Source organism: Microbacterium oleivorans NBRC 103075 (assembly GCF_001552475.1).
Classification (GTDB): Bacteria; Actinomycetota; Actinomycetes; order Actinomycetales; family Microbacteriaceae; genus Microbacterium; species Microbacterium oleivorans.
On the sequence record NZ_BCRG01000004.1, the window covers coordinates 1 to 54,500 of the forward strand.

The following is a 54,500-nucleotide window of genomic DNA, read 5'->3' on the forward strand; positions in this document are numbered from 1 at the left end:
TCTCTGCCGGCAGCGTCATCCCGGCATCCACGATCGCCCGCACATGCTCCCGGACGATCCGCCCCGACTCCCAGGCGGTCACAGCCGCAGGAAACCCTTCGATGATCGTCCGCGCCTCGCCGATCCGGCGTTGCACGGTGCGGTCGGTCGTGCGGAGGACCCCGCCGACCTCGGCTGCGATCGACCGCAGGGCCATGTCGTGGAGCCGCACTTTCGCGTTCTGTTGCACCGCCTGTTCTTCTGCGAGGCGCCCGGCCGCAGCCAGTACGCGCAGCTCGGCGATCTGCGCGGCAGCGACCTGGCGCGCGACGTCCGAGACGTCCGCGACGATGCCCGCCAGAGCGGCGAGATAGTTCTCGCCACCGGGGGTTTCCGTCGCTTCCGTCATGCCTCGACTCTCGCACCAACCTCCGACATCGACTCGAGCCGGTCGGGGCGGGCGGGAGCGCACGGCCGGGCGACGGAAGCTCCTGCCTCCGTCCATTCCTCGCGGTACCCGACGGCGCCCCTTAGGTTGAAGGAATGATCAAGGCCTATATCGTGCTTTTGCTCGTCGGTGGGCTAGCCGTGGTGCTGTCACTGGGCGGCGGGCTGATCGTCGCCGCCGTCGGAACCGCGGGAATTGCGGCGGGGCTCACGCTCATCGGCGTGGAACTCCGCTCTCCCAGTCGCTGACCCGAGAGAACCCATGCCCTCTGAACCCGTTGCGCTCGACCACACCTTCACCGCCCCGATCGGGGTGGAGGTGAAAGGTGAGACGTGGGCCTGTGTCGAGATGCCCGGTTCGGCGGAGTTCTTCGGAACCGGCCGCTCCGTCCGGGTCGATCTGACCGTCGATGATGTCGAGATGCCGAACGTCGGGCTGATGGTGACGGGGACGGGCGGTCACATGGTCTCTCTGAACGCCGCGATCCGACGCAAGCTCGGGAAGGGCATCGGAGACATGGTCACTGTTCACCTGACCCGCCGCCTCAGGTAGGTCAACCCCCGAAGCCTGGGCGGATGCGCCAGCTAGCGTGGAGCGTCCCGGCTCTGGCTGGGCAGGGCGAGGGGGGACACGTGAGAAGAACGCACGAGGCGACCGTCGATGAGGTGACGGTCGACGGACGGGTCTTCCGCGTCGTGCGCTCTCATCATCCCTCTGCGACGCGCACTTTCCTCCTCGTGCACGGGATCGGGATGTCGCATCGATATCTGCGTCGCCTGCACACGGCATTCGCGCGCACGGATTCGGTCGTATCGATTGATCTGCCCGGGTTCGGAGGGACGCCGAAGCCCGGCGCCGACCTCGATGTCTCCGCCATGGCCGCGGCGATTGCGGGACTGCTCGACCACCTCCGCCTGCAGGACGTCATCGCTGTCGGGCACTCGATGGGGAGCCAGTGGGTGGTCGAACTCGCGGTCCAGCGACCCGACCTGGTCAGCCGCGTCGTCGCCATGGGGCCCGTGGCGGACGATCGACACCGGACGGCGTTCGCGCAAGCCCGCGCGCTCGCTCTCGACGTGTTCGGCGAGTCACCGCGCGCGAACTGGCTCGTGCTGACCGACTACGTGCGGTGCGGCGTCCCCTGGTATCTGAGCCAGCTGCGTCACATGGTCGCGTACCCCGTCGAAAAGCGTGCCCGCATGCTGACGAGGCCGCTACTGGTCCTTCGCGGTGCGCGCGACCCGATCGCGGGGCTGGCCTGGTGTCGGCGACTCGCTGACGCTGCTTCGGATGCCGCGGTCGTCGAGATCCCCGGCAGCTGCCACGTCGTCCAAGACAGAGCTCCCCGGGCGGTGGTCGGCGCAGTCGAGGCATTCCTTGCTACGCGCGCGCGGCCCCGCTCGCGACCGGCGACCCCTTGATCGCGCTGCTCAGGAGTGCCGGCTGGTGGGCCCGGGACTATCTTTACGCGGCGGTGTGGCAGATCCGCGCGACGTTGAACCGGACCGACCCGCGCACCTTCTCCGACGGGGACCGCACGCCCATCGTCATCCTCCCTGGTGTCTACGAAACCTGGCAGTTCATGTACCCGCTCATCACGGCGATGCATGACCGCGGACATCCCGTTCACGTCGTCCAGGTGCTGCACCGCAATCGCCGTCCGGTCGACGAAGCGGCCGCCCGCGTCATCGACTACCTCGAGGCGAACGATCTCCACGGCTGCGTGCTGCTCGCGCACAGCAAGGGCGGACTGGTCGGTAAGCGTGCGATGGTGCTCGACGCGGATGCCGGGAGGGCCGCCCGCATGCTCGCTGTCGCGACACCCTTCGGCGGGTCGCGCTACGGGGGGCTCATGGTGTTGCCGTCGCTGCGGATCTTCTCGCCGAGAAGCGCGACGATCCTCGCCCTGGCGAAAGAGCACGAGGTGAACGCTCGGATCGTCTCGATCTACGGGGAGTTCGACCCGCACATCCCCGAAGGCAGCGAGCTGCCTGGCGCCGCCAAGAACGTGCGGCTCGACACCGGCGGGCACTTCCGTGTCCTCGCTGACCCACGCGTCATCGGCGAGCTGGTCGCGCTGTCAGAAGAGTCGGGTCAGAATCGCTGAATCTCGCGATGTCAGGCCACGCCCTGCGCGACCAGTACGTCGTCGATGAAGGCGTAGACCGGCTGCGGGCGGAATCCCGCAAAGAACACGCTCCGGTGCTTCTCGATGCGGACAGAATGACGCTCCTGATGGCCGACGAAGAAGGCCCACGTCAGCCTAGATGTGACGACCTCGCGCGTGCGGGGCCGCCGCGCTCGCGAGTGCGTGGTCGCAGTCCGACGAGTCAGTCTTCGGCGTCGATGACCTCCCACTCGCCGAAGAGCCGGAATCCGGCGGCTTTCGCGAGGGCGACGGACGCCGTGTTGTCGAGCTGGCACCGATACTGCGGTTCGTATCCGCGCGCGATCGCTGCGGCGCTCATCGCTCGCACGGTCGCCCGCGCAAGACCCTGTCCGCGGTAGTCCGGGAGGGTGATGACGCCCAGGTCAGCCAGGCGACTGCCGCTCCACGGGTACATGCTCGCGGCGGACGCCAGCGTGTCACCCGCGAACGTTCCGAAGACGACCCAGTGGTCGAGTTCGACGAACGCCTCGTCGAGGTCGTCTTCGGGCGCTCGCGCGGTCAGCTCGGCGAAAGCCGCGGCGTCCGCCGCGGTGAGTTCGCGGGTTTCCGGGCGAGGCGCCTCGCTCCGAAGCGCGTCGCGCTCTGCGGCGGGCAGGTAGAAGAGATTGTCGGGGTCGTTGAGGGTGACGCCGGCGTCCTTCAGGCGTGCGAAGAGTTCCGGGCGCGAGATGTCGTCGCCGTCGCTCACCGAGAGGTGTTCGGCTTTCTCAGGCGAGACCGCGAGGATCGCCGGTCCGTCCTGGATGCGCAGAAGTGACACTGACCGATTCTCGGGAAGTCCAGGGTCGACCGCGATGACGACGTCCGCGCCAACGTGCGAACGGGCGACAGTGGGGATCCAGTGGTGGGAGACGGCTGTGGAGAACACCGGGACGTCCTTTCGGTTGAGGGCGGCACTCCGAATCTCTTCCCGCGATCGGCTCGCGGGGTGAAGATGAGCCCGCAGCGCGTCGCGCTCCGCGTCGGAGAGGGGCTCGAGCGGGTAGCGGGTGGCATCCTCGCGGAATTCGTAGCCGTCGCCCGGCTGACGGGGGATGACGTGGAGGTGCGCATGCGGAGTGCCCTGGTCAGCATCCTCCCCGTTCGACATCACGAGGTTCGTCCCAGTCGTCGATGCCGCGAACACCGCGCGGACAGCGCGATCCGCGGCCTGCGCCACCAGGGCGAGCTCGGTCACCTCGTCTGCCGTGAGCGATGCGAGGTCGGGTGCGTGGCGGAGCGGGACGACCAGCACATGTCCGCGATTGATCGGATGCCGGTCGAGGACGGCGAGGACGCGCTCGCCGCGGGCGACGATGTCGAAGCCGTCCTCGGCGATGTTCTGGCAGAAGCTGCAGACGGCGTCACGCATACCCGTGAGACTACGGCGAGGGCTCGTGCGGTTCGCGGCGCGCACCGTGTCGCACCGCCCCGCCGATGACGGTCGCGACGGATGCGAACACCAGCGCGACGCCGCCTGTCTGGGCCAGGGTGAGCGTCTCGTGCGCAACGAGACCGCCGATGGCGAGCGCGACGACCGGGCTCAAGAGTCCGAGGAAAGCGGGCACCCGCGTCGGCAGCGCGGCGATCCCTCGGAACCAGAGGGCGTAGGCGAGCGCGGTCCCGATGAGGCTGAGGTACGTGTACCCGGCGAGGTTGGTGACGGTGAGGGGCTGCGCGGGAAGCGGCTCGAAGGCGGCGGTGAGGGCGGCGAGGACGATGCCGCCCGCGACGAGTTGCCAGGCTGTCACCACGAGCGGAGGGTGCTCGCTCGCCCAGGCCTTCGCCAACACGACGCCGAGTGCCATCGACACCGCACCCAGCAAGGCGGCGGCGACTCCGATCCCATCCAGCCCACCCGCGGCCCGCAGGACGATGAGTGCGACACCGATCACCCCGGCGACTCCTGCAGCGACGACACGCCTCGTCAGCGTCTCGGCGAGCAGGCGAGAAGCGAGCACTGCCACCAGAAGGGGCTGGACGCCGCCGACCACCGCAGCGACGCCGCCGGGCAACCGGTCGGCGGCGACGAAGAGGAAGGCGAAGAACCCGGCGATGTTGAGCGCGCCGAGAACGGTCGATTTCCACCACCACGAACCCGCGGGAAGCCGCTGTCCGATGACGAGGAGCAGGATACCGGCGGGCAGGGCGCGCACGGTGGCGGTCAGAAGCGGGTGATCCGCGATGAGGAGGGCCGACGACGTGATGTACGTCGTGCCCCAGAGGATCGGAGCGACGGCGGTCACTGCCACCGCCGACATGTTTTTGCTAAGCACTTAGCTAATATAGCTCACTGCTTAGCGATATGGTCGAGGGATGGACCACGTCGATCGCATCCTCGCCCAGTGGCGTCGAGCCCGGCCCGGTCTCGATGTGAGTCCGATGGCGGTGATCGGCCGTCTCGGCCGTGCCGCGGCCGTCGTCGATGCGAGACTCGCCGCGACCTTCGCGTCGCACGGCATCGATGCCGGGACGTTCGACGTGCTCGCGACGCTCGCACGTCAGGGTGAGCCTTTCAGGATCACTCCCGCCGAGCTCGCCGCGGACGCCATGATCACCTCGAGCGCCGTCGCCCAGCGACTCAATCGCCTGGACCGGCTGGGCCTTGTGGTCCGCGAGCCGAATCCCGACGACGGCCGCGGCAAGTTCGTTCGGCTGACCGACGCAGGGCGAGAGCTCCTCGACGCGGTGCTGCCGGATCATCTGGTGACCGAGCGGGAGATCCTCGCGCCGCTCTCGGTCGAGGAACGGGACACGCTCGCCGGGCTGCTCTCGAAGCTGGCCGGGGGAGGGTGAGGGCCGTGCCCGTCAGGCCAGCGCGTCGACGATCGGGCGGAACTTCACCCGGGTCTCGAGCATCTCGGTCTCGGGATCGCTTCCCGCCACGATCCCGGCGCCGGCGTGCGCGATGAGCGGGATGTCACTCCCGACATCCGTGTGCACATCGAACTGCGCACAGCGAAGCGCGATGGCCCACTCGCCGTCGCCCGCGGCGTCGATCCAGCCGACCGGACCGGCGTAGCGGCCGCGGTCGAACGGCTCGACGCGGCGGATCACCTCGAGCGCGGCCTGCGTCGGGGTGCCGGCCACCGCGGCGGTCGGGTGCAGCACCTCGACGAGGTCGAGCGACGACGCGCGGCCCGACAGTGTGCCCTCGACATCCGTCGCGAGATGCCAGACGTTCGGCAGTTTCAGCATGAACGGCTCAGGCTCGGCGACCAGTGCCGACGTGTGCCCCCGCAGCGAGGTGAGCACGCTCTGCACGGCGTACCGGTGTTCGTCGAGGTCCTTCAGGCTCGTCGCAAGGGCCAGGGATGCCGCGGTGTCGGCGTCGGCGTCAGCGCCGCGGGCGGCGGTTCCCGCCAGTACCCGCGCGGTCACGGTGCCGCCCGACACGGTGACGAGGGTCTCGGGGCTCGCCCCGATCAGGCCGTCGACGGCGAAGGTCCACGTGTCGGGGTAGGCCGAGGTGAGGGCGCGCACGAGGCGTCGCAGATCTGAACCTGCCGGCACCGACCCGACCAGGTCGCGGGCGAGGACCACCTTGGCGACCTCGCCCGACGCGATCGCGTCGAGTCCGGCGCGCACCTCGCCCTGGTAGCCGTCGGGGGTGCAGGCTCCGGGCCCGACGGTGGCCGACCAGTGCGGACCGAAGGTGATGGATGCCGGTTGGGGCCGCTCGTCCTCGCCGTCGACGAAGACGTGGGTCACCCACGTGGTGTCGCCGCGACGGCCGATGATCATGCGGGGCACCGTCAGAGCGGCGCTCGCCGAGCTGTTCGCGGGGTCGAACGGGAGGGCCCCGAAGGCGATGAGGCCGGACCCCGGCATCCGGACCTTGTCGTCGATCTCCGCGGCGGCGGCGACGTCGCGCCACCACTCGGCCGCAGGTGCGCCCGCGGGCAGTTCGGCTGCACGGCCCACTCCGATGAAGAGGTCTCCGCGCCGCGACCAGACCATCGGGTCGTCGGGCGACGCGTACGAGAGGGGCTCGTCGAGCTCCTCGATCCGGCGGGTGACGGCGTGCAGTCGGGGAGCGCCGAGCGCGGTCGAAGTCACCTCTTCAGCCTAATCCGGTGCCGGGCTGCGTGGCCCGAGGTCAGCCCGCCGGCATCCCGCCCCGATTAGGCTCGACTCGTGACCGAACAGCCCTCCCACGTCCCGTCCACGCGCGCGGACCTCGGCAAAGACCCCGCGCGAGTCAGCGGGATGTTCGACGAGGTCGCACCCGCCTACGACCGCACCAACACGGTGCTCAGCCTCGGCAACGACAAGCTCTGGCGCGTGGCCACGACCCGGGCTGTCGCGCCCCGCCGCGGCCAGCGGATCCTCGACCTCGCCGCCGGAACCGGCGCGAGCTCGGTCTCGCTCGCCCGCTCGGGTGCGGACGTCGTCGCAGGTGACTTCTCGGCAGGGATGATCGCGGAGGGCAAGCGCCGGCACGGCGGCATCCCGAACCTGTCGTTCGTCGAAGCCGATGCGACTGTGCTCCCGTTCGCTGACGAGGAGTTCGACACCGTCACGATCTCGTTCGGTCTCCGCAACGTCAACGACCCCGAGAAGGCGCTCCGCGAGATGCTCCGCGTCACGAAGCCGGGCGGGACGCTCGTGATCTGCGAGTTCTCCCACCCGCCGGCAGCTCTCATGCGCGGTCTCTACCGCTTCTACAACGACCGTGTCCTGCCGGTCGTCGCCCGCGCGTTCAGCTCGAACGCGGCAGCCTACGACTACCTCAACGAGTCGATCCGCGACTGGCCCGATCAGCGCACTCTCGCCGGACGCATGCGCGAGGCGGGATGGGAGAAGGTCGCCTGGCGCGACCTCAGCTTCGGGATCGTCGCTCTCCACCGCGCCCGCAAGCCCGCCGCGCCGAACCAGGCGTAGGGCGCGACGGGTACGCTGGAGCCATGACCCCCCGCCCCGGTACTCCGGGCTCGCAGATCGCGAGCCGACTCGGCGTCACCGAACGCATTTTCGTGGGCCCGCGCATGCGCAAGCTCCTCACCACGGTGGAAGAAGGCCTCGACCTCGTCGAAGAGCGTCTCGCCGGTGAGTTGAAGGTCGGCGACTCGCTCGCCGACGTCACGTCCCGCTACCTCTACGAGGCCGGCGGTAAGCGGATGCGGCCGATGCTGGCGATCCTGACCGCGCAGCTCGGCTCCGGGGTCACCGACGACGTCCTCGCCGGTGCCACCGCACTCGAGATGACCCACCTCGGCTCGCTGTACCACGACGACGTCATGGACGAAGCGGACCGCCGGCGAGGCGTCCCGAGCGCGCACGCCGTGTGGGGCAACAACGTCGCCATCCTGACCGGCGATCTGCTGTTCTCCCGCGCGAGCCAGCTCATGGCTCAGGTGGGCGAGCGCGCGATCCGTCTGCAGGCCGACACGTTCGAACGCCTCGTCCTGGGGCAGATGCACGAGACGGTCGGCGCTCAGCCCGGTGACGACCCGGTCGAGTTCTACCTGCAGGTCCTCAGCGACAAGACGGGTTCGCTCATCGCGGCCGCGGCCGAGACGGGTGTCGTCTTCTCCGATGCCTCCGACGACTACGCCGCGCCCGTGCGCGAATTCGGCGAGCGGATCGGCGTCGCCTTCCAGCTTCTCGACGACGTCATCGACCTCTCGGCCGATCCCGCCGAGACGGGCAAGGTTCCCGGCACCGATCTTCGCGCCGGCGTCCCGACCATGCCTTACCTCCTGCTCGGACGGGCGACCGACCCGGCGTCGCAGGCGCTGAAGGTCACGATCGACGAGGGCGTCGCGCGCATCTCGGACGGCGCCGACCCGGCGATTCTCGACCAGCCGCTCGCGCAATTGCGTGTGCACCCGGCGACCGAGGCGACCCGCCAGCTCGCCCACGAGTGGTCCGACCGCGCCGTTGCGGCTCTCGCACCGCTTCCCGACGGACTCGTACGCGAGGCGCTGACCCGCTTCGCTCAGGTCGTCGTCGACCGCTCCAGCTGATCACCCGGCGGACACGCCGCTTCTTCGTCACGCCCGCTCGCGGGCTCTCGGAAAGGACACCCATGACCAAGCTTCGGCTGGCCATCGTCGGCGCAGGACCCGCCGGCATCTACGCGGCGGACATCCTCCTCAAGGCAGAGCGCAAGTTCGACGTCTCGATCGACCTGTTCGACCACCTGCCCGCGCCCTACGGGCTCGTCCGCTACGGCGTCGCCCCCGACCACCCGCGCATCAAGGGCATCATCAACGCCCTCCGCGACGTGCTCGACCGCGGCGACATCCGCATCTTCGGCAACGTCCGCTTCGGCATCGACGTCACCCTCGCCGACCTCAAGAAGCACTACAACGCGGTCATCTTCGCGACCGGTGCGATCAAGGATGCCGACCTCGACGTCCCCGGCATCGACGCCGAGGGGTCCTACGGTGCCGCCGACTTCGTGAGCTGGTACGACGGGCACCCCGACTTCCCGCGCGAATGGCCGCTCGATGCGGCATCCGTCGCCGTTCTCGGCAACGGCAACGTCGCGCTCGACGTCGCGCGCGTCCTCGCCAAGCACGCGGACGACCTGCTGTCGACCGAGATCCCCGCGAACGTCTACGAAGGGCTCAAGGCCTCTCCCGTCACGGACGTCCACGTCTTCGGTCGCCGCGGTCCCGCGCAGGTGAAGTTCACGCCGCTCGAGCTCCGTGAGCTCGGCGAGCTGCGCGACGTCGACATGGTCGTCTACGACGAGGACTTCGACTACGACGAGGCATCGAAGGCTGCGATCGCGTCGAACAAGCAGGTCATGGTCATCGACCGCGTGCTGCAGTCGTGGCGCCAGCGCCCCAGCGTCAACAACGCCGGCGGCGAGGCGAGCCGCCGCCTTCACCTCCACTTCTGGGCGCGTCCCGTCGAGATCAAGAAGGATGCCGACGGCCGGGTCGCCGCGATCGTCACCGAGCGCACGCGCCCCAACAACTCCGGCGGGGTCGAGGGCACGGGCGAGCTCCGCGAGATCGCCATCGGTCAGGTCTACCGCGCAGTCGGCTACTTCGGTTCGCCGCTTCCCGACGTTCCGTTCGACAAGCGCCACGGCGTGATCCCGAACCACGAGGGCCAGGTCGTCGAGAAGGGCTCGAACGAGCGGGTTCCCGGCGTCTACGCGACGGGCTGGATCAAGCGCGGGCCCGTCGGGCTCATCGGTCACACGAAGTCGGACGCGATGGAGACGATCCGTCACCTCATCAACGATCAGGCATCGTGGTGGACCCCGGAGGACCCGTCCGACGAGGCGATCATCTCGCTGCTCGCAGAACGCCAGGTCGCCTGGACGGACCTCGACGGATGGCACCGCCTCGACCAGCACGAGGTCGCCCTCGGCGCCCCGCACGAGCGTGAGCGCGTCAAGGTCGTCGACCGCGACGAGATGGTGCGGGTCTCGCGAGGCGAGTGAGGTCACGATGAGCGCCGGGTGGGAACCGGACGTCCTGGGACGTCCCTTCGAACAGCTCACTCTGCCTCTCGGTCGCGACAACGAAGGCGACGTCGTCGCGACGCTGGTGCGACTCGAACCGCCGAAGCTGGCGGGCCTGACCGGGCCGCTCCGCGACGTCGACGTCCTCTACCTCCACGGCTGGTCCGACTACTTCTTCCAGGTCGAACTCGCGCGGTTCTGGGCGTCGCTGGGCGCTCGGTTCCACGCTCTCGATCTCCGCAAGTACGGCCGGAGTCTCGGCCCCGGTCAGACGCCCGGCTTCGTGACGACGTTCGACACCTACGACGACGACATCGCCGCGGCGCTCGAGGCGATGGGACATGCTCTCGACCGGAAGCCGTCTCACCGCCGCCTCGTGATGATGGCCCACTCCACCGGAGGTCTCACTGCGACGCTCTGGGCTTCTCGGCACCAGGATCGGCTGGCGGCGCTCGTCCTCAACAGTCCGTGGCTCGAGCTGCAGCTGGGCACGCTCGGCCGGCAGGCGCTCTCACCGCTCGTGCAGATGCGAGCACGCGTCGATCCGATGGGCGCGCATCCGGTCGTCGACCTCGGCTTCTACACGCGGGCGCAGACCGAGGTCGGCGCCCTGCCTGTGCGCGGTTATCGGCGCGAATGGCGGCCCGAGCGCGGTTTTCCGACCCATCCCGCATGGCTCGCGGCGGTGGTCGATGCGCACCGTCGCGTATCCGCAGGAGTGGATGTCGGGTGCCCGACCCTCGTGCTGCTGTCGACGAAGTCGACCAACCCGTTCGCGTGGAACGCGGAGATGACGGGCAGCGATTCCGTCCTCGTCGTGGACGACATCGCTCGGGCTGCGGTCCGCATCGGTCGCGACGTCACGATCGCGCGCATCGATGGCGGCATCCATGACCTGTTCCTCTCGCGGCCGGCGCCGCGGGAGCACGCCTATCGCACGCTCGAGCGATGGCTCACGCAGGGCGCGGTCGGGCGCTCGCGCGGGTAGGCGGGCGGCTCAGCTCGGCGGCCGCAGCAGGGCGCCGAGCGTCTGCAGCGTGGACTCGAGTCCTACCTCGGGGTCGAGGAGCCATTGGATCTGCAGACCGTCGGATGCGGCGATGAGAAGAGCGGCCAGATGCTCTGCGGGGACGTCGTCTCTCACGGTGCCCTCGCGCTGTTGAGCGCGCAGGCTCTCGGTGATCGACCGGCGGAGCCCGTCGAATCGGCCCGTGAAGAACTCGCGTCCGACGCCGTGCTCGGTTTCGAGGGAGGCAGCGAGAAGCGTCGAGTAGAGGGTCACGAGACCGGGGATCTCGACGTTGCGCTTGGCCGCGTGGATCATCGTGTCGATGCCGGGCCGGAGGTCGGGCGGATTCTCGTGGGTTTGCTCGGCGTGGGCGTAGACGGCGATGAGGAGCTGTTCGCGGGAGTCGAAGTAGTGCAGCAGCGCGGCGTGCGAGACCCCGATCGACTCGGCGATCTTCCGGAGCGAGGTGCCGGCAGCGCCGCGCTCGCGGAACACCTCGATGGCACGATCGAGGATCTCCTGCCGGCGGGCGACGCCCTTCGGTCGCGATCCGCGGCGACCGATCACCGCGTCGTCGTCTGTGCCCATGGGGACAGAGTAGGGCGCGAAAAGTAAAACCTCCACCTGGAGGTTAAATCTGATATCGTCGTGGCCACGCCGCCCCGCGGCATCCGACAACGACGTACGAAGGATGGCCCATGGCTCTGCCACTCGCCTCAGTCCAGCTCTACACACTCGCGAAAGAGTTCAGCGAGGACATGTCCGGATCGCTCGACAAACTGGCCGCACTCGGCCTGAAGAACGTCGAGGCGTTCGACTTCGTCCGACGCCCCGACGAGATCCGCGCGGCTCTCGACGCCAGCGGCCTCGCCTCGCCGACGGGACACGCGCCGCTGCTGTCCGACGAGCTGTGGACGCCGGACGGTTCGATCCCCACCCCCGCCCCCGAGGTCGTCTTCGAGGCCGCCGCGAAGATCGGGATGACGACGGTCATCGACCCGTTCGTCCCCGCCGAGCGCTGGTTCACCGAAGACGGCGTCGCCGACATCGCCGAGCGTCTCAACCGTCTCGTCGAGACGGCTGCCGGCTTCGGCATGACCGTCGGTTACCACAACCACGCGCAGGAGTTCGTGAAGTCTTTCGACGGCCAGAGCGCGTACGAGCGCTTCCTGCAGTTGACCGACGACCGCGTCGAGATCGAGCTCGACCTCTTCTGGGCACAGACCGGTGGGCAGGACGTCCCCGCTCTGGTCGAGAGCCTCGGCGACCGTCTCGTCGCCGTTCACGTCAAGGACGGTGTCGTGCCGACCGCGAACCCGTGGGCGCCCGGCTCGGAGAGCTTCGGCTCCGACTCGCTCGACCAGCGTCGTGCCGGCACCGGCTCGGTGCCGCTCGCGGAGTCGCTGAAGGCGGGCCCCGGCATCCGCTTCGCCGTCATCGAGTACGACAAGGCTCCCGGCGACGTGTTCGAGGACATCGCCGCCTCCTACGCCTTCCTGCGTGAAGGCGGGTTCGTCGCATGACCGGTCCCGTCGGAGTCGGCATCGTCGGTGCCGGTGTCATCAGCCAGACCTACCTCGAGAACCTGACGTCATTTCCCGACGTGAAGGTCGTCGCGATCGGCGACATGATCCCCGAACGTGCGAAGGCGAAGGCCGAGGAGCACGGCGTCCCCTCGTGGGGCACGCTCGAGGATGTCCTCGGCAACCCCGACGTCGAGCTCGTCGTCAACCTCACGATCCCCGAGTCGCACATCGCGGTCTCATCGCAGGCGGTCGCCGCAGGCAAGCACGTGTGGACCGAGAAGCCGCTGGGGCTCGACCGCGAGGGTGCCCGTCAGTTGTTGCAGGATGCGGATGCCGCCGGTGTCCGCGTCGGCTCGGCTCCGGACACGATCCTCGGCCCGGGCTTCCAGAGCGCCAAGCGTGCGATCGCGGAGGGCGTCATCGGTACGCCGCTGTTCGTGCAGACGGCGTTCCAGACGCAGGGGCCCGATCTCTGGCATCCGGAGCCGGCGTTCCTGTTCGCCCGGGGAGCCGGACCGCTGCTCGACATGGGTCCGTACTACTTCTCCGCTCTCGTGAGCCTGCTCGGCCCGATCGCGGGAGTCGCCGCACGTGGCTCACGATTCCGCACGGAGCGTCACATCCACACCGGACCCCGCGCCGGCGAGTCTTTCCCCGTCGAGGTGCCCTCTTCGGTGCAGGTCCTGTCGACCTTCGAGGGTGGTCAGCACGGCACGCACCTGCTGAGCTTCGACTCGGCGCTCGAGCGTCACGGCGTCGTGGAGATCCACGGCACCGAGGGCTCGATCGTTCTGCCCGACCCCAACCGCTTCGAGGGGCCCACGCGATACGTGAAGCCGCTGGGCGTCTTCCGCGACGGCATGAAGACCGAGCAGGAGTGGATCGACGTCGAGCAGCAGGGAACGGTCGTCGGCCGCGGCCTTGGTGTGCTCGACATGGTTCGTGCGATCGCTGCCGGCCGGCCGCACGTCGCGACGGGGGAGCTCGGCTTCCACGTGCTCGACGTGCTGCTGTCGGCGCAGGACTCGGCCGAGACCGGCCAGTACCTGGAGATCGACAGCACGGTCGCGCCGGTTCCGCCGGTGCCCGTCGACTTCGACCCGTTCGCCAGCACCCTCTGACGCACAGATGACGACGGCCCGAATCCCTTGCGGGGTTCGGGCCGTTGCTCGTTAGTCAGCGCTGTTGCGTCGCTCGGACGCGGAACCAGAGGCTCAGCTCGCGCGCCGCACGCAGCGTGGCGGAGGGGTCGCCGTGGGCTTCGAGGTCGTCGAACGTGTCGCGGAACCCGTCGGGGGCTTGGGCGTCGGGCATGGCGATCGGCTCGTAGCCCATGGTCCACTCGGCGAAGTTGCGCTCGTCGATGAACTCGTCGATGAGAACGCGCAGCCCGTCGTGGCGCGGGTCGCGCTCGATTTTTCCCATTGTTTCGCGGACGGCCTGCTCAGGGCCCTCGAGGATCTGAATGAAGCGGCCGTTGCGGTACAGCAGCATCCCCGTCACGTCCCGCGCGGCGTTCGACGCGCGACTCTGCTCGAGCAGACCGCGGAGAGCGTCATCGCTCATCGCCTGGGTCGCATTGCTCGAATACACGACGGAGAAGACGGTCTCGTCGGTGGATGTCATCGGTTCTCCCGAATGCTGAGGATGCCGGGCGTCGGTGCCGGAGCCGAGGAGAGCGTCCGCATCGCGGACACCAGGTCGGAGAACGTCCCGATTGCTGCGGAGCGCATGTCGAACGCGACGTAGCGTCCGTCTTTGCGCTGCTCGATGTAACCCAGGAAGTTGCCGTCGCGGCTGCCGACATGGAAGCCGTCTTCGACCCGCGCCCAGACGGTACCGGGGGAGTGGCGTTGCTCAGGCACAGGGACCTCACTTACTCGTGGTGCTGAACCGCCACGCTAAGCGAGGGCCCCGACGGTCGCGCGGGCTTGACAACCGTGCGGCGCCCCGTCCGCCGTCAGCGGTAGTTGATGAACTGCAGGTCGACGTCGAGGTCGGCGGCCTTCAGCATCCGCTGCACTTCCTGCAGGTCGTCGCGGGACTTGGACTGCACGCGCAACTCGTCGCCCTGAATCTGCGACTTGACCGACTTGGGCCCCTCGTCGCGGATCAGCTTGCCGATCTTCTTCGCGTCCTCCGAAGAGATGCCTTCCTTGAGGGTTGTGACGAGGCGGAATTCTTTGCCCGACGGCTGCGGGTCCTCGGAGTCCAGGCTCTTCAGCGAGATGCCCCGCTTGATCATCTTCGACTGGAAGACGTCGAGCACGGCCTTCGCTCGCTCTTCGCTGTTCGCCTTGATGAGGATCGACTCGCCGCTCCACTCGATCGAGGCTCCGGTGCCCTTGAAGTCGTAGCGCTGCTCCACCTCTTTGCGCGCCTGGTTGAGGGCGTTGTCCGCCTCCTGCCGATCGATCTTGCTGACGATGTCGAATGAACTGTCGCTGGCCATGCGTTCGAGGTTACCGCCGCGACATCGTTGCGCGCCCGTGACCCGGGGCAGATAGCGTCGGGATGTGGAGCGGCGTGAGAAAGTCCTGATCGGAATCGCCGTGGGGGCTGTGGTGGGGCTCTTGGCCCTCGCCGCACCCGCTGTCATCGGGATGATCCCGACCGATGAGGTGGTGGCGGAGGCCCCGAGCCCGACCCCCTCAGCCTCGCCGGAGCAGACTGTCACCTCGCCGCCGCCGCGCCCGACTTCCGAGCCGACGCAGCCGGCCCCGGTGGAGACCACCCCGGCGCCTGAGAGCAAATGCCTGGGCGTCGCGCCCGGTGAAGACCGGGGGTCGATCGCGCCGGGAGCGGAGGGCGTCGTCGAGCGGTCCGACTCCGCCGGGCTCGCCCTGGTGTACCGCGTCGTCTCCAATGATTCGTACTGGGCGATCGTCGAACGGTTCTGCCTCGACAGTGACGACTTCAACGCCGCGAACGACTTCGACGGGCCGGGAGACATCTATGAGGGTGACTACCTCGCCATCCTCGCTGAAGGCCAACCCACCGCGATCGCGCTCAACGACGCGAAGAAGGGTGGGTACCGCACTCATCAGGACTGCGACGGCATTGCACGGATCTCCGTGTCTGAGCCGAATGCGGACGGTCGTATCCGCACCAGCATCGAGGGAACCATCGTCGACAGCGGCACGGGCGAGTACGCAGAAGGGCCCGTCGAGAAGGTCGGCGGCATCCCGACCGTCTACACGGTGCAGCCGGGTGACACCTACCGGGGCATCGGCGACCGCTTCTGCGTCGACGCGATCACCGTCCAGGCGCTGAATGACGCCGGTGGCCCGGAGCGCGTCCTGCAGCCCGGCGACCGAGTGCAGCTGCGCCCGACTGCGAAGTGGATCGACGCCAAGGGGTGAGCGCACCTGGTGCACCTCGCGTTCGCCGACTGGCGCCGACGGAGCCGCGGCATCCGTCGGTTCGTAGACTGGGTTGATGCGGCCGCTGACAGAAGACCAGTTGCGCAGAGCGCTGGTCAACGCCACGAGGGACGAGCGGGAACGTCTCGAACTGCCCCACGACTTCCCCATCCTCGAGTGGGATCACCTCGATTTCCTCGCGTGGCGCGACCCGACCACGCGCAGTCGCGGCTACGTGGTCGCCGAGCTCGGCGGGGAGCCGACCGGCATCGTGTTGCGGGCGAGTGGTTCAGTGCAGGGTGGCTCGGCGATGTGCAACATCTGCCACTCGATGCAGCCCGGCAACCAGGTCGCGATGTTCACCGCACGAAGGACCGGGGATGCCGGTGACCGCGGCGACAGCGTCGGTACCTATGTGTGCGCCGATCTGACCTGCCACGAGAACGTCCGGATCGCCGGCCCGCTCGCACCGAGCGAGGTCCGCGCCAGCGTGGATCGTCGGATCGACGGCACGCGACACCGGCTCGAATCGTTCGTCGAACGCGTCGCATCCGCCGCCTGACGCCTCGGTTTTCGCCACGCGCTTCGGGAGGGTAGGATGGGTGATCGCGCCTCCGGTCGACTGTACAAGCTGGGCGGGTGCGCACCTGGCGAGTTACCCAAGCGGCCAAAGGGATCTGACTGTAAATCAGACTGCATTGCATTCGGGGGTTCGAATCCCTCACTCGCCACCACGGGTTGTTCGACCTTCTCGCAAAATTTATTCGGACAACTAACAGAGCGAAGAGGATCGCGGTGAAAACCGTGGTCCTCTTCCTCGTTCTCGGGCTCTGAGTGCCGCTCACAGTAAGCCGCGCGCGCGTTCGTAGTGGTGATCGGCGCTTGAGACTGGAGCTCGGGCACGGCGAATAGCTCTCCAGCCGTGAGGCTGGAGAGCTGATGTTCAGGTGTTCAGTTCGCGGACGTGGTGCGGCTAAATACGCAGTTGGGTCTTCGACTTGGGTGGGGCATCGCGGTCACCCGAGTTGCGTCGTCGGGTCTGTCGATGCGTCAGGCGAGTGCGTGCGGGAGTCTTGCGCTGGCGCCGGCTGCGTTCGTCGATGACAGGAACCTCGTCTTGTCCTTCCAGTGCCTGCTCGGCCTTGTGCTCGAGGAACTGACGAATCTTCGTGAGGTTGGCTGCGGCGACGGCGATGACGACGAGTATCGACTTCGCGGTCGCACCGCGCATGCGGAAGCGTCCTGGGTCAGCGAGGCTGTACCCGGAGGCATTTTTCACGAAGCCGTTCACCGACTCGACGTTGTTGCGGAGGTGGTGGTAGTGATTCGCCCATTCCTCGCTCTGGTACTCGTAGTGCTGTCCGTGGCGGCCGGAGTCCGCGACGTTGAAGGTCGTGGAGTGCAGGTTCTGGCAGACCGCGGGCATGTGCTTCGGGTCGGGTGCCAGCTGGAGCAGTGCACGCCCGTCTTTGCGTGTGTCGACGACATCGGGTTTGAGTGTGCACTTGAGGAGCGGGTTGGGACCGGCGGCCCCGCACTTGAAGGGGATGTTGCCATTGGGTTTCATCGCACCCTTCTCGCGGAACCGGTAGGTGCTTCGAGTTGCGAGGCGGGCTCTCCAGAGGGATTCGAGGTCTCGCTCTCGTTGTTTGCGCTCGTCTTTCGTCAGCGGCAGCTTGTCGAGGTTCTCGATTCCTTCGCGGTAGTACTTCGTCGCGTGGATGGCGTCCTCTGGCGTGTGCGGGTCGTACCAGGTGCCTTCGATGAGGATCGCGCCGTGCTTGTACCCCTGGATGCCGAGTTCGTCCTTGGGGTAGTCCATGAGGAGTTTGACACCAGCGCGGCGGAGCGGGATCTGGAGGAGCTCGGCGTCGCCTGCGGGCATGTAAGCGCGGTCGGTGGCGAGGTGCTCGATGGTGTGACCGCGTTCCCAGAGGTTGTCGACGAGTCGTCGCGCGTTGGCGGCTGGTTCGGCGCTCGGGATATGCATCGTGAAGCCCACCACCAAATTCGGGACGTCGCCCGCAGTTGCTTTCCCGCCGTTGCTGCCGGTGACGGCGAACTCTGCCTCCTGGGCGTACTCGATGATGCGGACCTGCTCCCCCTGCTTCGGGAGGGTTCCCTTCTTGGTGCGCAGGTAGAAGCCAGCGTCGGGCTCGGATGAGACGCGGGCGTGGTCCGGGAGCGCGGCTAGGCGTTCCTTGCCGATGCCGCGCGCGTGGGTCTTGAGCCTGGTCGCGTCGATGGCGAGGGAGATCTTCTTCGGCCGGTACTTGACCGGCAGCATCTTGTAGGTCGCTTCGAGAATCGAGTTCTGAAGAATTTCCCGGCGCCGGCGACGCTTCTCGATGATGTCCGCGTTGTCTTCTCGCCATTTCAGTTCGTCGCGGTACTCGGCGACGGTGAGGCGGCGGTGCCGGTTCCTAAGGGGCTCGGCATCGACGAGGTCGAAGATGCGGGTGGTTGCGCTCCGTGCCCGGTCGTAGATGGCCTCGGGGCGGGTGAAGGCGTTCATCTCGTAGCCGAGGATGGCGGCGGTCTTCGGTGTGAGCCGTTCGAGGAGGACCAGTGTGACGCGTGTGCAATGCATCGGCTGCTGTTCCATCGCGAGGATGAGCCAGACGATGAGAACCGTCCGCATGGAAATGAACGCCTCACGGCCGCCCTTGTAGCTGCGGTCCTGCGACTGCCAGAGGGTCAGAAGTCGGGGGAGGTCCGACTGGTCGATGATGTGTGCAGCCTTCTTGATGGTCAGAGTGTCGATGGGCGGGCGCTTCGTCTCGTCGTGCAGCGCGAGCGAGTCTGCTTTGCGGCTCATGCGGGGTCGCAGACGGCGAGGAGGTCTTTACGGTGGGGGGCGTGCGTCCGGATGATGCGGGCGAGGCTTCTCACGTTCGTGAGACCTGACATTCGTATGAGGGCCTGCGGGCTATGACCTTCGTTGATGCGCGCGACCAGCCAGGTGTTCCGGGCGCGTCCTGCTGTGGGACTCGCGCCGTGCGTGTTGCGAACCGCGTCAAGGACAGCGACGGTGGTGCGAAGGCCACCAGTGGGGGAGACGAGGTAGCCGGGCGTGACCTCGGCAGCTGCCACGAGAAGCTCTCTCCACTCCGGGTCCGCGTGTACCTGGCGGGCGCGGGTGCCGGGGATGTCGACGATGACCGCGTCGCCGGCGGCGCTGACGTGGTCCTTGTGAACCTGAGCGACCTCGCTCGCGCTCAAGCCACACCCGAGGGTGAGGCCGGCGAAGCCTTTGGCCGTGATGCCCGAAAGGTGGTTCGGCTGCCAGCTCGCCCACTCGCGAACCTGCTGGAGGGCCTTCACGTCGTAGACGGGAAACGGGTTCGTCGGGGTGGTGCTGCGCACACCGTTGCCGGGGGTCGCTTTGGGAAGTCCGGCGACAGCGCGGAGCAGGTTGCGCTCTTGAATCGCTACTCGGCTCGACACCTCCGTGGCCCGGTAGAGCTCGTATCCGAACACGAGGTCCTCGCGAAGGCTCGCCCGCGAAATGGGTGCCGCGCCCGTCGAGTACAGCCAGTCAAAGAACCCGGCGAGAGCGATGATGGTTCTACGCGCGACGTTAAGGCTGCGGTACCCGGCGTATTCGGTCGCGAGGGTACGAACAAGCGTCCCAATGGCATCCCAATGGTCGGCTGGTGTGTCGCCGCGGTAGCTCGTGATGTGGTCCGAAATCTCCGTCATGTGTGGGGCTATGCGCCAGACGGTCAAATGAGCGCCGATTTCGGGCGAATGTTGCGTTTCTCGCAATATGTCGTCGCTGATCGCCGAGAAGGCGCAGAATGGGATGGTGGGAGTCGCAAAGTACAGCCCGGCAGATCTCTGCGACCAACCAGGTGCCTTCGGCCGCCGCAGCACTACCTGGGCCGTAGCCCACGCGTCGCCGGCGGCGGAGTCGCGGCGCTCAGCCGCGATGCTGCAGCACCACGTCGCGATGAGTCTGCGCGCATCTCTTCGGGCAAGACGCGTCAGCCAGGAGACTCTTGCGAGGGAGCTCGGCTGGAGTGCCGGCCGGCTCTCGCGAGCAATGTCGGGCGCGGCGCCGGTGTCCGTGGAAGATCTCCTGTTGTTGTCCACGGTAAGCGGCGCGAGCTTCTTGGCGGCCGCTACGGCCGCAGGGGTGATCCGGGAGTCCGGCGTGGAGAACCTGCAGTACTTGCAGGGGTATCTCGAGCATCAGCTGTCACAGGTGCAGGCAAGAATCGCTGATAACGCACGAGCGCATCCATCGACTTGAGTCCCGCCCAATGCAGAAGATCCTGCATTGGGACTCCGGCGCTGAGGTTTCGTACCAACCAGGTAGCCCTCATGCGTTGCGTCGTCGGCCCGATTTCCCGAGCGATGCTTCGCTGCACGAATGTGTGCACGACGTTCTTATGGAATTCGATGCCGGGTCGAAATAGCGATGCGTCCCAATGCTCGGCGCGATTGGCAACTGCGCGTAGGTCCTCGGTCCATTCGCGCGCGACTCTGACGGTGCGGGGACTGTCCCCGTTGATCACCGTGAGGTGCGAGCAGTCGCGATTGATATCCGCCGCGCGCACTCGCGAGAGATCCCTCGTTGGTAGACCTGCGCCTATGCCGAGCGTGATGAGTGCATGAGCTGATCTTCGCGATGCCGGGTCGCGCTGCAATGTTGCCCACGTTCGTAGCTCTTGGATCTGCGCGGCGGAATACGGAGCGGACGGATCCGCGGCGCGCAATCGCGGCAGTGGCGGATCAGTGTCGATGACTCCTAGCGCCTCGCCAACTCGCAGGAGAATGGATCGGTGTCGAGCCATGGTCGAGGGTCGCGAGGTGGGGATCATCGACACGGAGTAGGCGATGACGTCTCGCTTGAAGAGCACCTCCGCTCGCAATGGCATGCCCGATACGAGGTGCGCCCAATGAGCGTGATGCGCTATCGAGTGCGAAATCGCCGCCTCGGGATATCGCACGTGCTCTGCAACCTGTGACACCACGTTCAGCACGAACGGCTTCAGCTCTCTCCACTCGGTCTCCGCGAATGTCGGCGTGTACTCACGCATCATCGCCCGCCACAACGAGGCGATTCAAACGTGCCATTTGCATACAGATGGCGATATACGCACACGAGTCGAAATAACGGCAACTGAATTTGAATGCCGTAAACGGAGTGACGCAGTCTGTCCTCAGATGGAGGACTCAAAGTGCCGCGCGAGATGACCGAGGTGGGATTCGAGCCGCGTGACATGTTCGCGCAGCCGAAGGCTTTCGGCGTGGTGAACGCGACTCCGTCGCCGGCCGATGGAGTGCGTGCCGATGATTGGCGGTATCGCGCTGCGGTAGTGCAGCATCGCTTCTCTCGGGCTGTAAACGACGGCCTGAAACTGCGCGGCCGCCACCGGAGAGAATTTCTCGCCCAGTACGCCGACGTTCGCAGCCTCAGTGTCGGCCGAATGGGCAGAGTGCTTCGAGGCGAGCAGGTCGCGACGATGGCGGACTTGGCGTTTTGGGCCGAGCATTTTCCCGAGGTGGTCGAGCGGCTGCGCGAGTATTTCGACTGGTGGGTCCAGGACCAGAAGCGGCTGGCGGACCTCGAACGTGAAAGGCGCCGATCATGACGCGCACCGCGATCACCGATCACGACGTTTCCCGTTCGGCTTCAGCATGCCACCGGAGCGTAATCCCGGTCTTCCGGGATAGTCAACCTGCCGCCGCATCCTCCGGTGCGCAGTCTGAGGAGCTTTGATGGCCTGGGACTCCGATGCCGCGACGCGCCTCGGAAGAGTTCTCCGTGAGCGCCGCCTGGCGATGGGGCTAACTCAGCAGACGCTGTCGGATCGAGCAGGCGTCACGAAGAACCAGATCCAGCTGATCGAGGCGGGGCGCGCTGAGGCGGGCGAGGATGCAGCGCCGTCGAATCCTCGCGTGGCGACTCTCGCGAAGCTATGCGGGGTGTTCGAACTCTCGGTCGCGGATGTTCTCGCGCGCGCCGAGCTGTAGCGAACCGGATGCGATGAGATGCGGTGCGGCGCTCGGCCGGCAGTCATCCGCCGCGGATGCCGGGGATCTCGTAGTCGGCCTCCGGCCCCTGCTGCGCACGACCGGACACGCTGGCGGCAAGGGCGGTGGGCTACGGCTTTCTCTCCTGATGTCCTTAATTTGGGTCACCGCCAGGGCCCCGTACACGACGAGCCGCGTGGCCCCTTATTGGGCAGAACTGCTCGGCAGAGACGACCCCCAGGAAGCCGGCGCACGCGCGATCCGGGACGCCCTGCATGACCTTGCGGATCGCGGGTTCATTCAGCTCCGCAGCGCCGGCCGCGGCTCGAAATCTCTCTCTGCAACGAGTCGAAGCCCGAGACCGCGGATGGGGCGCCCAACCCGTACGTAGCCCCTTATGGGCTCGAGCAGTACTTTCCCATTCCGCGGACGTTCTGGACGCGCAACCTCGCCGGCGAGCTGTCGGGAGCGGGTGTCGCCATGTACCTGTGTGCACTCGCTCTGACCACCACCGACGATCCTGAGTTCTTCATCGCAGGCAGCTTCTTCGATGACCGGTTTGGCATCTCCCGATCTAGTCGCAAGCGAGGGCGGGCCGAGCTGGTCGAACGCGGTGTGCTGACTTACACGGTCGAGAGTTACAACGACCTCCTCACCCACAGGAGGGTGCGAAGGAACATCTACCGAGTCGCCAAGAGGTTCCAGCAACCCGAAGCGTGGGCCGCGCCCGAAGCGGCGGTAGAGGACAAGACCAAGGCGGGGAAAGTAGCCCGACTCCGTTTCAGAGTTCGCCTCGCAGGAGCTCAGCAGCGCGCTGTTCCACCTTTCGGAACGACTGCTCGACATTCCGGTGGTACGTGAGGGCATCCTTCATCACATCGCCCTCCCACATGCCGCCGCGGGTGCGTTTCCCTTCATCGAGGAGCGCCACCATCGCGTCGCTGCCGGCCATAGATTCCTGAGCCGCGGCTATCCGTTCCAGCAGGGTGTCGTCGCCAACGATGAGACGCAATTCGCCTGCAGCTCTCGCGACAGTGAGAGCGTGCTCACGGATGGCTTTACCGCTGTCGGTATTCGGCCACTCAAGCCAGAAGGCGTCATCGCCGCCTGCAGCTTTGTAGTAGGCCGGGACTACCGCGCTGTTCATCTGAGCCCATTGAGTGCCAGCCTCGACGAACGCAGCCAGCAGGCCGCGAGCATCGCGACGTCGATCCTCGCGGCGAGCAGCGTCGGCCTGAGCCCGCGAGTAGCGATGTGTCAGAACCACACCGACGATGCCGGATGCGAGCGTGAACGCTCCCGTCAATAGAGCAACCCAGACGGTTTCCGACATGTCGCGAGGCTAGCTGCAACCGGCGTCCAGGACTCTCAAGAACGCGACGCGTGAGACGGCGATCCGTTGCGGAATCAAACGCCTCGATCTAGTCGGCATTCGTCGACCCATCGCGCGAGCATGCTCATTGCTGCCAATTGTTCGACTGCCACTTGTCGGGGCATCTCGGCGGTTTCGTGGGTCGCAGGGTTTCGGATGGCCAACGAGACACCCTGCGAGAAGTTCAAAAGGCCGCTGGCCATCGAGGTGCTTGTCTGGTGATTGCCCTGACCGTTCCAGCGCAATCGAGGTTTGTCGTCCGTCGCCGGGTCCGGTGAAAAGACCTGTGTCATGAGGCCCTTATCCGACAGGTCCGTTCGGGTCGACTTGTCCTGGATGTGAGCATTCAAGAACGTTGCCGCGCGAGCAACCGCGGCGCGATACTGCTCGATCTTCCATAGCTCCGCGGCGTTGGTCCACACCACGGGGTGAAGATTGTCCACCGGCATCGTCGGCCCAGAGGGGCCGAGGTAGGCCAGGATTTGGCGTCTGTTCTCTAGAACACCCAGAGCCCTCGATATCGCCGTGGTTGTGAAGTACTCCCAGGCGTCGTTGTTCAGAGGATCAATGTCGAACGACTCCCCAGGGAGAACTCTCTCCACGATGCGCCGAGTCACTTCGAGGCCTTCCACCTTCGCGCCGTAGTGCTCCCACCCCTGCTGGTCTAGAACCTCACGGTGGTTCTTGAGGTGCTCGATCATCCATTCGGTGGCGGAATCGTCAGTCATTCGACCAGCCTGGCATGCAGCGCGACCGCTCAATCCGACCGAGCGAGGTTTAGGCGAACGGATTCGATTCGGTTCGTCGGAGGGCGTGTCGCACCCTGTCGCTAGCCTTTCTGTCGTGACGGACCCCTTCGCGCTTCCCGCTTTCATAGTCGGCCTCACCGGTCTCGCTATCGCGATCGTCGGAGCAATCACTGGCATCGTGAGCCTCTGGTGGCAGATTCGCACTCGGCGCCGAGGAGCACACAACGTGCGCGTCACGGTGACAGCCGCACTCCCGATTCCGCCTTTTGGCGACGCGGATTGGCAAGTCTGTGTCTCGCCCGCCAACATCGGGGCCACGCCCGTTGCGATCACCGGCTGGGGGCTAGAGATGCCGAAGAAGCGCGGCACTCTGGTGCAAACTGAGTTTTCGCCGTTCAGCGACAACCTCCCGCACATGCTGCAGCCGGGGACCAGTATCAATCTGTTTTGGCCGCAAGACCACGTGCGGCTCGCAATCCAGACCCATGCGTCAGATCTGACCGCGTCTCAGCTCCGCGCCTTCGTTCGGCTTGGTACTGGTGAAACGGTGTACGCGAAGGGCACGGGAGTCCCTGTCTGAGCAGGTCCGCTTAGTTGGCCCCTGAGTCATGGTCGCTGGCATACGCCGAAAACGATCGTTGCGGCCCGCTACGCGCGGAGGGGAAGGATGGGCTCCCAGAAAGGTTGGCCGGAACTGAGTTCTGGCGGACGTTTCCGGTGCGCCATGGACGAGGGAAGAGCCCCAACCCGGAAGCTATCTGGTTAGCGGCGCCGATGGAGCGGTGTCGCCCTCAGCTGTCGTCGGTGACTGCGCAATCGTGGTCGCTGACCAGAGTCGGGACGGGTCTCGACGGGAGTCGCGACCGCCCGGATACGGCGCCAGACATCGTCGCTGGTGACCGTCCAGACACCTCCGAGAACATCAGCGAAATCCCGACGTGCGTGAGCGATCGCCTCGATCCGTTCGATCACAAGTTCTCCATGGCAGCGGATGATGTCCTCGGTCAGTCCCGCAGCGAGGATGCCGGTGTGCTGGCCAAGACCTCCACTCAGGTCGTCGCGAATCAGGTCGAGGATTCGAATCACGACGTCGAGCGCGCGATGCGGATCGGAGTTCGCCAACCCGCCGTCAATGACCGCGTCCAGCGGCTCGTCCATCTCGTCATCGAAGTCGACTGAGCCGGACTGGAAGGCGACCCAGTGGCGTGCATAGGCGTCAACCGACTCAGGTAGCAGTGAGAACCACAACGTCTCTGACACGTCCCCCATTCTGTGCCAGACGTTGCCCCCGCGGCTCCTCAAGTCTCTTCAGTGGGATTGATCGCAACGGCTACTGGCCCCGCCGAAAACGATCATTTTCGGCTGCGTCTCGTGGAGGCTGCTGGGGTGCTTGCTGTGGGCAGCTTCGCTCCGTGTCGTCGGAATCGCTTCCTTCGGTGTCGGGACGTCGCGGGTGCGCGAGACGGCCCGCGTGACTTGGGGTTCGGGTGCATAATGGTGGTGTCTTCGGACCCGGTAGTGGGGCTTGCCGGACCCAACCTCGACAGTTGTCGACAACAGTCCCTATCTCAGCTGGTCGCGCTTCTGCGCGCCTGAGGTAGGGAGTGTCATGACAGCACCAATCGGTTCCGGACCGGTCGTCGTCGGCGTCCTGCCCGGCCTCGCTCCGGGGGTCATCGAGGTTGCGTCGTCTATCGCGCGGCGCTTCGGTACGACGCTGGTGTGCGTCAGCGTGGATGCATCGCTCTTCGATGCCGGTACGCGCTCGGACGGGTCGGTGATGGTGGAACCGATCGACCCTGACACCGCTGACACGACACCGCAGGGCTTGTCGGACAGTGACAAGGCGGCAGTACGTGCTGCCGCAACGACCTACGGCGTCGACGTCACGTTCGTCCCGGGTGTCGGGGATCCGAGCCGGGCACTGTCGCAGGTGGCCGAAGACCGCGACGCGGCGATGCTGGTCGTCGGGGCCAGGACGGGAGCGGGTCGAATCGCGGAGTTCTTCACGGGGTCGGTCGCGGTACGGCTGACCCATCAGCAGCACCGTTCAGTGCTCGTAGTGCCCGTTGATCCGGTCGGGTTCGATGCCCCACTGCCGTGGGACACCCCGTGACCGGCCAGCTTGTTCTGCTCCGCCACGGACAGAGCACTGCGAACGCTGCCGGTACCTTCACCGGCTTGCGAGACGTCGCGCTGACCGAACAGGGCAGCGCCGAAGCGAATCGGGCTGGGTTGCTACTTCTGCATGCCGGCATCCGACCGGACCTCGTGCTCACGTCGACGCTCGAGCGGGCGCTCCACACGGCGGAGCTCGTCACCGACGTCCTCGGACGTGATGCGCCGATCGAGTCGACGTGGCGGTTGAACGAGCGGAACTACGGCGCCCTCACCGGCATGTCCAAGCAGAATGCGCAAGCGGCGTTGGGGGCGGAGCAGTTCTTCGCTGTTCGTCGGACCCGCACGGGACGCCACCACGCATGTCGATCCGCGCGTGGCTGGCGCTCCGGCGGACGCCGGCGCTTCGTGGACTGCCGTGGGCGGCACTTCGTCGAACCGAAACACTCTCCGACGTCATCCGCCGGGTCCAACCCGTCCTGTCGCACAGCATCACCCCGGCACTCCGCGACGGGCAGACAGTGCTCGTCGTCGCGCACGGCAACTCACTGCGGGCACTGTGTGCCTGCATGGACGGCCTAACTGACGGTGAGCTCGCGGACCTGAACCTCCCCACGGGCGAACCCCTGATCTACCGGTTCGACGGCGACGGTGGGTTCTGTCCGCGGGGTGGGGAGTACCTGCATCCGGCAGCACGAGCAGCAGCGGCAGCGGTCGCTGCGGAAGGTGGAACATGACCTCCCGAACGGACACGCACCTGCCCGATGGGCAGCTCCCGCCCGACCCAGACATCGACGCCAACGACCCGGAACGTATCGACCGGCCAGTGCATCTGCGGTGGCGGTACCTCGGTGTCGTCGCACTCGGCGGCGCCATCGGTACCGCCGCACGCGACGGACTCAGCACCGCGTTCCCCGCTCAGCAGGAGGTGTCCTGGGCGATCTTCTGGATCAACATCGCCGGCGCGCTCCTACTGGGTGTGCTGCTGGAACACCTCGCGCATCGCGGACCTGACGAGGGTCGCCGCCGGACACTGCGCCTGCTTCTGGGAACCGGTGTCCTCGGCGGGTTCACCACCTACAGCACCCTCGCGACCAGCACCGCGGTGTTGTTCCTCGCTGGCCGCGGGTTGGCCGGCACCGGGTACGCGCTCCTGACGGTCCTCGCCGGCGCGATCGCCACCGGTAGCGGCCTCGCGATCGCGGGTTTGGTCCGACCGAACGGGGCCACATCATGAGCGCCCTGGCCTTCCTCAGCGTCGCGGTCGCTGGCGGTGTCGGCGCGGCCGCACGGTTCTTCGTGGATGGTGCGATCAACCGGGGTCGGCAGTTCCGGCTCCCGGTCGGGACGCTGACGATCAACATCACCGGCTCGTTCCTGCTGGGCTTGATCACCGGCGCCGCCGGTCACCTCGGCGCCACCCCCGTCGCGGTGCTCGGAACAGGGCTCATGGGTGGCTACACCACGTTCAGCACCGCCAGCTTCGAGACCGTCCGCCTCGCACGCACTGGCCGCACCACCGCGGCTGCCGTGAACGGGCTCGGAATGCTCGTCGTCTCCGTCGCCGCAGCCGCCGGGGGCGTCACCCTCGGCACCCTCACTTGACCATCCGACTGGGAGACGAACAGCTCATGCACTTCGACATCACGATCGAGATCCCCCGCGGCAGCGGCAACAAGTACGAGGTCGACCACGCCACCGGACGGATCCGCCTGGACCGGGCGGTGTTCACCAGCATGGTGTTCCCGCAGGACTACGGCTCGATCGACGACACTCTCGGCGATGACGGCGACCCCCTCGACGCGCTCGTGCTGCTGCCCCGGCCCACGTTCCCCGGCGTCGTCATCGACGTCCGCCCGGTCGGGATGCTCCGCATGGTCGACGAGAACGGCGGCGATGACAAGATCCTCACCGTCCCCGCCGGAGACGTCCGCTTCGACCACGTCCAGGACATCTCCGACGTCGCCGAGCCGGTCCTGGCGGAGATCGAGCACTTCTTCGCCCACTACAAGGAGATCGAGCACGGCAAGCACGTCACCACCAACGGGTGGGCGAACCGTGTCGACGCCGAAGCCATCATCCGCGCCGCACAGGAACGGTTCACCCCGCACCCCTGACCGGCACCCGCGCACCCGACACCATCCAGTGCGCGCCCTGAACCGCCGTGGGGAGGCAACTGGCGCCCAGTGATCGCCAGGAGGTCGTCCCTCCGCCTCCCCGCGGCCCACACCCGCACGACCAACCCGAAAGGCGACAACCGCCGTGAACGACTACATCAGCAACGTCCACCACACCACCCACCATCAGGGCGAGTACGTGACCCACACCAGCCGCCCCGTCACCATCAGCAGCCTGCACGGCTCCCGGATCCTCGACTCCCGCGGCTACCCGACGATCCAGGTGCGTCTCGAGCTCGAGGACGGCACCGTCGTCACCGGTGACGCCCCCGCAGGCGCATCCACTGGCGCGCATGAGGCTGTCGAGCTTCGCGACGGCGGCAGCAGCTACGGCGGCCGCGACGTGAGCCAGGCACTGCACCTCATCACGACGGACGTCGCACCGATGATCACCGGCCAGTCGTGGACCTCGATCGGGCAGGCCGACGCCGCCCTCGCTGCCCTCGACGGCACCCCGAACCACCGCCGGCTCGGCGCGAACAGTGTCGTCGCGACCTCGATCGCGATGGCACGCGCTCTCGCCGCCGCAGCGGAGCTGCCGCTCTGGCGTTGGATCGCAGACGTCACCGGCAGCACGCCCCGCCTGCCCGTCCCGCACTTCAACGTGCTCAACGGCGGAGCGCACGCAGCGAACGCGCTCGACTTCCAGGAGTTCATGATCGCCCCGGTGAACGCCGAGACCATGACCGACGCGGTTCGGATCGGATCGGACGTCTACCACGCGCTGGCGGCACTGGTCCGGGAACGGTTCGGCAGTCTCGGTCTCGGGGACGAAGGCGGCTTCGCCCCGTCGATCGCCGCGCCCGAGGAGGCCCTCGACCTCCTCGTCGCCGCGATCAGTGCCGCCGGTTACGAGCCCGGCGTGGACACCGTCGCGATCGCACTCGACCCGGCGGCGAACGAGTTCGCGCTCGGTGACGGTAGATACCGGGTCGTGGACCGCCGGCTCGACCGCGCAGGCATGGTCGACTACTACCGCGACCTCATCAGCCGGTATCCGATCCGGAGCATCGAAGACGGCTTCTCCGAAGATGACCACGGCGGCTGGAAGGCGATGTCGTTCGCGCTCGGCGACATGCTCCAGATCGTCGGCGATGATCTCTACGTCACCGATCCGCAGCGCATCCGCGACGGTGGGAAGGACGGGCTCTCGAACGCGGCGCTCATCAAGCCGAACCAGATCGGCACCGTCTCCCAGACCCTCGACGCGATCGGCGTCGCACGCTCGCTCGGGATGCGGAGCATGGTGTCGCACCGGTCCGGCGAGACCACCGACACGTTCATCGCGGACCTCGTCGTCGGCACCGGAACCGGACAGATCAAGTCCGGCGCACCCGCCCGCGGAGAACGCGTCGCCAAGTACAACCGGCTCACCGAGATCGCGGAGAACAATCCGGAGCTGCCCTACGGGCTGCGCTGACCCCGACCGGTCACCTCGTGGGCGACGCGCAGGAAAGCAGAACCAGCTGGCTGAGGCTCTCCCGACCAGATCGCCCGCAACGGCCGGGCAAGTGGCGGCCCAGCGAGCGGGACCCGCACCAGCGACCCGTCGTTGATGTCGGCGGCGACCGTGCGAAGGCTCATCACCGCCGGTGCAATTCCAGCCTGCGCGTTCGCCCGGATGATGCTCGTGGTCTCCAGCACCGCGGCCGGAACCGACATGCTCAAACCGGCCTCCCTGAGCCATGCGGCGAGGGTCGCGCGAGTTCCGGAACCTTCTTCCCGCAGGAGCAGAGCCGTCGCCGCCAGGACCTCCGCAGTGATCCCGGTCGACCGAGCCCAGGGATGTTCCGGCGCAACGACGACCGCGAGCTCATCGTCCGCGATCACCTGCGCGGACACACCTGCCGCCGTCACCGGGGTCTCCGTGAACCCGAGGTTCGCGCCACCCGACTGCACGAGGTCCGTCACCGCGGCGGAGTTGCCCGCGATCAGGCGCACCCGCACGTCGGGTTCGCGGCGGCGGAATTCGAGCAGCCAGCCCGGCAGCAGCAGCTCCGCGATCGTCTGTGACGCTGCGACGACGAGCGAACCCGTGGGAGTCCGCAGCGCAGCCACTCCTGCTTCGAGGTGGCGAGACGCGTCGAGGACCGGTCCGGCCAGCCCGACGACGAGCCTGCCGGTCTCGGTCAGCACCGACCCCGTGGTCGAGCGGTGCACCAACAAGTGACCGACCATGCGCTCGGCGACCCGGATCCGAGCAGACACTGCCTGTTGCGTGACGTCGAGCGCTCCAGCGGCAGCGGAGAGGGAGCCGGTCTCGGCGACGCGTGCGAGCACGTCGAGTGTGTCGAGGTCGAGGGTTCGGTCCGTGAGTCGCCGTAGTGCCACAATCATTGATTGTGCCCTGCCAAGAGGTTCCGGGTACCGCCAGAGGCAGGATTCGCGCAGGCTTGGCCCATGACAACGCTCCGCACGGACCCTGCACCCGCGAACGGTAGCCAGCTGCCCCAACGGCCGCAGACGGCGTTGTTCCGTGACCTGGAGCGGCCAGGCCTGATCGTGTCGAATCTCACACCGAACTGGTTCGCGTCGATCATGGGCACGGGGATCGTCGCTGTCGCAGCTGCGTCACTGCCGCTGCAGTTCCCCGGGCTGCGCCTCGCGGCGACGGTCGTGTGGGCGATCGCCGCGGTGCTCCTCGTCGCCCTCACGACCGCGACGGTGCTGCACTGGATCCGCTACCGGAGCACTGCAGCCGGGCACCAGCTCAACCCGGTGATCTCGCACTTCTACGGCGCACCACCGATGGCGTTCCTCACCGTCGGCGCCGGGACACTCCTGCTCGGCAAGGACTGGGTCGGCCTGCCCGCCGCCGTCACCATCGACTGGGTCCTGTGGACCATCGGCACCATCGGAGGACTGCTCACGGCAGTGCTCGTGCCGTACCTGGCGTTCACCCGCCACGAGAACAAGCCCGACTCCGCGTTCGGCGGCTGGCTGATGCCGATCGTCCCGCCGATGGTGTCCGCCTCCACCGGTGCGCTCCTGCTGCCGTACGCCCCCGCCGGGCAGGCGCGGGAGACGCTGCTGTGGTCCTGCTACGGCTTCTTCGGCCTCAGCCTCATCACGTCGCTGGTCGTGATCACGCTGATCTGGAACCGTCTCGCGCAGCACAAGGTCGGGGCCGCCGGCATGGTCCCGACTCTGTGGATCGTCCTCGGGCCGGTCGGACAGTCGATCACCGCGGTGAACCTCCTCGCATCGAACGCCCCCACCGTTGTCGATGCGAGTACCGCGCATGCCCTGCTGGTCGTGGCGCTGGTGTACGGGTTCGCGATGCTCGGCTTCGCGCTGCTGTGGACCGTCATCGCCCTCGCGATCACCATCCGCACTGCCCGCGAACACTTGCCGTTCAGCCTGACTTGGTGGTCCTTCACGTTCCCCGTCGGGACCTGCGTCACCGGCCTGAACGGGCTCGCCCTGCACTCAGGCCTGACCGTCGTTGCCGTCCTCGCCGTCATCTACTACGCCGGCCTCGTCGCCGCATGGATCACCGTTGCCCTTCGCACCTTTCACGGATCCGTCATCCGTGGCACCCTGCTGGCACCGCCACAGCCGGCATGAGTACCCCCGAGGAACTCGCTGACGTTCGATCGCTGAACGGTCTCGCGGAGACGTGGCGGACCGCGCCCGACGGCAGCCGACGGTTCGTCCCGAGCTTCGACCCACGATCCGGCGGCAGATTCAGCCGTGTCCTGGTCCTGATGCAGTCGCCTGGCCCCCAGACCATCGCCGCAGCGCACGCAGCGATCTGCAGCGAGGACAACCCGGGCCCGACCGCGGCCGCGTTCCGAGCAGCCCGTATCGAGTCCGGACTCGCACGCGGCGAGTACGTCCGCTGGAACCTTGTCCCATGGGAACTGCCCGACCGCGTGCGACTCGAGGACATCGACGAGGGGCGGCATGCCCTCGCCACACTGCTCGCGGCCCTCCCCGCTCTCACTGCGATCGTCACGTACGGGGCCGTTGCCCTCGACGGCGTCATGCGACACTTCACCCTGGACGAGCACCCCCGACTCCTTCCGGTCATCGCAGCACCACATCCGTCTCCCGCCAACGGCCGCCACCGATCGGAACAACACCTCCGTTCCGTGCAAGCACTCCGGCTCGCCGCGCGAGCGCGGCAGACGTAACAAATACGAACGTTTTCGGGTCTATCGCGCCGAGGCGCACTAGGTGTGCACCGGAAACGTAGTCCGAATCCTGGTTTCGGCGGGCGTTTTCGGTTGGCTCCGCGGAAGCATGTTGGAGCCTGGACGACCATACCCCAGGGGGGTATGGTATCTCTGGTATCGGCATCCAGTCGGCCGCCCGAACAGGGGCCGTGTTGAGGGGAGATTCAGATGGTGGACCGTATTGAGCTGGGCCTGACGGATAAGAACTCAGGGTGCGCGTGCTGTTCGACAGCTTCGAGCGCTGAGCCCGCGGTCGCCGCGAGCAGCGCGATCGCGCAGGACGTGTTGGTGTCGGGGATGACGTGTTCTCACTGCGTGTCGAGCGTCACGGAGGAACTGTCGGCCGTCGAGAGTGTGGACAGTGTCTCGGTGGATCTGGTTGCGGGCGGCGCGTCGCGCGTCACGATCCACAGTGCAACTCCGGTCGATTCCGAGATGGTGAAGGCAGCTATCGAAGAGGTCGGTTACACCGTCGTAAGCACGCCCGCCTGACCCGCCGGTTCTTTCGAGGGGAGCTCTCATGAGCCAGCACGATCACCACAATCACGCCTCCCACGGAGGCCACACCGACCACGACGGGCACACCGCCACGGCCGAGCATGGGCACACCGGGCACGCTCATCACGAGCAGGCACCCGCCGCGGGGAAGTCCGCACACGGGCACGCGGACCATGACGGTCACGCTGGGCACGGGGATCACGTGGGGCAGTTCCGCCGACTGTTTTGGATCATGCTGATCCTGGCGGTGCCGGTCGCGGGCTTCTCAATGATGTTCGCGATGCTCATCGGCTACCCACTGCCAGATGCGGCCTGGGTGGGATGGGTTTCCCCGGTGCTGGGCACGGTGATGTACGTGTGGGGTGGCGCCCCGTTCCTGACGGGCGCGGTCAGTGAACTCCGCGCCCGTAAGCCCGGGATGATGCTGCTGATCGCGTTGGCGATTACCGTCGCGTTCCTCGCATCCTGGGGTGCCAGCCTCGGGCTGCTGCACCATGAGCTCGATTTCTGGTGGGAGCTCGCGCTGCTGATCGTGATCATGCTGCTCGGTCACTGGATCGAGATGCGCTCTCTGGCCCAGACAACCTCCGCACTCGATTCCCTCGCCGCCCTTCTGCCCGATGAGGCCGAGAAGGTGCAGGGTGATGAGGTTGTCACCGTCGCACCGTCTGACCTGGTCGTCGACGACGTCGTGGTGGTGCGTCCCGGCGGGCGGGTGCCCGCAGATGGGCGGATTGTGCAGGGCTCAGCCAGCATGGACGAGTCGATGATCACCGGCGAGTCCCGCCCGGTGCGGCGTAGTGAGGGCGACCAGGTCGTCGCCGGCACCGTCGCCACCGACTCCGGGGTTCGGGTGCAGATCACCGCCGTCGGGGACGACACCGCTCTCGCGGGGATCCAGAAGCTGGTCACCGACGCGCAGAGCTCATCGTCGCGGGCGCAGCGGCTCGCGGATCGTGCCGCGGCGTGGCTGTTCTGGTTCGCGCTGGGAGCCGCGGTGATCACCGCGATCGTGTGGACGCTCGTGGGGTTGCCCGATGATGCGGTGGTCCGCACGATCACCGTTCTGGTGATCGCGTGTCCGCACGCGTTGGGCCTCGCAATCCCGCTGGTCGTGTCGATCGCGACCGAGCGCGCTGCCCGCGGTGGTGTGCTCGTGAAGGACCGTCTCGCGTTGGAGAGCATGCGCACCGTGAACACGGTCTTGTTCGATAAGACCGGCACCCTCACCAAGGGCGCCCCCGCGGTCACGGCTATCGAACCGTCCGGCGACGCATCCGAGGATGAGCTGCTGGCTCTGGCTGCCGGTGCGGAGTCCGACTCGGAGCACCCTCTGGCCCGCGCGATCGTGAACGCCGCGAAAGACAAGCAGCTCACCGTCCCCGCCGCCACCGACTTCGAGTCCTCTCCTGCCGTGGGCGTCCGCGCCCGCGTGGATGGTCGCACCGTACACGTCGGTGGCCCGTACATGCTCGAGCAGGAGCACGCTGTAGAGCTGCCCGTCGCGGACGAGTGGCGCAGGGAGGGCGCGATCATCCTTCACGTCCTCCTCGATGGGAAGGTCGCCGGTGCGCTGCGTCTTGCAGACGAGATCCGCGCCGAGTCTCGCGCCGCAGTGACGGCGCTCCACGACCAGGACGTGCAGGTAGTGATGATCACCGGCGACGCGGACGCGGTTGCTGCGTCTGTTGCCGCGGACCTGGGCATTGACCGGTACTTCGCCGGGGTGCGGCCGGAGGACAAGGCGTCGAAGGTGAAGGAGCTGCAGGACGAGGGCCGGAAGGTCGCGATGGTCGGCGACGGTGTGAACGATGCGCCCGCTCTCGCCCAAGCCGACGTCGGTATCGCCATCGGCGCGGGCACCGATGTCGCGATCGCGTCGGCGGGGGTCATCCTCGCCAGCGACGACCCCCGTTCGGTGCTGTCGGTGATTGAGCTGTCACGAGCGAGCTACCGGAAGATGAAGCAGAACTTGTGGTGGGCGGCGGGATACAACCTGCTGTCCGTGCCGCTTGCCGCGGGCATCCTCGCGCCGATCGGGTTCGTGCTGCCGATGTCGATCGGGGCGATCCTGATGTCTCTGTCGACGATCGTTGTCGCGCTGAACGCGCAGCTTCTACGCCGACTGGACCTCACCCCCGACACGGTCAGCCGCCTGTAGCAGCCGCCAACAAAGAGGCGGACTACGTTGGACGGTAGGGAAGGAAGGAGGGGAGCATGTCGCTAATCACGCTCGCGGATGCCATGGGACGCACGCGCACGCTCACCCGCACCTTCCTCGTGATGATCGCGATCACTGTAGGGATCGTCGCGGGGCTGCTTGCGATGCACTCCCTGAACAGCCACGCCACCAGCACCGGTCACCTCGACACCGTTACGACTGCCCCTGCCGCCTCGCACCACGCTCAGGACGCCACTCCGGTCGGGGAACCGGCGGCGGGGGAGTGCGATGACTGTGCCGGTGGGCACGACACCATGATGTGGTTGGCGTGCGTGCTCGGCCTGCTCGTGACCGTGCTGATCCTCGCCCGCATCACCGGAACCTGGCGGACCACCGACCCCGAACGCGGACCCCTGACCGTCTCGTCGTGGCCGGGTTGCCTCGCACCGGTGCCTCCACCCTCATTGATCGTTCTCTGCATCAGTCGCACCTGAGGATGCCGCTGCCTGCCCCCGCGTAGGCACGGCTCCCCCTGCCCACTGGGCAGGAACCTCATTGACGACTTTTGGAGAACCTCATGAAGATCCGTACTGCGGCGACTGCCGCGCTCGCCCTGACCACCGCCCTTATCCTCGCCGGGTGCTCCGACACCGGGAACGCCGGGGGTGGCATGTCTGGGATGGACCACGGCGGCTCCAGCAGCAGCGCCGCCCCTACCGCTGACGCATCTGCGAACGCGAACGACGCGGACATCATGTTCGCGACGATGATGATCCCGCACCACCAGCAGGCCATCGAGATGTCCGACGTGTTGCTGAGCAAGGACGACATCGACCCACGGGTTGTTGACCTCGCCGATGGCATCAAAGCCGCCCAGCAGCCCGAAATCGACACGCTCAACGGCTGGCTGCAGGAGTGGGGCGCCGACACCTCCGGCACGGACATGGATGGCATGGATCACGGCGGAGGGATGATGAGCGAAGAGGACATGCAAGCCCTCGACGCGGCGACCGGCACCGAGGCGGCCAAGCTGTTCCTGGAGCAGATGATCGAGCACCACAACGGTGCAATCGAGATGGCTCAGGAAGAAGTCAACAACGGGCAGAACCCGAACGCGACCGCCCTCGCGCAGAAGATCGTCGACGACCAGACCGCCGAGATCGCTGCGATGGAGGACATCCTCGCCAGCCTGTGACCGGCAGGAGTGGGACGGCGCCCGCGCCGTCCCACTCCTCGATTCCCGCTGCGCAAGGCCAACACCATGACACACCTCCCTCTTCACTCCGCCCTGCCCTCATCCCGCACGCTCACCCGTTGCCGTTCCCTCGCCGCCGTCACCGCGATTGCGGTCGGAGCTCTCACCCTCGCCGGATGCGCCTCATCCGAACCGGAAGTGACATCACCACAGCCTGTAGCCACCACCCACGTGCACAGCATCGTGCCTGCCCCGGACGGAAACGGGTTCCTCATCGGCACCCACGAAGGCATCTACACCGCCACCGAGGACGGCCAGCTCGGTGACCCGGTCGCCGGCCCCGTGTTCGATGCGATGGGTCTGACCTCGATCGACGGCACCCTGATCGCCTCCGGTCACCCCGGGCCCGACACTCCTCCCGAACTCGGCGCCCCGCACCTGGGCATCATCCGCAGCACCGACACCGCGCAGTCCTGGCAACCCGTCGCCTACACCGGCGAGAAGGACTTCCACGTCCTCGCCGCCGGCCCTAGCGGCACCCTGTACGGCATCACGACCGACAACCCCGATATCCTCACCAGCACCGACCAGGGCCAGACATGGGCACCCACCGGCAGCGCCCTGCCGGCGTTCAACCTGACCGTCGACGCAGATGAACGCCTCATCGCATCCACTCCCGACGGACTACAGGTGAGCCTCGACGGCGGGGGCCGCTTCGTCCCGTGGGACGGTGCCCCACTCATCGCACTTCTCAACACGTCCCCCGACCGGCAACGCATTGTCGGGATTGGCAGCGGCAACACCCTCTGGGTCGCGCAGGCAGGATCACAGGCGTGGGAGCAAGTGGGCGTTGCCCCAGCCACCCCGCAGGCCGTTGCGATTACCGACACTGGCGACATCCTTATCGCCGGGGAATCGGGGCTCACCGCGCTACCCGTCTCCAAGCAGTTGACTTCACCGAACTGACCGACCATGACGGACATCCAGAGCGTCACTGACGACGTCCCATGCGGTTGCGGTCCCACTGCGGAAGAGGCCCGCACGCTACGTGGGGGAATCACTCGGAGGCGCGCGCTCAGCGCCGGCGCGATCGGGGTCTTCCTCGCCGCGACCGGAGCCAGCCTCGCTCCGTCAGCATTCGCCGCGGAATACCCCACCTGGGATGACGTCGAAAAGGCTCGGAACAACGAGGCCGCGAAGGGCGCCGAAGTCACCCGAATTCAAGGGCTGATCCGATCACTCGAGCAGGACGTGGACACGAAGCAAGCCGAAGCCGACCGGCTCGGCCAAGAACATGTCCTCGCTCTGGAGGCCTACGAGGACGCCGTCGCGCGCGCCGAGTCCCTCCAGCAACAGGCCGACGCCGAGTCGGCCCGGGCCGACGCTGCCGCGGCCAAGCTTGGTGCCCTCGCGGCTGAGCAATACCGCTCAGGGAACACCGATCCGACCCTGGACCTGTTCTTTTCCGGCTCCGCCGGTTCCGCAGAGGATCTGCTGTCCCGGTTGGGGACGATGGACCGTCTCGTCGACGCGAACCGGGAGGTCTACGCCGACGCTGCTGGCGCCCGCGACAGCGCACGCCACCTCAGCGATCAAGCTCAGGTAGCTCGCGACGAACGTAACCGCCGGGAGGCGGAAGCCGAACAAAAGATGCAGACGGCGCAAGCAGCGGCGCAGGCAGCCCTGGCCGCGCTAGCTAGTCAGAACGAGTACCGTGACGTGCTCGACGCTCAACTCGCAGCCCTTCAAGACACAACATCCCGCACAATCAGCCAGTACCAGGCCGGTGTGGAAGTTCGACGCAGGGAGCGCGAGGCGCGCATCCGCCGAGCGCGGGAAGCAGCGGCTGCCCGCGCTCGCGAAGAAGAACGACGCCGCCGCGAGGAAGAACGGCGCCGACAAGCCCCAAACAACGTCGGAGCCGGAGGCGAAAGCTCCAGTAGCGGGGGCGGCGGGGGGAAGGTCCAGTCCTCCGGGTGGGTTCGACCGGCGCACGGATGGATCAGCTCGTGGTTCGGAACCCGCGGCAGCATCTGCCGTAACGGCTACTGCACCCGCGCCGGCCACCGGGGGATTGACTTCGCGAGCAGCTGCGGATCCCCGATCTACGCCGCCTACCCCGGCACCGTCATCTTTGCTGGATACAGCGGCGCATGGGGCAACTACATCAAGATCCAGCACGCAGACGGCACGGTCACTGGGTACGCGCACATCATGAACGGTGGCTACAACGTCAACTACGGGCAACGAGTGCGCGCCGGTCAAGTTATTGCGTACATCGGCAGCACCGGCGCCTCCAGCGGCTGCCACCTCCACTTCGAGGTATACGTCGGCGGCGTCCGGGTTGACCCTGCCCCCTTCCTCCGAGCACGAGGGGTCGCAGTTTGAACCACCCCACGCCCGGACCGCCCGCGGGCACAACCGTCCGCCGCTCGGAGGCAGCACCTGGCGAAGAGCGAACATCTGCCCTGGAGCATGCGTTGAAACTGCGTGCCTTCGATGGCCGGATGACCGTTCCGGAGAGGGCAGCCCATATTGCTGTGTACCTTGAGCTGGCGCGAGAGCTTGATACACGCGACGCGCAGTCCGAGGGTGTATCGCCTGACCTGTGCGCGTGGGACTCTACGGTCATTCAGGCCGCCGACGCCTGCCGGGAAGTTGCGGTGACGCTCGGCCAGGCCACCGTCGAGCTGGCCGCGGTACGGAATGCGGCGCGGCGGTGCCTGTCCGCGATCTCGTCGTGTGGCGACATCTGCGGACCACACAAGGAGGCAACTGCTTCCTGCGCACGGCGAGTGGACATCGCCAGACGAGGGGCGAAGGCTTGCGCGGACCTCATTTCATCCATCTGAGCAGCCTTCTGCTGCGGTCGCACCGATAACGATCGTTTGCGGCGCGGTGAGTGAAGGCACACCAGATCGAATGCCAGAAACGTGCGCCGTAAGCGGGTTTCGGTAGGCGTATTCGGTGGGGTGTGAGCCGGATGTACTTACACCCAGGCCCCAGAGATGTCGCCTGGGGTGAAGCCGTTCCAATAGGTCATCAATCACTGTATAGTTCAGTGTGTGCTGACTATTTCCTCACGCCTCGATGTCATGAACCGGCTCGGCCGGGCCATGGCCGATCCCACGCGTTCCCGAATCCTAATGTCTCTGCTCGGTGGACCGAGCTACCCGGCTGTGCTCTCTCGTGAGCTGGAGCTGACGCGTTCGAACGTGTCGAACCATCTCACCTGCCTGCGTGACTGCGGGATTGTCGTTGCCGAGCCGGAGGGTCGCCAGACTCGTTACGAGATCGCCGACCCGCATCTTACGGCTGCGCTCGTCGCGCTCGTGGACGTGACGCTGGCGGTCGATGAGCACGCGCCGTGCGTGGACTCTGCGTGCACGGTGGCTGGCTGCTGTGGGACGGGGGCGGACGCGTGAGCGCGGCGTGTGGCTGCGAGCACGAGCCTGCCCAGCCTGCCACTGCGGCGGAGGATGAGACCGAAGAGGTTGTGCGGCCCTGGTGGAGGGACCGTGGGATCATGGTGCCGGTCTTCTCCGGTGTCGCATTCCTGGCCGGTCTGATCCTTGAATGGTCCGGCCTCGAGATCCCGGCGCTGGTGTTGTTCTGGGCCGGTCTGCTCCTCGGTGCGTCGACGTTCACGCCCGGCGCGATCCGGAAACTGTTCAAGGGCAAGCTCGGTATCGGGCTGCTGATGACGATCAGCGCGATCGGCGCGGTCATCCTCGGCTACGTGGAGGAGGCTGCGGCTCTGGCGTTCTTGTACTCGATTGCTGAGGCGCTCGAGGACAAGGCGATGGACCGTGCCCGGGGCGGGCTGAGGGCGCTGCTGAAGCTCGTGCCGGAGACAGCGACCGTGCTGCAGAACGGCGTCTCTGCGCAGGTGCCCGCGAGAGAGCTGACGGTCGGCCAGGTCATGGTGGTCCGTCCCGGCGAGCGGATCGCAACCGACGGGATCGTCCGTTCTGGCCGCTCCAGCCTGGACACCTCGGCGATCACCGGGGAGTCGATCCCCGTCGAGGTCGAGCCCGGCGATGCGGTGTCGGCTGGTGCGATCAACAGCGCCGGCGCGCTGGAGGTCGAAACGACCGCTGCGGGCACCGACAACTCGCTCACCACGATCGTGGAGCTGGTCGAGAAGGCGCAGACCGAGAAGGGCGAGCGTGCACGTCTCGCGGACAGGATCGCCCGCCCGCTCGTACCCGGCGTTCTGATCCTCGCAGCGCTCGTCGCGATCATCGGGTCGCTGCTGGGCGATCCAGAGGTGTGGATCACCCGCGCGCTTGTCGTGCTGGTCGCCGCTTCTCCGTGTGCGCTGGCGATCTCGGTGCCGCTGACGGTCGTCGCCGCGATCGGCGCAGCAAGCAAGTTCGGCGTGATCATCAAGTCCGGCGCCGTCTTCGAGCGCTTCGGCACGGTCCGCCACGTCGCGGTCGACAAGACCGGCACCCTCACCCGCAACGAACCTGCGGTCACCGCGGTGCTCACTGCGAACGGCGTGACCGAGACACAGGCGCTGGCCTGGGCGGCCGCACTGGAGCAGCACAGCACGCATCCCCTTGCCTCTGCGATCACCGCCGCGGCCCCGGGCACACCGGCAGCTGCAGATGTGACCGAGCAGGCCGGGCACGGCATCGACGGCACTGTCGGCGGATCGAGAATCACCGTCGGCAGTCCTCGCTGGCTGGACGCGGGCGACCTCGGGAAGCAGGTCGCGGAGTTGGAGGAGCAGGGCATGACCGTCGTGATCGTCCACCGCGACGGAACCCCCGTCGCCGCGATCGGCGTCCGCGACGAACTGCGCCCTGAAGTCCCCGAGGTAGTCCGGACGCTCACCAACCAAGGCGTCGGCGTGACGATGCTCACCGGAGACAACGCCCGCACCGCTCGTGCACTGGCCGCGCAGGCCGGGATCAGCAACGTGCGCGCGGAACTGCGTCCCGAGGATAAGGCAACCGCGATCGGCGAGCTGTCAAAGGCGGGGCCGGTCGCGATGATCGGCGACGGAATCAACGACGCACCGGCCCTCGCTGGCGCAGACATCGGTATCGCGATGGGCGCCACCGGCTCCGACGCGGCAATCGAATCCGCCGACGTGGCCTTCACCGGCCATGATCTGCGCCTCATCCCGCGAGCGTTCGATCACGCCCGCCGCGGTCGACGGATCATCAACCAGAACATCATCCTGTCGCTGCTGATCATCACTGCACTGCTCCCGCTCGCGCTCTTCGGCGTCCTGGGGCTCGCGGCCGTCGTCCTGGTCCACGAGGTCGCGGAGGTCATCGTGATCCTCAACGGTCTGCGCGCCGCACGCACCCGCACGCCACGACTGGAAAGCTGATGCTCGCAACTATCGGTTCAGCGATCGGCCTGTTCGCGGCAACCAACATCGACGACATTGTCGTGCTCACCGTGCTGTTCCTGGCTTCCAGTCGAGGGAAGCCCCGGCCGTGGCAGATCGTCGCGGGCCAGTATCTCGGGTTCATCACCCTCGTCGTGATCAGCGTGATCGCCGCTCTCGGTCTCACCATCGTTCCGGACGAATGGGTCGGTTTCCTGGGTCTGATCCCGCTCGGCATCGGCATCTGGACGCTCATTCGCGGCCTGCGCCGTAACAGCGATGACGATGATGACGACTCCAAGATCACCGCGGTCGGACTATGGGGCGTCGCAGGGATCACGATCGCCAACGGGGCCGACAACATCTCCCTCTACACGCCGATCTTCCGCACCAGCGCCCCCAGCGACGTCGCGATCATGATCGTCGTATTCCTGATCCTCGTCGCGGTCTGGTGCGCGGCCGGCCGGCTGATCGGCACCAACAAGGCTGTTACCGAGGGGCTGGAGCGCGTCGAGCACTGGCTCGTACCGGCCGTGTTCATCGGCCTGGGCCTGTTCATCCTGATCGAATCTGGGGTCATCGTCCGTCTGATCGAGGTGCTCGCATGACCTCCTCCCAGTCAGAGGCTCATCCGCCCGCTGCACGCAAGCTGTCGTCGACCCGGCGGCGGCAGCTCACTGGTGGAGCGCTCTTGATCGCCGTGGTCGTCGTGCTGATCGATCAGGGAACCAAGGTGTGGGCCGAAGCGACCCTCACCGACCGTGAGCGCATCCCGCTGATCGGTGACCTGCTGGGTTTGCAGCTCGCCTATAACCCCGGAGCGGCATTCTCCTTCGGGGAAGGCTTCACCTGGGTGTTCGCGCTGCTCGCTGTCGCCGCCACGGTCACAGCGATCGTGTTCGCGTTCCGAGTGCAACGCGTGAGATGGGCGATCGTCATCGGCGCGCTCGGCGGCGCTTCCGCCTCACACGCAGGCGACCGCCTTTTCCGGGACCCCGGATTCGCCCGTGGTCACGTCGTGGACTTCCTCGCCTACGGAAACTGGTTCATCGGCAACATCGCCGACATCGTAATCTTCGCCGCAGCGATCACCGGAGCAGTTTTCATGATCCGCGCCGGGGATGAGAGCACCGAGTGAGATCCGTTGTGCGGTGGTGGGACACCCATCAACTCGCCCTCTACATCGGCGCGATCGCCGTGGGCAGCCGTTGAGTGAGTTCACGCTTAGGCAGGCGGGCGGTCGCGATGTAGGCGCAGAGCCACCCACCAGCCGCATCGTCGACAGATGAAAGCGCGATCGTCTCCGAGTGCGTGCAGCTTCTTGCGTGGCAGATGTCGCCCGCAGCACGTGCACGCAACGTCCTCGTCAGTCGCCATGAGCGGAGAGCGCCTCTCGAATCTGTTCAACCGTTGGCATCCCGGCCAGCCCAGCAGGGGTGCTGTAAATACGGCAGGCGAGGTCATTGCTTCGCCCCGACCCCGGAAAGAGATCGTTGCCATCCAGGGTGATCGTGGGGGAGCCCGCGAACGAGACTGCGCCCGCGTCCTCCTCCGTCCGGATGAGTCGGTAGTGAACCTCCGATTCGTCGTGGCCTGTTTCTCGTAGCGCCTCAGAAACACGACGGCCAGCCTCAACCCAGCTGGGGCAACCGGCGATATAAAGCAGCTCAATCTCCACGACTCAATCATCCTCGACTTCGCTGTTGATGTCGTGCCCGGGCTACCACCGAAAACGATCGTTTCTGGGACGGTCGATTCGTGCGCCGCGGAAGCCCGCCGAAACTCAGGGCCGTATCGAAACCCGGTTTCGGGACAAACGGTTTCGGCAGGGGGTTTTGACGTGCCTCAGGGGCGGCGGCGCTCGATGAGTATCGTGTCGCGCCAGTTGCCAGCCCAGGGGCCGTAGGTCATGTACGCGATGCGTTCGCGGTGGCCGATGCGGCGGAAGCCGGCACGCTCGTGAAGGGCCAGGCTGGCGGTGTTCTCGGGGAAGATGCTTGCTTGCACCGTCCAGATGTCAGCGGCGTCAGCTGCGCGCAGGAAGGAGGTGAGAAGTGCCGTGCCGACGCCGCGCCCGTGGGCTCGATCGGCAACATAGACGGAGTGTTCTACGACTCCGCGGTAGACCTCGCGTGCAGAGACGCGGGATGCGGCAACCCAGCCGAGGACTGAGCCGGCGGGATCGGTGGCGACGAGTCGGCCAACCTGGAGCTTTCCTTGGTCGAAGCCGGCCCAGGATGGGGGCTCGCTTTCGAACGTCGCGTTTCCGGCGGCGATGCCTTCGCGGTAGATCGTTTCCACCTCGAGCCAGTCCCTCTCGGTCAGGGCCCGTACCGCGATGTCGCTCATGCGCGGAGGGCGCGGGATGCGGCGTCGAGAGCGTCGGTGATGACGCGGTAGTAGGCCCATCGGCCGCGCTGCTCGCGGGTAACGAGACCGGCGTCGACGAGCTGCTTCATGTGGTGTGACACGGTCGGCTGCGATAGGCCGACGGGCTCGGTGAGATCGCAGACGCACGCCTCCCCGTCAGCGGATGCGGCGATCAAGGACAGCAGGCGTACGCGGGTAGGGTCGCCGAGTGCTTTGAATGTTCGAGCGGTGCGCTCAGCGTCTTCAAGCGAGATCACCGCCCCGGCCACCGGAGCGCAGCACGATTCGCTTCCCGCGGGGGCAAGGAGCGGGAACTGTGCAGTCATACTGCGATCCTCTCACGTCGTATTGACAGTCGTCGATGTATCGATGATGCTCTACCCATCGATGTTCGTCAATGGATGAGTGAGGTTGCTGTGGAAGACGTCTTGCCGGTGGCTGTAATCGGCGCGGGTCCTCAGGGTCTTGCCGCGGCCGCGCATTTGGTCGAGCGAAGTGTGCCCGTTGTGGTGCTTGAGGCTGGCAGTTCTCCCGCGGCTGCGGTTGCGGAATGGGGGCACGTGCGGCTGTTCTCCGAGTGGCCTGAGCTGATCGACGCGGCGGGCGCTCGTCTCCTGGACGGCTTGGGGTGGCAAGCTCCGACGACGGGGTACCCCACTGGGGCGCAGTGGATCGAGAAATACCTCGCGCCCCTGGCTGCTGCCCTGGGTGATCGCGTCCGCTTCGGTGCCCGGGTGACGGGAGTTTCGCGGCTCGGCCGGGACCGCCTTGTCGATGCTGGCCGCGGGGATCAGCCGTTTACCGTTCACGTATCGCCTGCTCAAGGGGAGGAGTATCGGCTGCAAGCCCGAGCTGTGATTGACGCATCCGGCACCTGGTCGACCCCCAACCCGGCGGGAGCTGACGGGCTCCCCGCCATCGGTGAGGCGGCGTCCGCGGACCTGCTCTCGTACCGCATCCCCGACTTTCGTGACCGTGCTGGTTTCGCAGGCAAGCACACCGTTGTTATCGGTTCGGGGCACTCGGCCGTGACGGCCGTGCTGGCCCTTGCCCGCATGGCTCGCCGGGACCCGTCGACGACGGTGACTTGGGCGCTGCGCCGAGCGGCCGTCGGGAACACCTTTGGTGGGGGCGACGCTGACGAGCTGCCCGCACGCGGCGCGCTGGGGATCAAAGCGAAAGAGCACGTCGATGCCGGCCTGGTATCCCTCGTCACCGGGTTCCGGGTCGAGCGCGTGACCCGTGACGGTGAGCGCCCCGTCCTAGTCGCGGAGGACGGTCGCACTCTCATGGCCGACCGGGTGGTGGTGCTCACTGGCTTCCGCCCCGACCTGTCGTTCCTCTCCGAGCTGCGGTTGGAGCTGGACCCGACGTTGCAGGCGCCGGTTCGGATCGCCGCGGAGGTGGATCCGAACGTCCACTCCTGCGGGTCCGTCGCCGCGACCGGCGCCGCCGACCTCGCCCAGCCCGAACCTGACTTCTACCTCGTCGGGGCGAAGTCTTACGGCCGTGCGCCGACATTCCTCGCGCTCACCGGGTACGAGCAAGTCCGCAGCGTTGCAGCTGAAATGGCGGGCGACCGCGAAGCCGCCCGCCGCGTCGAGCTCGTCCTCCCGGACACTGGTGTTTGCGGCGGCGCAGGGCTGTTTGATGCATCCGGGGCGTCGCTAGGCGGGGCGTGCTGCGCGCCTCCGGTATTGCAGATCGGACGGGCGTCGGCGCCCGGCTAAAAACGATGAGGGGCCAGGCCGGCGGCCTGTCCCCTCATCACCAGATCAACGGGTGAGAAGAGTCGCCTGGATCTTGTTGGACACTGCTTCGCGCAGCGGGCGGACAGCGTCGGCATCCCAGGACTCAGGGTTGGGGAAGGACCATTCCAGAACCTCCCCGCGCGGAGCGCTGGGCAGCGCCAACCCGGGCTTCATGAGAACCACGACATCGGCAGCCTCCAAGTCAGCAGGCGTCACCGCGCGGGGCACGCGCCCCGTGATGTCCATTCCCAGCTCGGCAACGGTCGCGGCGATGGCAGGGTTCACCGTCTCGGCCGGGGCGAGACCGGCGGACGCTGCGGTGAAGCGCTCCCCTGCGAAGTGCTCGAGGAGAGCGGCGCCGAGCTGAGAGCGGCCGGCGTTGTGCTGACAGATGAACAGGACGGTCGGTTTCATGCGGCTCTCCTCGGTACGTTGCGGTGTCGATGATCAGGATTGCGTCCTGCATAGGCACCTGTCAATATAGATACATGTCGATTCAAGAGGTTGAGCTGGTCATCGTCGGGTCGGGCCCCTCGGGCTACACGGCGGCGGTGTACGCGGCGCGGGCCGGGCTCGCCCCCGTCGTCATCGCGGGTTCTGTCACCGCGGGCGGTGCGCTTATGACGACTACGGAGGTGGAGAACTTCCCCGGGTTCGTCGATGGCATCCAGGGCCCAGAGCTGATGGACACGATGCGCCGGCAGGCCGAACGCTTCGGCGCCCGCATCCTCCTCGACGACGCGATCCGCGTCGATCTCGAATCCGACACGAAAGTCATCGAGACGGGCGCCGGGGAGACGTTCCACGCCCGCGCGGTGATCCTCACCATGGGGTCGGCGTACCGGAAGCTCGGGCTTCCCGACGAGGAGCGCCTGTCGGGTCATGGCGTGTCGTGGTGTGCGACGTGCGATGGGTTTTTCTTCCGGGGCCAGGACATCGTCGTGGTCGGTGGCGGTGATTCGGCCATGGAGGAGGCACTGTTCTTGACCCGGTTCGCTCGGAATGTGACCGTTGTTCACCGCCGCAGCTCGTTCCGGGCGTCGAAGATCATGGCGCAGCGGGTGCTGGAGCACCCGAAGATCGACGTCGCGTGGAACAGCGAGATCGCGGCGTTGCAGGGGGAAGAGAAGGTGCACGGAGTTCGCCTGCGGGACACCGTCTCCGGTGCTGAGCGTGACCTCCCCGTGTCGGGCGTGTTCGTTGCTATCGGTCACGACCCTCGCTCCGAACTCGTCACCGGCCAGGTCGCCACCGATGCCGATGGTTACGTGCTGGTGGAGCACCCGTCCACGCGCACCTCGCTCACCGGGGTGTTCGCCGCCGGCGACCTCGTCGACCACACCTACCGGCAGGCGATCACCGCTGCCGGGACCGGATGCGCGGCAGCACAGGACGCGCAGCACTACCTCGCCGCGCTCGATGTTCCCGCCCTGGCGGAGGCTTTCGCGTGAGCAACGCAGCACCCGCTACTCGCCGCCTCTCGACCCTCGACCGGTGGCTACCGCTGTGGATCGGCTTGGCGATGGGCAGCGGCATCCTCCTGGGCCGGTTCATCCCGGGGCTGTCCGAACTGCTGTCACACCTTGAGGTCGGTGGGATCTCGATTCCGATCGCGCTCGGGTTGCTGGTCATGATGTACCCGGTGCTCGCGAAGGTCCGATACGACAAGGTCGCCGCCGTGACCGGCGACAAGAAGCTCCTCGTTTCGTCGCTGGCGCTGAACTGGATCGCGGGCCCTGCATTGATGTTCGCCCTGGCGTGGGTGTTCCTGCCGGACCTGCCCGAGTACCGGACGGGACTGATCATCGTCGGCCTCGCACGCTGCATCGCCATGGTCGTGATCTGGAACGACCTCGCTTGCGGTGACCGGGAAGCTGCGGCCGTGCTTGTTGCGATCAACTCGGTGTTCCAGGTCATCGCGTTCTCGATCCTCGGCTGGTTCTACCTCACCGTCCTCCCCGGCTGGCTCGGCCTCGACAGCCAAGGCCTGGACGTGTCCGTGTGGCAGATCGCGCTCAACGTGCTCATCTTCCTCGGCGTGCCACTGGTCGCCGGGTTCGCGTCCCGTCTCATCGGGGAACGTCGCAAGGGCCGCGCCTGGTACGAGGGCTCATTCCTGCCCAAGATCGGACCGTGGGCGCTGTACGGGCTGCTGTTCACGATCGTGCTGCTGTTCGCCCTCCAGGGGGAACAGGTCACCTCGCGGCCGCTCGACGTCGTGCGGATCGCGGTCCCGCTGCTGGTGTACTTTGCCGTCATGTGGTTCGCCGGCCTCATCACCGGTAAGACTCTCGGCCTGGGCTACGCCCGCTCATCGACGCTCGCGTTCACCGCGGCGGGCAACAACTTCGAACTCGCCATCGCCGTCGCGATCGGCACGTTCGGCGCCACGTCCGGGCAAGCCCTCGCAGGTGTTGTCGGGCCACTGATCGAGGTCCCCGTGCTCGTCGGCCTGGTCTACGTCTCACTGTGGGCCGCGCGGGCATGGTTCCACACCGACCCCTACGCGATTCCCGAACCTGCCCTGGAAAGGACTCGATGATGAGCGCCACGATCACCACCGCAGAAGATACTTGCGCCCCGTCCCCAACGCACGCGATCGGGGACGACGCGGCCGCCGCGATCGCCACCACGCTGAAGGCGCTATCCGATCCGCTGCGGCTGCGGATGCTTTCCGCGATCGCCACCGACGCGCGCGGTGAATCGTGCGTGTGCGACCTCGCGGAACTGGCCGAGGTGTCCCAGCCCACCGTGTCGCACCACCTGAAGGTGCTCCGCGACACCGGCGTGCTTACCTCCGAGCGGCGTGGCACGTGGGTCTGGTACCGGATCGCCCCGGCCCTTCGCCCGGCCGTGACGACGCTGCTGGACTCGTTCGCGCCCGCGGCCGTCGCCCCCGTCCGCGCTGAGCATGCGGGGCTCGAGAACGTCGACGACGCTCTCACCCACCTCGCAGAAGCGCTCAGTCAGGACTACCCGCAGCTCGACGGCAGCCTGGTGGCGACGATCGTCCGCGAGTCGTACACGGCCTTGGCCAAAAGCGCTCGGGTGAAGAACCACCTGCTGTCGCTCACCGAACGTTTCGCGCGCCAACGACTCACCGACATCACCCGTGACCGCACGCAGGGACAGCCGCAGGTGCTGTTTGTCTGTGTCGCGAACGCAGGTAGATCGCAGCTCGCCGCGGCGCTGGTGAATCAGCGCTCGGGCGGCGCCGTTGTGGCGCGCTCTGCTGGATCGACCCCGGCCGCTGAGATCCACCCCCATGTGCAGCCCCTCATCGACGAGCTGACCCCCGGCGACGACGAACCGCGGTTCCCGAAACCGCTGACCGATGACGCAGTCCGCGCAGCTGACGTCGTCATCACCATGGGTTGCGGTGATGTCTGCCCGATCATCCCCGGCGTCCGCTACGAGGACTGGACCGTCGGTGACCCCGCCCTCGCCTCCGCAGAAGGCGTCGCAGCGATCCGCGACGACATCGCCCGCCGCGTCGACGATCTTCTTGCCACACTCACTACCACCCGCTGACCGGAGCCACCATGACTGACACCAAGCCCTCCGTCCTGTTCGTCTGCGTCCACAACGCCGGCCGCTCCCAGATGGCCGCGGGATTCCTTCGCGACATCGCCGGCGACCGCATCGAGGTCCGCTCCGCGGGGTCGATGCCCGCCGACCAGATCAACCCCACCGCTGTTCAGGCGATGGCCGAGCTGGGCATCGACATCACCGCCGAGCAGCCAAAGGTCCTCACTACCGAAGCCGTGCAGGCCTCGGACGTCGTCATCACGATGGGATGCGGCGACGCGTGCCCCTTCTTCCCTGGCAAGCGTTACGAGGACTGGAAGCTCGATGACCCGGCCGGGCAGGGCATCGACGCCGTGCGTCCGATCCGTGACGACATCCGCACGCGTATCGAGCAGCTCGTGAGCGAGCTCGTCTGAGGTGGCGGCACCCCACGCATGTCGGAGGCCCGCACGCCTGAGCGTGCGGGCCTCCGAGCGGGGATCAGACGCGCTGGCTGATCGTTCCATCCGGGTTGCGCTTGGCGGTCGACTCGGTCACGAACCGGCCGGACGAGGCCGAACGGTGCACCGTGGTCGAGTTGCTGGTGCCGGAGCCCACACGCTCGGTGGTGGTCTTACCGGGCCAGCGGGCGGTGGTTGCCTTCGACACGAAACGGCCGGTCTTGGCGGAGCGGTGAACGGTTCCCATGAGAACTCCTTCTTTCGGTGTCAGGTGCCGTGAGGAGGAGTGCCGCTGGTTCGCGGCTGCTGACTCCGGTACAGTCAGTGCTCTGGATGAGACCTGACTTCTCAGGGCTTGTGAGCCGTCCTGTTGCAGCGGGGCGGCTCTTTTCAGTTGTGGTCCCGACATCTCGGTATATATCCGTCGGAGCTCACTTCCCCCCGCCGGATTCGAACTTTCCTGCGGTTGATCCCTTCATGGACCGGGAGACCAGCGACTGAGCCTTGGTTGATGGCACCGATCGCCGGGCGGCTTTGGCGCTCTGCGTCCCAAACGAGGAACGTTCGATCTTGCCTCTGAACTGATCGCTCATGCTGACTCCTTGCTCTCTCGTAGTTGCTGACGAGCCCGCGCCATCGCAGACTCCACCGCCTTCGCGGTCATGCTCAACTTCTCACCGATCTCAGCGTGGGTGTACCCATGCACAGCGTGAAGGTAGAACGCCGATCGAACGCGGCCGTCGGTGATCTTCCCGAAAGCTCTCCGCAGCTCATCCTTGACCTGTGCTGCTTCCCCCGCATCCGGCATCGTTGGTGTCGAGGGGCCGTCTTCGAAATCGTCTACCCAGTCCAACGTGGCGGGTGGTGCTTCGGGCTCAACGTAGGACCGGATCTCTTCGCGCAGCCACCGCTTGTAGACGTTGCTGAACTGGAACAGGCACTGCCCCACGAAAAACGTTCGCAGGGAGGCCCCCTTAGCTGGATCCCATCTGCCGGGGATGAGTACCTTGTCGCGGAACGCGATGAGCGCTCGTACGACTGTCTCGTCCGCGAGGCTTTCGGCGTCCTCGATCATCGCGCCCGGGCGAGGCTCCGGGTCGAGGGCGCCGAATCCCTTTCGCTCTACCTCGCCGCGGATCTGACCCTTGTAGATCCAGCCGCGGATGACCGCCCACCCGTACTTTGCGATCTCGTTCGCGAACAGGTCGTAGTTGCGGCCGCGGAACCCGCTGGATCGAAGGGCAGCCGCCAACTCGCGGTCACCAGCGAGTCGATCGAACTTCTCCTCCGCTCGCCCGCGCTCTTCATCGGCGGAAGAGGCTAGGTTGGTCGCCCACTCGCTGAGAGTGGGAACGCCATCGGGAGACGAATGCTCATCGGGCTCGTCGTTACCGGTCATGGCGTCCTCGCGATCCTGGTCAGTTCATAGTCACCACGATCCCTCATATGTCCGACATCGGCGGCTTCCCCTCGCGGTCGGCGGAGAAGTCCGGGCGACTTCGGAGCTTCACGATCGCGTTTCGTTTTTGGAGGTTTCCTCAACCGACCGAAACTGATCGATTCCGGGACGGCCGTCGCCGGCACGGAGTCGACATCGACACGCCGTGCCGAAACTGTGTGCCGAAACCCATCTATGCCGAAATATCCTGTGGACCGTTTTCGGGATGAAGCTGATTCCTCGACATCATTGTCACCGCAACGCTAGGCCGAACTGTCTGCTGCTCCAGGTGAGCATCAAGATCAGCCGACGCGGTCAGCCCCGGTTTCGTCAGCTCGAGCAGGCAGAGAGTGCTCGCCGAACGGACAGCACCTCGCACAGGGTCTAGCGCGATACTCAGCACCTCGTTGCGCGTGGCTCAACCGAGCCAGGCCAAAGTCTCACTGCACCTCAGCATTCTGTGTGGTGAACGGCAGGTCGGCTTTTCGCGAACGGCTGATGCATAGCTGCGCGAGCCAGGTCGTTCGCGGCGGTGTAGGCGTGCCCCTGGCCCGCGATCTTCGACCGCCTTCACATCTGTATGGCTCACAGCATTGCCATTCGCCCACGTTCAGGCGTTGCGCCGTGCCGATTGCTCAGGCAGAATCCCGGTATACCGGGATCGAAGTCTGGGTTGACTGGAGGTCAGGGTGAAGACGTACGCGACGGCAGACGTGTGGGAGCTCGGGGTGCCCCGGGTCGCTGTGGCTGGTGACTTCCATGGGTCGGTGTCGTGGCTGCGGAACGTCATGCGAACAGTCCGGTCCGAGGCGCCAGACGTGACGACGATCCTCCAGCTCGGGGACTGGTGGATGGACCTGGATGCATCGGACGAGCTCGCGTCCGAGTTCGGCATCAAGAGTGTGGGGGTGGTTCCGGGCAATCACGACCCATATCCCGCGTTCCAGCCTCTGCTCGACGCGAACCCGGGGCAGGCCGTTCAGGTGAGCGAGTCCACGTGGATATTTCCCAGACCGTTCCGCATGCGGGGCTTGGGGAGGGAAATTCTTGCATTCGGGGGCGCGACGTCGGTGGACCGGTACTGGCGGACGCCGGCCGAGTGGTTCCCCGAGGAGACCATCACTGACGAGCAGGTGGCGGCGGCGATCGCTGGCGGCCCAGCCGACATCATGTTGACGCACGAGAGTCCCGCTGGCTCCCCGGTGAAAGTGGTCCGACAAATTCTCCGCACGAACCCGCATGGGTTCCCTCGAGAGTCGATCATCGAGTCAGCCGCGTCACGCGTTCGACTCGGCAAAGTCTGGGACGCCGTGCGCCCCGACCTGCTCTGCAACGGGCATATGCACGCCGCGGGCGCTGGTCAGGCCGAGGACGGGCGTCGGGTGATCTCGTTCGGATGCAATGAGCAGGAGGGTAGCCTCGGCATCCTTGACCTGAGGGACCTCTCCGTTGAGTTCCCATCCCTCAAGACCATCCGTGGCTGGTGAGGCGTCGACGATGGTGAGTGGCTCCCGGTATCGGCCGGTCGTGGCGATCGAGGTGTCCGGACTGCTGACTTCACATGCCAACGGACCCGATGGCAACCCGCTGTTCCCGAACAACGTCGTTGCTGAGGTGGAGTTCTCCGAACAGAGGTGGCCTCGAACACTCGTTGAACCGGAGTGGGATGAGCGCGGCCGGAGCATCAAGGCGTATTGCTTCAATCGGCCGGGCGTTGAGTGGGTGAAGGCGATGGTCGCCCGGGGCTACGAGGTGGTCTGGAGCTCGGTCTGGCTGGAGCATGTCGACACGTATTTCGGTGCGCGCCTCGGCCTCCCACGCTTCGAGAACGTCTACGACCCTTCCATGGCCGCGATGACCTCTGACGCGGATGCTCATATCGCGCCCCTCGCGAGACGGTACCCGGGAAGGCCCATCCTGCTCACCTTGGACGACCCGGCTCCTGAAGGTGGAGGCGCGCTTGGACTGGCTCGTCATCCTCGCGATCGGTCAATCTCTATGGTCACCGCGTTCCCATGGTTTGCCACCGCGATGCCCGAGGACCTCGCCGAGATGACGCAGTGGCTTGAGATGACGACGACTTTGGAGGGCCAGAGGGAGCTCGCCCGCCTCCGCCAGCACCACAAACGGCGCGGCAGGGATCACATGAGAGCGATGCGCGCGCGAGTACTCCACGGTGAAGAACACCCTTGGATGGACGTCGGCCGGCGCCCGACCGAAGAGGACCGTCTCGCCGCGAGCAGCGGCCTCAGTGCCGATCAGATCGTGACGTACAACGTGATCACCGAAGTCCTCCGGCAGGGACTCGGAGGCCGTATCGACGAATGGTTCGTGATCGACCTGCTTCGGAACCGTGACATCATCGGAGCCGTCAAGCGGAGCGTCGACCGCGCCAAGAAGTCTGCGGTTGAACGCAGCGACGATGACCAGCAGAGCAGCGATGACTGAACCGTCGGGCGCGAACCCGTGGGCGAAGGTCGTCGGCCCGTGTTACATAGCCGAGTCGCTGCAACGGGAGCTTGGCATGACGCCGTCGGAGCTCGCGGCTGCCGTGCGCGAACTGCGGGTTCTCCGTCTCAGCACCTCGGACGGTGTCGATCTGTACCCGGCCTTCCAGACTCGAGCGGGCCATGTTGTCCCGGGCCTTGAAGCAGTCCTACAGGAGCTCGCGAACGGTCCTCAGGCTCCGTGGATGTGGGCGCAATGGCTCAACGCGCCGATCATGCGACCGGGCGGAGTGTCTCGCCGGCGCATCGAAGAGCTCGCCGCCGGGAACGCTGCAGCAATAGTCCGAGAAGCACGCAACACGGCGGCGGCCTGGTCGTCATGACGCACAGCCGTGGACCACGCGAAGGCGTTCGCCGGAGCGACCCTCGCAACATCGAGCCAGGCGCGCCCGCGTCCACGCGGCTAGCCCCGGTCACGACTCCCACAGTAGGACAGCACGCTCGCGGGAGACAGCCCGCGAGGACGATGACGCGCGGAGGGGCGAAATGACAAAAATGAAATACGGTTCGGAGTCCTGCCGCGCGGCTGGCGAAGGCGGCACCCGACTGTGAACGTCCAGAGGTTCCGGCCGGTGGTTGCGATCGACCTCGACGGCGTGCTCCGGATACCTCCGACTCGCGAAGGAAGTCCCGTGCGCGAGGGCATCATCTCAGCGCAGATCACATTCCGACGCGACGCCTACCCCACCCTGCATCACTCTCAGCCACACTGGGACGAATGCGGCGAGTTCACCGACGAGGACGGGGAAGAGTTCTCGGGCGTAGGAGTGGCCTGGGTCCACGACCTCAT

65 protein-coding genes, 1 tRNA gene and 2 pseudogenes (1 of these 68 running past the window's edge) are annotated in these 54,500 nt (G+C 66.8%); 48 read left to right on the plus strand and 20 right to left on the minus strand.

What is annotated here, in order from left to right; all coding sequences use genetic code 11:
* A pseudogene (locus tag MO1_RS05740) lies at nt 1–388 on the minus strand (HNH endonuclease); the annotation flags it as partial.
* A 134-nt stretch (nt 389–522) separates the two neighbouring features.
* On the opposite strand from MO1_RS05740, the gene MO1_RS14720 reads away from it, so the two are divergent.
* From MO1_RS14720 to MO1_RS05755, 4 genes are all read left to right on the plus strand, one after another.
* Nucleotides 523–675, plus strand: a complete 153-nt coding sequence (locus MO1_RS14720; RefSeq protein ID WP_164499349.1) for a hypothetical protein — start codon at nt 523–525, stop codon at nt 673–675.
* A 13-nt stretch (nt 676–688) separates the two neighbouring features.
* Complete coding sequence (locus MO1_RS05745; RefSeq protein WP_060915473.1) at nt 689–979, plus strand: DUF1905 domain-containing protein; 291 nt, start codon at nt 689–691, stop codon at nt 977–979.
* 80 nt (nt 980–1,059) lie between these two features.
* Nucleotides 1,060–1,848: an alpha/beta fold hydrolase gene (locus tag MO1_RS05750; protein ID WP_255209232.1), complete on the plus strand. Its 789-nt coding sequence runs from the start codon at nt 1,060–1,062 to the stop codon at nt 1,846–1,848.
* On the plus strand, nt 1,845–2,534 hold the full coding sequence (locus MO1_RS05755; RefSeq protein ID WP_060915475.1) for an esterase/lipase family protein: 690 nt from the start codon (nt 1,845–1,847) through the stop codon (nt 2,532–2,534). The genes MO1_RS05750 and MO1_RS05755 overlap by 4 nt, the downstream gene beginning before the upstream one ends.
* Nucleotides 2,535–2,757: 223 nt before the next feature.
* Here MO1_RS05755 and MO1_RS05760 read toward each other — a convergent pair whose 3' ends face one another.
* Entirely contained in the window at nt 2,758–3,948 is a 1,191-nt protein-coding gene (locus MO1_RS05760) for a GNAT family N-acetyltransferase (protein ID WP_060915476.1), read from the minus strand.
* Between the two features lie 10 nt (nt 3,949–3,958).
* Nucleotides 3,959–4,837, minus strand: a complete 879-nt coding sequence (locus MO1_RS05765) for an EamA family transporter (RefSeq protein WP_082724375.1) — start codon at nt 4,835–4,837, stop codon at nt 3,959–3,961.
* A gap of 55 nt (nt 4,838–4,892) precedes the next feature.
* On the opposite strand from MO1_RS05765, the gene MO1_RS05770 reads away from it, so the two are divergent.
* Complete coding sequence (locus tag MO1_RS05770) at nt 4,893–5,372, plus strand: MarR family winged helix-turn-helix transcriptional regulator (protein ID WP_036310143.1); 480 nt, start codon at nt 4,893–4,895, stop codon at nt 5,370–5,372.
* Nucleotides 5,373–5,384: 12 nt separating this feature from the next.
* Here MO1_RS05770 and MO1_RS05775 read toward each other — a convergent pair whose 3' ends face one another.
* The gene (locus tag MO1_RS05775) at nt 5,385–6,635 is read right to left on the minus strand and encodes an isochorismate synthase (protein WP_060915478.1); all 1,251 of its coding nucleotides are present in this window, start codon (nt 6,633–6,635) and stop codon (nt 5,385–5,387) included.
* A 78-nt stretch (nt 6,636–6,713) separates the two neighbouring features.
* Between MO1_RS05775 and MO1_RS05780 the strand changes: the two genes are divergently transcribed.
* From MO1_RS05780 to MO1_RS05795, 4 genes are all read left to right on the plus strand, one after another.
* Entirely contained in the window at nt 6,714–7,460 is a 747-nt protein-coding gene (locus MO1_RS05780) for a demethylmenaquinone methyltransferase (RefSeq protein WP_060915479.1), read from the plus strand.
* Nucleotides 7,461–7,483: 23 nt separating this feature from the next.
* On the plus strand, nt 7,484–8,545 hold the full coding sequence (locus MO1_RS05785; RefSeq protein ID WP_036310137.1) for a polyprenyl synthetase family protein: 1,062 nt from the start codon (nt 7,484–7,486) through the stop codon (nt 8,543–8,545).
* Nucleotides 8,546–8,607: 62 nt separating this feature from the next.
* Nucleotides 8,608–9,981, plus strand: coding sequence for an FAD-dependent oxidoreductase (locus MO1_RS05790; RefSeq protein ID WP_060915480.1), 1,374 nt, complete (start codon nt 8,608–8,610; stop codon nt 9,979–9,981).
* A 7-nt stretch (nt 9,982–9,988) separates the two neighbouring features.
* The gene (locus MO1_RS05795) at nt 9,989–10,990 is read left to right on the plus strand and encodes an alpha/beta hydrolase (protein ID WP_060915481.1); all 1,002 of its coding nucleotides are present in this window, start codon (nt 9,989–9,991) and stop codon (nt 10,988–10,990) included.
* Nucleotides 10,991–10,999: 9 nt separating this feature from the next.
* On the opposite strand, the gene MO1_RS05800 is transcribed toward MO1_RS05795, so the two are convergent.
* Entirely contained in the window at nt 11,000–11,599 is a 600-nt protein-coding gene (locus MO1_RS05800; protein WP_036310125.1) for a TetR/AcrR family transcriptional regulator, read from the minus strand.
* 110 nt (nt 11,600–11,709) lie between these two features.
* Between MO1_RS05800 and MO1_RS05805 the strand changes: the two genes are divergently transcribed.
* On the plus strand, nt 11,710–12,534 hold the full coding sequence (locus tag MO1_RS05805) for a sugar phosphate isomerase/epimerase family protein (RefSeq protein ID WP_036310124.1): 825 nt from the start codon (nt 11,710–11,712) through the stop codon (nt 12,532–12,534).
* Nucleotides 12,531–13,658 (plus strand): Gfo/Idh/MocA family protein, encoded by a 1,128-nt coding sequence (locus MO1_RS05810; protein ID WP_060915482.1) that lies wholly within the window; start codon nt 12,531–12,533, stop codon nt 13,656–13,658. Before MO1_RS05805 ends, MO1_RS05810 begins: the two co-directional genes overlap by 4 nt.
* 55 nt (nt 13,659–13,713) lie before the next feature.
* On the opposite strand, the gene MO1_RS05815 is transcribed toward MO1_RS05810, so the two are convergent.
* From MO1_RS05815 to MO1_RS05825, 3 genes are all read right to left on the minus strand, one after another.
* Nucleotides 13,714–14,163, minus strand: a complete 450-nt coding sequence (locus MO1_RS05815; protein WP_060915483.1) for a BLUF domain-containing protein — start codon at nt 14,161–14,163, stop codon at nt 13,714–13,716.
* A complete protein-coding gene (locus MO1_RS05820; protein WP_060915484.1) occupies nt 14,160–14,402 on the minus strand; it encodes a hypothetical protein in 243 nt (80 codons plus the stop codon). Before MO1_RS05820 ends, MO1_RS05815 begins: the two co-directional genes overlap by 4 nt.
* 95 nt (nt 14,403–14,497) lie before the next feature.
* Nucleotides 14,498–14,989 (minus strand): YajQ family cyclic di-GMP-binding protein, encoded by a 492-nt coding sequence (locus tag MO1_RS05825; protein ID WP_060915485.1) that lies wholly within the window; start codon nt 14,987–14,989, stop codon nt 14,498–14,500.
* Nucleotides 14,990–15,053: 64 nt separating this feature from the next.
* Between MO1_RS05825 and MO1_RS05830 the strand changes: the two genes are divergently transcribed.
* The 3 genes from MO1_RS05830 to MO1_RS05840 all read left to right on the plus strand — a co-directional run bounded on the left by MO1_RS05830 (nt 15,054) and on the right by MO1_RS05840 (nt 16,633).
* Nucleotides 15,054–15,899, plus strand: a complete 846-nt coding sequence (locus MO1_RS05830) for a LysM peptidoglycan-binding domain-containing protein (protein ID WP_060915486.1) — start codon at nt 15,054–15,056, stop codon at nt 15,897–15,899.
* 76 nt (nt 15,900–15,975) lie between these two features.
* Nucleotides 15,976–16,461, plus strand: a complete 486-nt coding sequence (locus MO1_RS05835; RefSeq protein WP_060915487.1) for an FBP domain-containing protein — start codon at nt 15,976–15,978, stop codon at nt 16,459–16,461.
* 87 nt (nt 16,462–16,548) lie between these two features.
* Nucleotides 16,549–16,633 (plus strand) — tRNA-Tyr (locus tag MO1_RS05840).
* 239 nt (nt 16,634–16,872) lie between these two features.
* On the opposite strand, the gene MO1_RS05845 is transcribed toward MO1_RS05840, so the two are convergent.
* Together MO1_RS05845 and MO1_RS05850 are read right to left on the minus strand one after the other, a co-directional pair.
* Entirely contained in the window at nt 16,873–18,717 is a 1,845-nt protein-coding gene (locus MO1_RS05845) for a hypothetical protein (RefSeq protein ID WP_060915488.1), read from the minus strand.
* A complete protein-coding gene (locus tag MO1_RS05850; RefSeq protein WP_060915489.1) occupies nt 18,714–19,601 on the minus strand; it encodes a hypothetical protein in 888 nt (295 codons plus the stop codon). Before MO1_RS05850 ends, MO1_RS05845 begins: the two co-directional genes overlap by 4 nt.
* Before the next feature lie 67 nt (nt 19,602–19,668).
* Here MO1_RS05850 and MO1_RS05855 point away from each other — a divergent pair, with 67 nt between their 5' ends.
* From MO1_RS05855 to MO1_RS05865, 3 genes are all read left to right on the plus strand, one after another.
* Nucleotides 19,669–20,154, plus strand: a complete 486-nt coding sequence (locus tag MO1_RS05855; protein ID WP_060915490.1) for a helix-turn-helix domain-containing protein — start codon at nt 19,669–19,671, stop codon at nt 20,152–20,154.
* A 931-nt stretch (nt 20,155–21,085) separates the two neighbouring features.
* Complete coding sequence (locus MO1_RS05860; RefSeq protein WP_157526362.1) at nt 21,086–21,499, plus strand: hypothetical protein; 414 nt, start codon at nt 21,086–21,088, stop codon at nt 21,497–21,499.
* A 127-nt stretch (nt 21,500–21,626) separates the two neighbouring features.
* On the plus strand, nt 21,627–21,881 hold the full coding sequence (locus tag MO1_RS05865) for a helix-turn-helix domain-containing protein (RefSeq protein ID WP_060915492.1): 255 nt from the start codon (nt 21,627–21,629) through the stop codon (nt 21,879–21,881).
* A 781-nt stretch (nt 21,882–22,662) separates the two neighbouring features.
* On the opposite strand, the gene MO1_RS05870 is transcribed toward MO1_RS05865, so the two are convergent.
* Nucleotides 22,663–23,214: a hypothetical protein gene (locus MO1_RS05870; RefSeq protein ID WP_157526364.1), complete on the minus strand. Its 552-nt coding sequence runs from the start codon at nt 23,212–23,214 to the stop codon at nt 22,663–22,665.
* A 74-nt stretch (nt 23,215–23,288) separates the two neighbouring features.
* Nucleotides 23,289–23,981, minus strand: coding sequence for a TIGR02391 family protein (locus tag MO1_RS14725; RefSeq protein ID WP_060915494.1), 693 nt, complete (start codon nt 23,979–23,981; stop codon nt 23,289–23,291).
* A 115-nt stretch (nt 23,982–24,096) separates the two neighbouring features.
* Between MO1_RS14725 and MO1_RS14730 the strand changes: the two genes are divergently transcribed.
* Nucleotides 24,097–24,582, plus strand: a complete 486-nt coding sequence (locus MO1_RS14730; protein WP_060915495.1) for a hypothetical protein — start codon at nt 24,097–24,099, stop codon at nt 24,580–24,582.
* Between the two features lie 182 nt (nt 24,583–24,764).
* On the opposite strand, the gene MO1_RS14975 is transcribed toward MO1_RS14730, so the two are convergent.
* A complete protein-coding gene (locus MO1_RS14975; RefSeq protein ID WP_370670638.1) occupies nt 24,765–25,055 on the minus strand; it encodes a DUF6869 domain-containing protein in 291 nt (96 codons plus the stop codon).
* Between MO1_RS14975 and MO1_RS14595 the strand changes: the two genes are divergently transcribed.
* From MO1_RS14595 to eno, 8 genes and pseudogenes are all read left to right on the plus strand, one after another.
* Nucleotides 24,945–25,181 carry a hypothetical protein gene (locus MO1_RS14595; RefSeq protein ID WP_157526366.1) on the plus strand — a complete coding sequence of 79 codons (237 nt, stop codon included), beginning with the start codon at nt 24,945–24,947 and terminating at the stop codon, nt 25,179–25,181. The genes MO1_RS14975 and MO1_RS14595 overlap by 111 nt on opposite strands.
* A 430-nt stretch (nt 25,182–25,611) precedes the next feature.
* The gene (locus tag MO1_RS05890; protein ID WP_060915497.1) at nt 25,612–26,118 is read left to right on the plus strand and encodes a universal stress protein; all 507 of its coding nucleotides are present in this window, start codon (nt 25,612–25,614) and stop codon (nt 26,116–26,118) included.
* Nucleotides 26,115–26,402: pseudogene (locus tag MO1_RS14980) on the plus strand (2,3-bisphosphoglycerate-dependent phosphoglycerate mutase); the annotation flags it as partial. The gene MO1_RS05890 and the pseudogene MO1_RS14980, both read left to right, overlap by 4 nt.
* A gap of 80 nt (nt 26,403–26,482) precedes the next feature.
* Nucleotides 26,483–26,857, plus strand: coding sequence for a 2,3-bisphosphoglycerate-dependent phosphoglycerate mutase (locus tag MO1_RS14985; RefSeq protein ID WP_255209233.1), 375 nt, complete (start codon nt 26,483–26,485; stop codon nt 26,855–26,857).
* Nucleotides 26,858–26,946: 89 nt separating this feature from the next.
* On the plus strand, nt 26,947–27,357 hold the full coding sequence (locus MO1_RS05900; RefSeq protein WP_055962328.1) for a CrcB family protein: 411 nt from the start codon (nt 26,947–26,949) through the stop codon (nt 27,355–27,357).
* Nucleotides 27,354–27,725, plus strand: coding sequence for a fluoride efflux transporter FluC (locus MO1_RS05905; RefSeq protein WP_055960823.1), 372 nt, complete (start codon nt 27,354–27,356; stop codon nt 27,723–27,725). The genes MO1_RS05900 and MO1_RS05905 overlap by 4 nt, the downstream gene beginning before the upstream one ends.
* Before the next feature lie 26 nt (nt 27,726–27,751).
* Nucleotides 27,752–28,237, plus strand: a complete 486-nt coding sequence (locus MO1_RS05910) for an inorganic diphosphatase (RefSeq protein WP_055960822.1) — start codon at nt 27,752–27,754, stop codon at nt 28,235–28,237.
* A gap of 145 nt (nt 28,238–28,382) precedes the next feature.
* Complete coding sequence (gene eno / locus MO1_RS05915) at nt 28,383–29,717, plus strand: phosphopyruvate hydratase (RefSeq protein ID WP_082724377.1); 1,335 nt, start codon at nt 28,383–28,385, stop codon at nt 29,715–29,717.
* Here the strand turns inward: eno and MO1_RS05920 are convergent.
* Nucleotides 29,702–30,628 carry a LysR family transcriptional regulator gene (locus tag MO1_RS05920; protein WP_060915498.1) on the minus strand — a complete coding sequence of 309 codons (927 nt, stop codon included), beginning with the start codon at nt 30,626–30,628 and terminating at the stop codon, nt 29,702–29,704. The genes eno and MO1_RS05920 overlap by 16 nt on opposite strands.
* Before the next feature lie 69 nt (nt 30,629–30,697).
* Between MO1_RS05920 and MO1_RS05925 the strand changes: the two genes are divergently transcribed.
* From MO1_RS05925 to MO1_RS05985, 13 genes are all read left to right on the plus strand, one after another.
* Nucleotides 30,698–31,864: a TDT family transporter gene (locus MO1_RS05925; protein ID WP_060915499.1), complete on the plus strand. Its 1,167-nt coding sequence runs from the start codon at nt 30,698–30,700 to the stop codon at nt 31,862–31,864.
* Entirely contained in the window at nt 31,861–32,433 is a 573-nt protein-coding gene (locus MO1_RS05930) for a uracil-DNA glycosylase family protein (protein WP_055960816.1), read from the plus strand. The genes MO1_RS05925 and MO1_RS05930 overlap by 4 nt, the downstream gene beginning before the upstream one ends.
* Nucleotides 32,434–32,643: 210 nt before the next feature.
* Entirely contained in the window at nt 32,644–32,967 is a 324-nt protein-coding gene (locus MO1_RS05935) for a heavy-metal-associated domain-containing protein (protein WP_060915500.1), read from the plus strand.
* 28 nt (nt 32,968–32,995) lie between these two features.
* Nucleotides 32,996–35,134: a heavy metal translocating P-type ATPase gene (locus MO1_RS05940; RefSeq protein WP_082724378.1), complete on the plus strand. Its 2,139-nt coding sequence runs from the start codon at nt 32,996–32,998 to the stop codon at nt 35,132–35,134.
* 56 nt (nt 35,135–35,190) lie between these two features.
* On the plus strand, nt 35,191–35,628 hold the full coding sequence (locus tag MO1_RS05945; protein ID WP_060915502.1) for a DUF6153 family protein: 438 nt from the start codon (nt 35,191–35,193) through the stop codon (nt 35,626–35,628).
* An 83-nt stretch (nt 35,629–35,711) separates the two neighbouring features.
* On the plus strand, nt 35,712–36,329 hold the full coding sequence (locus MO1_RS05950; RefSeq protein ID WP_060915503.1) for a DUF305 domain-containing protein: 618 nt from the start codon (nt 35,712–35,714) through the stop codon (nt 36,327–36,329).
* A gap of 231 nt (nt 36,330–36,560) precedes the next feature.
* The gene (locus MO1_RS05955; RefSeq protein WP_231872790.1) at nt 36,561–37,295 is read left to right on the plus strand and encodes a sialidase family protein; all 735 of its coding nucleotides are present in this window, start codon (nt 36,561–36,563) and stop codon (nt 37,293–37,295) included.
* 6 nt (nt 37,296–37,301) lie between these two features.
* Nucleotides 37,302–38,717, plus strand: a complete 1,416-nt coding sequence (locus tag MO1_RS05960) for a M23 family metallopeptidase (protein ID WP_060915504.1) — start codon at nt 37,302–37,304, stop codon at nt 38,715–38,717.
* Between the two features lie 119 nt (nt 38,718–38,836).
* Nucleotides 38,837–39,181 (plus strand): hypothetical protein, encoded by a 345-nt coding sequence (locus MO1_RS14600; RefSeq protein WP_157526368.1) that lies wholly within the window; start codon nt 38,837–38,839, stop codon nt 39,179–39,181.
* 213 nt (nt 39,182–39,394) lie between these two features.
* A complete protein-coding gene (cmtR, locus tag MO1_RS05970) occupies nt 39,395–39,754 on the plus strand; it encodes a Cd(II)/Pb(II)-sensing metalloregulatory transcriptional regulator CmtR (protein WP_036275916.1) in 360 nt (119 codons plus the stop codon).
* Nucleotides 39,751–41,676, plus strand: coding sequence for a heavy metal translocating P-type ATPase (locus MO1_RS05975; RefSeq protein ID WP_197491836.1), 1,926 nt, complete (start codon nt 39,751–39,753; stop codon nt 41,674–41,676). The genes cmtR and MO1_RS05975 overlap by 4 nt, the downstream gene beginning before the upstream one ends.
* Nucleotides 41,676–42,284, plus strand: a complete 609-nt coding sequence (locus tag MO1_RS05980) for a cadmium resistance transporter (RefSeq protein WP_036275918.1) — start codon at nt 41,676–41,678, stop codon at nt 42,282–42,284. The genes MO1_RS05975 and MO1_RS05980 overlap by 1 nt, the downstream gene beginning before the upstream one ends.
* On the plus strand, nt 42,281–42,814 hold the full coding sequence (locus tag MO1_RS05985; protein WP_029264099.1) for a signal peptidase II: 534 nt from the start codon (nt 42,281–42,283) through the stop codon (nt 42,812–42,814). Before MO1_RS05980 ends, MO1_RS05985 begins: the two co-directional genes overlap by 4 nt.
* Nucleotides 42,815–43,042: 228 nt before the next feature.
* On the opposite strand, the gene MO1_RS05990 is transcribed toward MO1_RS05985, so the two are convergent.
* The 3 genes from MO1_RS05990 to MO1_RS06000 form a co-directional block, all read right to left on the minus strand.
* Nucleotides 43,043–43,354, minus strand: a complete 312-nt coding sequence (locus MO1_RS05990; protein WP_029153956.1) for a hypothetical protein — start codon at nt 43,352–43,354, stop codon at nt 43,043–43,045.
* Nucleotides 43,355–43,521: 167 nt separating this feature from the next.
* Complete coding sequence (locus MO1_RS05995) at nt 43,522–44,025, minus strand: GNAT family N-acetyltransferase (protein WP_060915506.1); 504 nt, start codon at nt 44,023–44,025, stop codon at nt 43,522–43,524.
* Entirely contained in the window at nt 44,022–44,372 is a 351-nt protein-coding gene (locus MO1_RS06000; RefSeq protein WP_228495856.1) for an ArsR/SmtB family transcription factor, read from the minus strand. Before MO1_RS06000 ends, MO1_RS05995 begins: the two co-directional genes overlap by 4 nt.
* A gap of 90 nt (nt 44,373–44,462) precedes the next feature.
* Here MO1_RS06000 and MO1_RS06005 point away from each other — a divergent pair, with 90 nt between their 5' ends.
* Nucleotides 44,463–45,776: an FAD-dependent oxidoreductase gene (locus MO1_RS06005; RefSeq protein WP_060915619.1), complete on the plus strand. Its 1,314-nt coding sequence runs from the start codon at nt 44,463–44,465 to the stop codon at nt 45,774–45,776.
* A gap of 45 nt (nt 45,777–45,821) precedes the next feature.
* Here MO1_RS06005 and MO1_RS06010 read toward each other — a convergent pair whose 3' ends face one another.
* Nucleotides 45,822–46,211, minus strand: coding sequence for an arsenate-mycothiol transferase ArsC (locus tag MO1_RS06010; RefSeq protein ID WP_060915507.1), 390 nt, complete (start codon nt 46,209–46,211; stop codon nt 45,822–45,824).
* A gap of 74 nt (nt 46,212–46,285) precedes the next feature.
* Here MO1_RS06010 and trxB point away from each other — a divergent pair, with 74 nt between their 5' ends.
* From trxB to MO1_RS06030, 4 genes are read left to right on the plus strand one after another with little or no spacing between them, the layout of a single operon-like run.
* On the plus strand, nt 46,286–47,248 hold the full coding sequence (gene trxB / locus MO1_RS06015; RefSeq protein ID WP_060915508.1) for a thioredoxin-disulfide reductase: 963 nt from the start codon (nt 46,286–46,288) through the stop codon (nt 47,246–47,248).
* The gene (arsB, locus tag MO1_RS06020; protein ID WP_060915509.1) at nt 47,245–48,339 is read left to right on the plus strand and encodes an ACR3 family arsenite efflux transporter; all 1,095 of its coding nucleotides are present in this window, start codon (nt 47,245–47,247) and stop codon (nt 48,337–48,339) included. The genes trxB and arsB overlap by 4 nt, the downstream gene beginning before the upstream one ends.
* The gene (locus tag MO1_RS06025) at nt 48,339–49,328 is read left to right on the plus strand and encodes a metalloregulator ArsR/SmtB family transcription factor (RefSeq protein ID WP_060915510.1); all 990 of its coding nucleotides are present in this window, start codon (nt 48,339–48,341) and stop codon (nt 49,326–49,328) included. The genes arsB and MO1_RS06025 overlap by 1 nt, the downstream gene beginning before the upstream one ends.
* Before the next feature lie 11 nt (nt 49,329–49,339).
* Nucleotides 49,340–49,741: an arsenate reductase ArsC gene (locus tag MO1_RS06030; RefSeq protein WP_060915511.1), complete on the plus strand. Its 402-nt coding sequence runs from the start codon at nt 49,340–49,342 to the stop codon at nt 49,739–49,741.
* A 64-nt stretch (nt 49,742–49,805) separates the two neighbouring features.
* Here the strand turns inward: MO1_RS06030 and MO1_RS06035 are convergent, their stop codons facing one another.
* Together MO1_RS06035 and MO1_RS06040 are read right to left on the minus strand one after the other, a co-directional pair.
* The gene (locus MO1_RS06035) at nt 49,806–50,012 is read right to left on the minus strand and encodes an ABC transporter ATP-binding protein (RefSeq protein ID WP_174520552.1); all 207 of its coding nucleotides are present in this window, start codon (nt 50,010–50,012) and stop codon (nt 49,806–49,808) included.
* Between the two features lie 342 nt (nt 50,013–50,354).
* The gene (locus MO1_RS06040) at nt 50,355–51,164 is read right to left on the minus strand and encodes an RNA polymerase sigma factor (RefSeq protein ID WP_060915512.1); all 810 of its coding nucleotides are present in this window, start codon (nt 51,162–51,164) and stop codon (nt 50,355–50,357) included.
* Between the two features lie 728 nt (nt 51,165–51,892).
* On the opposite strand from MO1_RS06040, the gene MO1_RS06045 reads away from it, so the two are divergent.
* The 4 genes from MO1_RS06045 to MO1_RS06060 form a co-directional block, all read left to right on the plus strand.
* Nucleotides 51,893–52,690 (plus strand): metallophosphoesterase family protein, encoded by a 798-nt coding sequence (locus MO1_RS06045; protein ID WP_060915513.1) that lies wholly within the window; start codon nt 51,893–51,895, stop codon nt 52,688–52,690.
* Between the two features lie 40 nt (nt 52,691–52,730).
* On the plus strand, nt 52,731–53,651 hold the full coding sequence (locus MO1_RS06050; RefSeq protein WP_060915514.1) for a hypothetical protein: 921 nt from the start codon (nt 52,731–52,733) through the stop codon (nt 53,649–53,651).
* Nucleotides 53,644–54,033 carry a hypothetical protein gene (locus tag MO1_RS06055; protein WP_157526372.1) on the plus strand — a complete coding sequence of 130 codons (390 nt, stop codon included), beginning with the start codon at nt 53,644–53,646 and terminating at the stop codon, nt 54,031–54,033. The genes MO1_RS06050 and MO1_RS06055 overlap by 8 nt, the downstream gene beginning before the upstream one ends.
* 309 nt (nt 54,034–54,342) lie before the next feature.
* Nucleotides 54,343–54,500: the 5' portion of a hypothetical protein gene (locus MO1_RS06060; RefSeq protein ID WP_060915516.1), read on the plus strand. 631 nt of this gene lie beyond the right edge of the window; 158 of the gene's 789 nt are visible here — the first part of the coding sequence; its start codon is at nt 54,343–54,345; the stop codon falls past the right edge of the window.

Coding starts and splice junctions, on each gene's coding strand:
- MO1_RS05940 (WP_082724378.1), top strand. CDS start 32,996: ATGAGCCAGCACGATCACCACAATCACGCCTCCCACGGAGGCCACACC.
- MO1_RS05765 (WP_082724375.1), bottom strand. CDS start 4,837: ATGTCGGCGGTGGCAGTGACCGCCGTCGCTCCGATCCTCTGGGGCACG.
- MO1_RS06025 (WP_060915510.1), top strand. CDS start 48,339: ATGAGCGCCACGATCACCACCGCAGAAGATACTTGCGCCCCGTCCCCA.
- MO1_RS05980 (WP_036275918.1), top strand. CDS start 41,676: ATGCTCGCAACTATCGGTTCAGCGATCGGCCTGTTCGCGGCAACCAAC.
- MO1_RS05890 (WP_060915497.1), top strand. CDS start 25,612: ATGACAGCACCAATCGGTTCCGGACCGGTCGTCGTCGGCGTCCTGCCC.
- MO1_RS05745 (WP_060915473.1), top strand. CDS start 689: ATGCCCTCTGAACCCGTTGCGCTCGACCACACCTTCACCGCCCCGATC.
- MO1_RS05925 (WP_060915499.1), top strand. CDS start 30,698: ATGACAACGCTCCGCACGGACCCTGCACCCGCGAACGGTAGCCAGCTG.
- MO1_RS14600 (WP_157526368.1), top strand. CDS start 38,837: ATGACCGTTCCGGAGAGGGCAGCCCATATTGCTGTGTACCTTGAGCTG.
- MO1_RS05870 (WP_157526364.1), bottom strand. CDS start 23,214: ATGTCGGAAACCGTCTGGGTTGCTCTATTGACGGGAGCGTTCACGCTC.
- MO1_RS05935 (WP_060915500.1), top strand. CDS start 32,644: ATGGTGGACCGTATTGAGCTGGGCCTGACGGATAAGAACTCAGGGTGC.
- MO1_RS06035 (WP_174520552.1), bottom strand. CDS start 50,012: ATGGGAACCGTTCACCGCTCCGCCAAGACCGGCCGTTTCGTGTCGAAG.
- MO1_RS05760 (WP_060915476.1), bottom strand. CDS start 3,948: ATGCGTGACGCCGTCTGCAGCTTCTGCCAGAACATCGCCGAGGACGGC.
- MO1_RS05795 (WP_060915481.1), top strand. CDS start 9,989: ATGAGCGCCGGGTGGGAACCGGACGTCCTGGGACGTCCCTTCGAACAG.
- MO1_RS05905 (WP_055960823.1), top strand. CDS start 27,354: ATGAGCGCCCTGGCCTTCCTCAGCGTCGCGGTCGCTGGCGGTGTCGGC.
- MO1_RS05800 (WP_036310125.1), bottom strand. CDS start 11,599: ATGGGCACAGACGACGACGCGGTGATCGGTCGCCGCGGATCGCGACCG.
- MO1_RS05855 (WP_060915490.1), top strand. CDS start 19,669: ATGTCGTCGCTGATCGCCGAGAAGGCGCAGAATGGGATGGTGGGAGTC.
- MO1_RS14720 (WP_164499349.1), top strand. CDS start 523: ATGATCAAGGCCTATATCGTGCTTTTGCTCGTCGGTGGGCTAGCCGTG.
- MO1_RS05930 (WP_055960816.1), top strand. CDS start 31,861: ATGAGTACCCCCGAGGAACTCGCTGACGTTCGATCGCTGAACGGTCTC.
- MO1_RS06030 (WP_060915511.1), top strand. CDS start 49,340: ATGACTGACACCAAGCCCTCCGTCCTGTTCGTCTGCGTCCACAACGCC.
- MO1_RS05865 (WP_060915492.1), top strand. CDS start 21,627: ATGGCCTGGGACTCCGATGCCGCGACGCGCCTCGGAAGAGTTCTCCGT.
- MO1_RS14985 (WP_255209233.1), top strand. CDS start 26,483: ATGTCGATCCGCGCGTGGCTGGCGCTCCGGCGGACGCCGGCGCTTCGT.
- MO1_RS05810 (WP_060915482.1), top strand. CDS start 12,531: ATGACCGGTCCCGTCGGAGTCGGCATCGTCGGTGCCGGTGTCATCAGC.
- MO1_RS06000 (WP_228495856.1), bottom strand. CDS start 44,372: ATGACTGCACAGTTCCCGCTCCTTGCCCCCGCGGGAAGCGAATCGTGC.
- MO1_RS06055 (WP_157526372.1), top strand. CDS start 53,644: ATGACTGAACCGTCGGGCGCGAACCCGTGGGCGAAGGTCGTCGGCCCG.
- MO1_RS14725 (WP_060915494.1), bottom strand. CDS start 23,981: ATGACTGACGATTCCGCCACCGAATGGATGATCGAGCACCTCAAGAAC.
- MO1_RS05825 (WP_060915485.1), bottom strand. CDS start 14,989: ATGGCCAGCGACAGTTCATTCGACATCGTCAGCAAGATCGATCGGCAG.
- MO1_RS05815 (WP_060915483.1), bottom strand. CDS start 14,163: ATGACATCCACCGACGAGACCGTCTTCTCCGTCGTGTATTCGAGCAAT.
- MO1_RS05790 (WP_060915480.1), top strand. CDS start 8,608: ATGACCAAGCTTCGGCTGGCCATCGTCGGCGCAGGACCCGCCGGCATC.
- MO1_RS05960 (WP_060915504.1), top strand. CDS start 37,302: ATGACGGACATCCAGAGCGTCACTGACGACGTCCCATGCGGTTGCGGT.
- MO1_RS05770 (WP_036310143.1), top strand. CDS start 4,893: ATGGACCACGTCGATCGCATCCTCGCCCAGTGGCGTCGAGCCCGGCCC.
- MO1_RS05995 (WP_060915506.1), bottom strand. CDS start 44,025: ATGAGCGACATCGCGGTACGGGCCCTGACCGAGAGGGACTGGCTCGAG.
- MO1_RS05950 (WP_060915503.1), top strand. CDS start 35,712: ATGAAGATCCGTACTGCGGCGACTGCCGCGCTCGCCCTGACCACCGCC.
- trxB (WP_060915508.1), top strand. CDS start 46,286: ATGTCGATTCAAGAGGTTGAGCTGGTCATCGTCGGGTCGGGCCCCTCG.
- MO1_RS05945 (WP_060915502.1), top strand. CDS start 35,191: ATGTCGCTAATCACGCTCGCGGATGCCATGGGACGCACGCGCACGCTC.
- MO1_RS05835 (WP_060915487.1), top strand. CDS start 15,976: ATGCGGCCGCTGACAGAAGACCAGTTGCGCAGAGCGCTGGTCAACGCC.
- MO1_RS06010 (WP_060915507.1), bottom strand. CDS start 46,211: ATGAAACCGACCGTCCTGTTCATCTGTCAGCACAACGCCGGCCGCTCT.
- MO1_RS05910 (WP_055960822.1), top strand. CDS start 27,752: ATGCACTTCGACATCACGATCGAGATCCCCCGCGGCAGCGGCAACAAG.
- MO1_RS05785 (WP_036310137.1), top strand. CDS start 7,484: ATGACCCCCCGCCCCGGTACTCCGGGCTCGCAGATCGCGAGCCGACTC.
- MO1_RS05985 (WP_029264099.1), top strand. CDS start 42,281: ATGACCTCCTCCCAGTCAGAGGCTCATCCGCCCGCTGCACGCAAGCTG.
- MO1_RS05805 (WP_036310124.1), top strand. CDS start 11,710: ATGGCTCTGCCACTCGCCTCAGTCCAGCTCTACACACTCGCGAAAGAG.
- MO1_RS06040 (WP_060915512.1), bottom strand. CDS start 51,164: ATGACCGGTAACGACGAGCCCGATGAGCATTCGTCTCCCGATGGCGTT.
- MO1_RS05850 (WP_060915489.1), bottom strand. CDS start 19,601: ATGACGGAGATTTCGGACCACATCACGAGCTACCGCGGCGACACACCA.
- MO1_RS05845 (WP_060915488.1), bottom strand. CDS start 18,717: ATGAGCCGCAAAGCAGACTCGCTCGCGCTGCACGACGAGACGAAGCGC.